This is a genomic window from Kitasatospora sp. NPDC004289, assembly GCF_053602875.1.
Genome location: NZ_JBSGEL010000054.1, coordinates 1 through 54,697, shown reverse-complemented (window position 1 = coordinate 54,697; position 54,697 = coordinate 1). Strand labels below are relative to the sequence as shown.

The 54,697-nt window shown below is 74.1% G+C and carries 41 protein-coding genes, 3 tRNA genes and 1 pseudogene; 27 read left to right on the top strand and 18 right to left on the bottom strand.

Annotated elements, in window-relative coordinates; translation table 11 throughout:
- Nucleotides 1-85: 85 nt before the first annotated feature.
- From ACWEPF_RS29420 to ACWEPF_RS29405, 4 genes are all read right to left on the bottom strand, one after another.
- Nucleotides 86-808 carry a nucleoside/nucleotide kinase family protein gene (locus tag ACWEPF_RS29420; RefSeq protein ID WP_452174919.1) on the bottom strand — a complete coding sequence of 241 codons (723 nt, stop codon included), beginning with the start codon at nucleotides 806-808 and terminating at the stop codon, nucleotides 86-88.
- A 10-nt stretch (nucleotides 809-818) separates the two neighbouring features.
- Nucleotides 819-1,781 (bottom strand): S66 peptidase family protein, encoded by a 963-nt coding sequence (locus ACWEPF_RS29415; protein ID WP_452174918.1) that lies wholly within the window; start codon nucleotides 1,779-1,781, stop codon nucleotides 819-821.
- 91 nt (nucleotides 1,782-1,872) lie between these two features.
- Nucleotides 1,873-2,919: a tryptophan--tRNA ligase gene (gene trpS, locus ACWEPF_RS29410; protein ID WP_452174917.1), complete on the bottom strand. Its 1,047-nt coding sequence runs from the start codon at nucleotides 2,917-2,919 to the stop codon at nucleotides 1,873-1,875.
- Between the two features lie 219 nt (nucleotides 2,920-3,138).
- The gene (locus ACWEPF_RS29405; RefSeq protein WP_345290865.1) at nucleotides 3,139-3,639 is read right to left on the bottom strand and encodes an NUDIX hydrolase; all 501 of its coding nucleotides are present in this window, start codon (nucleotides 3,637-3,639) and stop codon (nucleotides 3,139-3,141) included.
- Between the two features lie 80 nt (nucleotides 3,640-3,719).
- Here ACWEPF_RS29405 and ACWEPF_RS29400 point away from each other — a divergent pair, with 80 nt between their 5' ends.
- Nucleotides 3,720-4,610, top strand: coding sequence for an ATP-grasp domain-containing protein (locus ACWEPF_RS29400; RefSeq protein WP_452174916.1), 891 nt, complete (start codon nucleotides 3,720-3,722; stop codon nucleotides 4,608-4,610).
- Between the two features lie 105 nt (nucleotides 4,611-4,715).
- On the opposite strand, the gene ACWEPF_RS29395 is transcribed toward ACWEPF_RS29400, so the two are convergent.
- The 4 genes from ACWEPF_RS29395 to ACWEPF_RS29380 form a co-directional block, all read right to left on the bottom strand.
- Nucleotides 4,716-5,225: a MarR family winged helix-turn-helix transcriptional regulator gene (locus tag ACWEPF_RS29395; RefSeq protein ID WP_452174915.1), complete on the bottom strand. Its 510-nt coding sequence runs from the start codon at nucleotides 5,223-5,225 to the stop codon at nucleotides 4,716-4,718.
- 76 nt (nucleotides 5,226-5,301) lie between these two features.
- A complete protein-coding gene (locus ACWEPF_RS29390; protein ID WP_452174914.1) occupies nucleotides 5,302-6,612 on the bottom strand; it encodes an MFS transporter in 1,311 nt (436 codons plus the stop codon).
- Between the two features lie 182 nt (nucleotides 6,613-6,794).
- Nucleotides 6,795-10,640, bottom strand: coding sequence for an ABC transporter ATP-binding protein (locus ACWEPF_RS29385; protein WP_452174913.1), 3,846 nt, complete (start codon nucleotides 10,638-10,640; stop codon nucleotides 6,795-6,797).
- 180 nt (nucleotides 10,641-10,820) lie between these two features.
- A complete protein-coding gene (locus ACWEPF_RS29380; RefSeq protein ID WP_345290860.1) occupies nucleotides 10,821-11,435 on the bottom strand; it encodes an SACE_7040 family transcriptional regulator in 615 nt (204 codons plus the stop codon).
- A gap of 221 nt (nucleotides 11,436-11,656) precedes the next feature.
- On the opposite strand from ACWEPF_RS29380, the gene ACWEPF_RS29375 reads away from it, so the two are divergent.
- The 4 genes from ACWEPF_RS29375 to ACWEPF_RS29360 all read left to right on the top strand — a co-directional run bounded on the left by ACWEPF_RS29375 (nucleotide 11,657) and on the right by ACWEPF_RS29360 (nucleotide 18,071).
- Nucleotides 11,657-13,297 carry a carboxyl transferase domain-containing protein gene (locus ACWEPF_RS29375; RefSeq protein WP_452174921.1) on the top strand — a complete coding sequence of 547 codons (1,641 nt, stop codon included), beginning with the start codon at nucleotides 11,657-11,659 and terminating at the stop codon, nucleotides 13,295-13,297.
- A 97-nt stretch (nucleotides 13,298-13,394) separates the two neighbouring features.
- On the top strand, nucleotides 13,395-15,644 hold the full coding sequence (locus ACWEPF_RS29370; RefSeq protein WP_452174912.1) for an ATP-binding protein: 2,250 nt from the start codon (nucleotides 13,395-13,397) through the stop codon (nucleotides 15,642-15,644).
- 71 nt (nucleotides 15,645-15,715) lie between these two features.
- Nucleotides 15,716-16,696 (top strand): hydroxymethylglutaryl-CoA lyase, encoded by a 981-nt coding sequence (locus ACWEPF_RS29365; RefSeq protein WP_452174920.1) that lies wholly within the window; start codon nucleotides 15,716-15,718, stop codon nucleotides 16,694-16,696.
- Nucleotides 16,697-16,880: 184 nt separating this feature from the next.
- The gene (locus ACWEPF_RS29360) at nucleotides 16,881-18,071 is read left to right on the top strand and encodes an acyl-CoA dehydrogenase family protein (protein WP_449798593.1); all 1,191 of its coding nucleotides are present in this window, start codon (nucleotides 16,881-16,883) and stop codon (nucleotides 18,069-18,071) included.
- Between the two features lie 81 nt (nucleotides 18,072-18,152).
- On the opposite strand, the gene ACWEPF_RS29355 is transcribed toward ACWEPF_RS29360, so the two are convergent.
- Entirely contained in the window at nucleotides 18,153-18,662 is a 510-nt protein-coding gene (locus ACWEPF_RS29355; RefSeq protein ID WP_449798608.1) for a universal stress protein, read from the bottom strand.
- 875 nt (nucleotides 18,663-19,537) lie between these two features.
- Between ACWEPF_RS29355 and ACWEPF_RS29350 the strand changes: the two genes are divergently transcribed.
- A complete protein-coding gene (locus tag ACWEPF_RS29350; protein ID WP_452174911.1) occupies nucleotides 19,538-20,560 on the top strand; it encodes an HAD family hydrolase in 1,023 nt (340 codons plus the stop codon).
- On the opposite strand, the gene ACWEPF_RS29345 is transcribed toward ACWEPF_RS29350, so the two are convergent.
- Nucleotides 20,541-21,368, bottom strand: a complete 828-nt coding sequence (locus ACWEPF_RS29345; RefSeq protein WP_452174910.1) for a GNAT family N-acetyltransferase — start codon at nucleotides 21,366-21,368, stop codon at nucleotides 20,541-20,543. The two genes, ACWEPF_RS29350 and ACWEPF_RS29345, sit on opposite strands and share 20 nt — an antisense overlap.
- 1,003 nt (nucleotides 21,369-22,371) lie before the next feature.
- Between ACWEPF_RS29345 and ACWEPF_RS29340 the strand changes: the two are divergent.
- The 4 genes and pseudogenes from ACWEPF_RS29340 to ACWEPF_RS29325 form a co-directional block, all read left to right on the top strand.
- Nucleotides 22,372-23,571: pseudogene (locus ACWEPF_RS29340) on the top strand (helix-turn-helix domain-containing protein); the annotation flags it as partial.
- 365 nt (nucleotides 23,572-23,936) lie between these two features.
- On the top strand, nucleotides 23,937-24,539 hold the full coding sequence (gene orn, locus ACWEPF_RS29335; RefSeq protein WP_452174909.1) for an oligoribonuclease: 603 nt from the start codon (nucleotides 23,937-23,939) through the stop codon (nucleotides 24,537-24,539).
- Nucleotides 24,540-24,701: 162 nt separating this feature from the next.
- Nucleotides 24,702-24,777, top strand: a tRNA-His gene (locus ACWEPF_RS29330).
- A gap of 114 nt (nucleotides 24,778-24,891) precedes the next feature.
- Nucleotides 24,892-25,338: a DUF4442 domain-containing protein gene (locus tag ACWEPF_RS29325; RefSeq protein ID WP_380149304.1), complete on the top strand. Its 447-nt coding sequence runs from the start codon at nucleotides 24,892-24,894 to the stop codon at nucleotides 25,336-25,338.
- Between the two features lie 195 nt (nucleotides 25,339-25,533).
- Here ACWEPF_RS29325 and ACWEPF_RS29320 read toward each other — a convergent pair whose 3' ends face one another.
- Complete coding sequence (locus ACWEPF_RS29320; RefSeq protein ID WP_345285816.1) at nucleotides 25,534-26,604, bottom strand: LacI family DNA-binding transcriptional regulator; 1,071 nt, start codon at nucleotides 26,602-26,604, stop codon at nucleotides 25,534-25,536.
- A 296-nt stretch (nucleotides 26,605-26,900) separates the two neighbouring features.
- On the opposite strand from ACWEPF_RS29320, the gene ACWEPF_RS29315 reads away from it, so the two are divergent.
- From ACWEPF_RS29315 to ACWEPF_RS29295, 5 genes are all read left to right on the top strand, one after another.
- A complete protein-coding gene (locus ACWEPF_RS29315) occupies nucleotides 26,901-28,205 on the top strand; it encodes an ABC transporter substrate-binding protein (RefSeq protein WP_345285814.1) in 1,305 nt (434 codons plus the stop codon).
- 97 nt (nucleotides 28,206-28,302) lie between these two features.
- Nucleotides 28,303-29,298 carry a carbohydrate ABC transporter permease gene (locus ACWEPF_RS29310; protein ID WP_452174908.1) on the top strand — a complete coding sequence of 332 codons (996 nt, stop codon included), beginning with the start codon at nucleotides 28,303-28,305 and terminating at the stop codon, nucleotides 29,296-29,298.
- Between the two features lie 3 nt (nucleotides 29,299-29,301).
- Nucleotides 29,302-30,237, top strand: coding sequence for a carbohydrate ABC transporter permease (locus tag ACWEPF_RS29305; RefSeq protein WP_452174907.1), 936 nt, complete (start codon nucleotides 29,302-29,304; stop codon nucleotides 30,235-30,237).
- 38 nt (nucleotides 30,238-30,275) lie between these two features.
- Entirely contained in the window at nucleotides 30,276-31,748 is a 1,473-nt protein-coding gene (locus tag ACWEPF_RS29300; RefSeq protein ID WP_452174906.1) for a GH1 family beta-glucosidase, read from the top strand.
- A gap of 272 nt (nucleotides 31,749-32,020) precedes the next feature.
- Complete coding sequence (locus ACWEPF_RS29295; protein ID WP_452174905.1) at nucleotides 32,021-32,641, top strand: hypothetical protein; 621 nt, start codon at nucleotides 32,021-32,023, stop codon at nucleotides 32,639-32,641.
- Between the two features lie 42 nt (nucleotides 32,642-32,683).
- Here ACWEPF_RS29295 and ACWEPF_RS29290 read toward each other — a convergent pair whose 3' ends face one another.
- Both ACWEPF_RS29290 and ACWEPF_RS29285 read right to left on the bottom strand, forming a co-directional pair.
- Complete coding sequence (locus ACWEPF_RS29290; protein WP_452174904.1) at nucleotides 32,684-33,619, bottom strand: spermidine synthase; 936 nt, start codon at nucleotides 33,617-33,619, stop codon at nucleotides 32,684-32,686.
- 239 nt (nucleotides 33,620-33,858) lie between these two features.
- Nucleotides 33,859-34,299: a hypothetical protein gene (locus tag ACWEPF_RS29285; protein WP_345285804.1), complete on the bottom strand. Its 441-nt coding sequence runs from the start codon at nucleotides 34,297-34,299 to the stop codon at nucleotides 33,859-33,861.
- A gap of 286 nt (nucleotides 34,300-34,585) precedes the next feature.
- Here ACWEPF_RS29285 and ACWEPF_RS29280 point away from each other — a divergent pair, with 286 nt between their 5' ends.
- Nucleotides 34,586-35,983: a tetratricopeptide repeat protein gene (locus ACWEPF_RS29280; protein WP_345285802.1), complete on the top strand. Its 1,398-nt coding sequence runs from the start codon at nucleotides 34,586-34,588 to the stop codon at nucleotides 35,981-35,983.
- A gap of 24 nt (nucleotides 35,984-36,007) precedes the next feature.
- Here ACWEPF_RS29280 and ACWEPF_RS29275 read toward each other — a convergent pair whose 3' ends face one another.
- Together ACWEPF_RS29275 and ACWEPF_RS29270 are read right to left on the bottom strand one after the other, a co-directional pair.
- Nucleotides 36,008-36,649, bottom strand: a complete 642-nt coding sequence (locus ACWEPF_RS29275) for a histidine phosphatase family protein (protein ID WP_452174903.1) — start codon at nucleotides 36,647-36,649, stop codon at nucleotides 36,008-36,010.
- 137 nt (nucleotides 36,650-36,786) lie between these two features.
- A complete protein-coding gene (locus tag ACWEPF_RS29270) occupies nucleotides 36,787-37,776 on the bottom strand; it encodes an SDR family NAD(P)-dependent oxidoreductase (protein ID WP_452174902.1) in 990 nt (329 codons plus the stop codon).
- A gap of 132 nt (nucleotides 37,777-37,908) precedes the next feature.
- Between ACWEPF_RS29270 and ACWEPF_RS29265 the strand changes: the two genes are divergently transcribed.
- The 8 genes from ACWEPF_RS29265 to ACWEPF_RS29230 all read left to right on the top strand — a co-directional run bounded on the left by ACWEPF_RS29265 (nucleotide 37,909) and on the right by ACWEPF_RS29230 (nucleotide 45,454).
- On the top strand, nucleotides 37,909-39,135 hold the full coding sequence (locus tag ACWEPF_RS29265; protein ID WP_452174901.1) for a sensor histidine kinase: 1,227 nt from the start codon (nucleotides 37,909-37,911) through the stop codon (nucleotides 39,133-39,135).
- Nucleotides 39,132-39,860: a response regulator gene (locus ACWEPF_RS29260; RefSeq protein ID WP_452174900.1), complete on the top strand. Its 729-nt coding sequence runs from the start codon at nucleotides 39,132-39,134 to the stop codon at nucleotides 39,858-39,860. The genes ACWEPF_RS29265 and ACWEPF_RS29260 overlap by 4 nt, the downstream gene beginning before the upstream one ends.
- Nucleotides 39,861-39,899: 39 nt before the next feature.
- Nucleotides 39,900-41,141, top strand: coding sequence for a hypothetical protein (locus ACWEPF_RS29255; RefSeq protein ID WP_452174899.1), 1,242 nt, complete (start codon nucleotides 39,900-39,902; stop codon nucleotides 41,139-41,141).
- Nucleotides 41,138-42,709, top strand: a complete 1,572-nt coding sequence (locus ACWEPF_RS29250) for a hypothetical protein (protein WP_452174898.1) — start codon at nucleotides 41,138-41,140, stop codon at nucleotides 42,707-42,709. Before ACWEPF_RS29255 ends, ACWEPF_RS29250 begins: the two co-directional genes overlap by 4 nt.
- Nucleotides 42,710-42,717: 8 nt before the next feature.
- Nucleotides 42,718-44,115, top strand: a complete 1,398-nt coding sequence (locus ACWEPF_RS29245; protein ID WP_345285824.1) for an AAA domain-containing protein — start codon at nucleotides 42,718-42,720, stop codon at nucleotides 44,113-44,115.
- A gap of 152 nt (nucleotides 44,116-44,267) precedes the next feature.
- Nucleotides 44,268-44,672 (top strand): hypothetical protein, encoded by a 405-nt coding sequence (locus ACWEPF_RS29240; protein ID WP_452174897.1) that lies wholly within the window; start codon nucleotides 44,268-44,270, stop codon nucleotides 44,670-44,672.
- 143 nt (nucleotides 44,673-44,815) lie between these two features.
- Complete coding sequence (locus tag ACWEPF_RS29235) at nucleotides 44,816-45,328, top strand: bifunctional DNA primase/polymerase (RefSeq protein WP_345285786.1); 513 nt, start codon at nucleotides 44,816-44,818, stop codon at nucleotides 45,326-45,328.
- A 52-nt stretch (nucleotides 45,329-45,380) separates the two neighbouring features.
- A tRNA-Lys gene (locus ACWEPF_RS29230) sits at nucleotides 45,381-45,454 on the top strand.
- Nucleotides 45,455-45,643: 189 nt separating this feature from the next.
- On the opposite strand, the gene pgi is transcribed toward ACWEPF_RS29230, so the two are convergent.
- Entirely contained in the window at nucleotides 45,644-47,296 is a 1,653-nt protein-coding gene (gene pgi / locus ACWEPF_RS29225) for a glucose-6-phosphate isomerase (RefSeq protein ID WP_452174896.1), read from the bottom strand.
- Between the two features lie 195 nt (nucleotides 47,297-47,491).
- Entirely contained in the window at nucleotides 47,492-49,099 is a 1,608-nt protein-coding gene (locus tag ACWEPF_RS29220) for a Na+/H+ antiporter (RefSeq protein WP_452174895.1), read from the bottom strand.
- A 115-nt stretch (nucleotides 49,100-49,214) separates the two neighbouring features.
- Here ACWEPF_RS29220 and ACWEPF_RS29215 point away from each other — a divergent pair, with 115 nt between their 5' ends.
- Both ACWEPF_RS29215 and ACWEPF_RS29210 read left to right on the top strand, forming a co-directional pair.
- The gene (locus ACWEPF_RS29215; protein WP_452174894.1) at nucleotides 49,215-50,129 is read left to right on the top strand and encodes an NADP-dependent oxidoreductase; all 915 of its coding nucleotides are present in this window, start codon (nucleotides 49,215-49,217) and stop codon (nucleotides 50,127-50,129) included.
- 47 nt (nucleotides 50,130-50,176) lie between these two features.
- Nucleotides 50,177-50,250, top strand: a tRNA-Lys gene (locus ACWEPF_RS29210).
- Between the two features lie 47 nt (nucleotides 50,251-50,297).
- Here ACWEPF_RS29210 and ACWEPF_RS29205 read toward each other — a convergent pair.
- Nucleotides 50,298-51,974, bottom strand: a complete 1,677-nt coding sequence (locus ACWEPF_RS29205) for a chitinase (RefSeq protein WP_452174893.1) — start codon at nucleotides 51,972-51,974, stop codon at nucleotides 50,298-50,300.
- 297 nt (nucleotides 51,975-52,271) lie between these two features.
- Here ACWEPF_RS29205 and ACWEPF_RS29200 point away from each other — a divergent pair.
- Nucleotides 52,272-54,697: S41 family peptidase (locus tag ACWEPF_RS29200; protein WP_452174892.1), on the top strand; the 2,426-nt coding region annotated here is incomplete at its 3' end.

The following is a 54,697-nucleotide window of genomic DNA, read 5'->3' as shown; positions in this document are numbered from 1 at the left end:
GTTCCGAGCAGAAGTGGTGTTCCAAGGATTGGCCGCCCCGGGACCGTCCACACAGAACGCGTGTCCGGTGCTCCCTGCCGAGCGACTAGAGAACACTACCCCCGTCACCCTCCGAAGGCAAACATCCCACTTCGAGGACCCGCGTGCAGGCGGCCGGCGACCCCTCCACGTACGCGCCGTTGGGAGCGTCGTTGCGCTCGATCCACTCCCGAGCCGCCTCCGGGGTGCGGCCGCCGCTGACATGACGGTGCATCAGGCGTTCGTCCCGGACGGAGGCCGGCGTCGCGAGGTACCAGAGCTCGTGGAGGAGGGGGCGGACGGCGGACCAGGGGGGCTCGGTGCTGGCGAGGTAGTTGCCCTCGGTGACGACCAGGCGGGTGTGGGGGTGGATGGCGTGGCGGCCGGCGACCGCCTCGTCGAGGGTGCGGTCGAAGCCGGGGGCGTAGACCTCGGTGAAGCGTTCGGTGTGGACACGGCGGAGGAGGGCGACGTAGCCGTGGGCGTCGAAGCTGGGCGGGGAGCCCTTGCGGTGGCGCAGGCCGAGGCGGTCGAGTTGGGCGTTGGCGAGGTGGAAGCCGTCGAGGGGGAGGTAGGCCGCGGTACCGGGGCCGTGGGTGCGGTTGATCTCGGTGATCAGGTAGAGGGCCAGGGTGGACTTCCCGGTGCCGGGCGGACCGGTGAGGCCGAGGACGGAGCGGCCCTTGTGGACGGTGTGGCCGTCGAGGAGGCGGGTGGCGAGGGCGACCAGGCTCTCGGGGGTCGCCGGGGAAGAGGCGGAGGTCGCGGCGGCGTTGCTGTCCAGCGGCATGGGGCGCACCCTACTCAGCCGGGTGCGCGGTGAGGACCGGCACGTCGAAGGTGAGGGTGCCGGCTCCGGCGTCCAGGGTGGCGGGCAGGCCGAGCGGGACGGTGAGGGTGGAGGGGCAGTGGCCGAAGCCGAACTCCCAGATCACCGGGACGCCCAGCGGGGCGAGCCGGTCGCGCATGGTCTCCCTGACCTGGTCGAGCGGCCCGCAGTCCTCCCAGGAACCGAGGGCGATCCCGGCCACGCCCTCCAGGGCGCCGGAGCGGATCAGCTGGGTGAGGATGCGGTCGAGCTGGTAGGGCTGCTCGCCGACGTCCTCCAGCAGGAGGAGGGTGCCGGCGAAGGAGGGGCGGGCGGTGGGGGTGCCGCGTTCGGCGGCGAGCAGGGCGGCGCAGCCGCCGGCCGTGGTGCCGCGGGCGGTGCCGGGGAAGAGGGGGGTGCCGGTGGAGCCGACGACCAGGGTGGTCTCGGGCTCGAAGAGGGTGCGGCGCAGGTGTTTGGCGGTGGGCGGGTCGGCGATGAAGGTGGCGCCGGTGCCGAGCGGGCCGTAGAGGGTGGGGACGCCGAGGCGCTGGGCGACGGCCTCGTGCAGGACGGTGATGTCGCTGAAGCCGACCAGGGCCTTGGGCGGCGCGGCGCGCAGCGCGTCCCAGTCGAGCAGGTCGACCATCCGCTGGACGCCGTAGCCGCCGCGGGCGCAGATGACGGCGGCGACGGTGGGGTCGAGCCAGGCCTGCTGGAAGTCGGCGGCGCGGTCGGCGTCGGTGCCGGCCAGGTAGCCGAGGTGGTTGTCGCGGTGGTGGGCACCGGGGACGACCTCCAGGCCCCAGGACCGGAGGACGGCGGTGCCGGCCGCGATCTGGTCGGCCTCGAGGGGTCCGCTGGTGGCCACCAGGGCGACCCGGTCGCCGGGCACCAGGCGGCGCCCCCTGCGCGGCGTGCCGACGGCAGCGGTGGCGGTGGTCGTCTGAGACATCGTCAGGTACCCCTCGGAGGGACGGAGGACGGGAGGGGCGCGGTGCCGGTCGGACGGGTGCCCGGCCGGCACCGCGCAGTCCCTTCCAGTCCTACCGCATGCCCATCGCGTGGCGGACCTCGGCCAGGGTGGCGTCGGCGAGGGCGTTGGCCCGTTCGGCGCCCTCGGTGAGGACGGTGCGGAGCAGGGTGCGGTCCTCGGCGAGTTCGGCGCGGCGGGCGCGGATGGGGCGGAGGTACTCGTTGACGGCCTCGGTGACGTGCTTCTTGAGGGCGGCCGCTCCGCCGTCACCGATCTCGGCGGCCACGGCGGCCGGGTCGCGGTCCTGGCAGAGGGCGGCGAGCCGGAGCAGGCCGGAGACGCCGGGGCGGGCCTCGGGGTCGTAGCTGATGTGCCGTGAGGCGTCGGTGGTGGCGCCGCGGATGAGCTTGGCGGTGCGGTCCTCGGTGGCGCCGAGCGGGATGGCGTTGCCGCGGCTCTTGCTCATCTTGCCGCCGTCGGTGCCGAGGAGCAGCGGTGCGTCGGAGAGCAGTGGCCGGGGGACGGGGAAGAGCTCGGTGGCGTAGCGCTCGTTGAAGCGGCGGGCGATGGTGCGGGTGACCTCCAGGTGCGGGAGCTGGTCGCGGCCGACGGGGACCAGGTCGGCCTTGCAGAAGAGGATGTCGGCGGCCTGGTGCACGGGATAGGTGAACATCAGTCCGCTGACGGCGGCCTGGCTGGAGTGCGCGATCTCGTCCTTGACGGTGGGGTTGCGGCTGAGCTCGGCGACGCTGACCAGGCTGAGGAAGGGGAGCATCAGCTGGTTCAGGGCGGGGACGGAGCTGTGCGTGAAGACCGTGGCCCGGGTCGGGTCGACACCGGCGGCGAGGTAGTCGAGCACCAGGTCCTCGGCGGCCTCGGCGGGGCGGTCGGCCCGGTCCCGGTCGGTGAGGGTCTGGTAGTCGGCGACCACCAGGAGGAGTTCGACGCCGGCGGCCTGGAGGTCGACGCGGTTCTTGAGGGTGCCGAAGTAGTGGCCGAGGTGGAGCGGGCCGGTGGGGCGGTCGCCGGTGAGGATGCGGTGGCCCTCGGGGTGGCGGAGGACCTCGTCGAGAGTGGTGTGGCCGACGGCCGGGGTGGCGGAGGTGGTGGTCTGCATCGGTGGCTCCTGGGAGGTGACGGTGGGTCGGACCGTCCGCCGGGAGCCGCCGTGTGCGGACACGCCGCAGGGCCGCCCTTGCGGACGGCCCTGCGGTCATGCGTGCGGGGTGGCCGTCCTAGGACGGCCACCAGCTGAGGCACGGCTGAAGCTTCATGTCCGCCAGGGTAGCCGCCGGGCGCCTGCCCGGGACAGGGACTTTCTCCTCGCGGCCCGCCCTCACCGCGCGTTGGGCACGTACCCGAGGTCGACCGGGACCACCGTGCCCCGACCGGCCAGCCAGTCCTCGCGGACCGCGGCCAGCAGCTCGGGCAGTTGCGGGGGCCAGAGGGCGTCGGCGGCCGGGTCGGCCAGGTCCTCCGGGGACCACCAGCGGGAGTCGAGGATGCGGTCGGTCGCGTGCACCGCGCTGACGTCGCCGACCAGCCCGCGCCGGGGGCCACGGCTGAGGTAGACGTGCTCGTGCTGGCGGACCGGGATGCCGTGCCAGGTGAAGTCGTGCTCCCAGGTGCAGAGCAGCGGGCCCGGGGCCAGGTCGGTCCAGCCGGTCTCCTCCCAGAGCTCGCGGCGGGCTCCGGTGGCCGGGGACTCACCCGCCTCGATGCCGCCGCCCGGCATGGTCCAGTGCACGCCGACCTCGCTGTTGTCGGAGCGAAGCAGGAAGACCGCGCCGCCCGGCTCCAGTACGGCGGTCCGTGCCGCTCGTCGTGGGGTTCGCATCGGGTCACCCTGGCAGACGGCTCCGACGGCGACCAGGGCATTTCCGTTGCGCCGCCCGCCTCCGGCCCTAACCTGAGCGAATGATCCTCTTCCCCGTCGATCCGCTGACCCCCCGCCGCCCCGATCCGCACTTCCTGCTGGAGGCCCGGCGGGTCACCGAACTCGGCGGCGGCACCGTCCTGTTGGACCATGACGCGCTGCTGGCGGGGGACGTCCGGGAGGCGGTCCGAGCGGTCCCGGCGGGCGGCGGTCCGCTGTGGTACCGGGGGTGGATGGTCCCGACGGCCCGGTACACCGAGCTCGCGGAGGCGCTCGCCGCACGCGGGCGACCACTGATGACCAGCGGTGCCTCGTACGCCGACGCCCATGAACTGCCGGGCTGGTACCCGGTCTTCGAGGGCTCGACGCCGGAGAGCGTGTGGCTGCCGAGCGGGCCGGGCCGTGGCGGCGCGGTCGGCGAGGCCGCGCTGGCGGAGGCGGCGCGGCGGTTGGGCGGGCGCGGGCCGGCCGTGGTGAAGGACTACGTGAAGTCGCGCAAGCACGAGTGGGACGAGGCCTGCTACGTGCCGGAGCTGGCCGACACGGCCGGGCTGCTGCGGGTGGTGCGGCGGTTCGAGGAGCTCCAGGGCGAGTTCCTGGCCGGGGGCGTGGTGCTGCGGCGGTTCGAGGAGTACCGGCGGGGCGCGGACGGCCGGGCGGTGGAGGCCCGGGTGTGGTGGCTGGACGGCGATCCGGTGCTGGTCGGCCCGCATCCGGACCGGCCGGACGCGGTGGTCCGGCCGGAGCTCGGTGGGGTGCAGCCGCTGGTGCGCTCGCTCGGCTGCCGCTTCGTCACCACCGACCTGGCCCAGTCGGAGGCGGACGGGTCCTGGCGGGTGGTGGAGGTGGGTGACGGACAGGTCAGCGAGCTGCCGCGCGGGGCGGACCTGGGGCGGCTGCTGACGGCACTGCTGTCCCGCACCGGCGGCTGACCGGGCCGGGCAGGACCGGGGACGTCGGCGGACGCTTCGGCCGGGAACGCAGGCGGACGCCCCGGGCGGGAGCGGGCCGAGGCGTGTCCAGGTGCTGACGGTGGCTCAGCCGGGGTGACGGGCCCGAACGGCGGGGGTCCGGTCCGCGGGCGGGCGGTGGCCGCGGGCCAGGAAGACCACGGGCGCGCCGTTCTGCTCCACCACGCGGTCGAGGAGCTCCGCGAGCGCCTCCCGGCCGGCTTCGCCGATCCCGCCCGCCAGAGCGTCGATCCGGCGGCGGGCCTCGGCGTAGAAGAGCTCGGCGAGTCCGGTGCCCTCGGGCGTGAGCGCGACCCGGACGGCCCGGGCGTCGCCCGGGCCCGGCTCCCGGCGGACCAGCCCGCGCTGCGAGGTCCGGTCCACCAGCCCGGTCAGGCTGGACCGGGCCAGGCCGAGCACCCCGCCCAGTTCGCCCATCCCGTGCGGCCGGGCCATGAGGACGCAGAGCAACTGCCCCTGCTGCGGGGTCAGGCCGAGCCCGCGGGCGGACTCGGCGTACACCTCGTTCACCAGGAAGGCGGACCGCACCAGAGTGCTGACCAGGTCCGGGCGCCCACCCGAGGAGGTCTTGGCCATCCGGCCAGGCTAGCACCGGCGACACTGCCACCGGGGTACGAACTACCGTCTGCGTCAACGGAATCCGGGCACCCGGTCAGTGTCCGGCGGCGACCGTCTCCGCCCGGACCGCCGACGGCCGGTGTGCCGACGGCCGGTGTGCCGACCGCTGTGCCGGGACGAACACCCGGGCGGCCGTCGGCGCCGCGCTCCGCCGGGCGACCAGCACCAGCGGGACGCCCACCGCCGCGAGCAGGCCGGCGAGCGCCAGCCCCATGCCCGGGTAACCGGCGGCGGCGGCCAGGGTGGCGCCGACCACCGGCCCGGCCGCCACTCCGAGCGAGGAGCCCGCCCCGGCCAGCACGGCCCAGCGGCCGGCCCGGTCCAATCCGGCGGCCAGCGCGATCAGGTGACTGAGCACCAGCGGGTAGCAGGTGTTCCAGAGCACCTCGCCGACGGCGAACGGCAGCACCGATCCGGCGCCGCCCGCCAGCACCATGCAGAGCGCGATCACCGCGGTGCCGGCCCCGATCGGCAGCGCCCGCCCGAAGCGGGAGCCCACCGCGCTCGCCGCCGTCACCCCGAGCAGGCCGCCGCCGAGCGCGGCGGCGAAGACCAGGCCGAGGGTCCGCTCGTCCAGACCGACCCGGGCGGTGCCGATCTGACCGCTCACGCCCCAGAGGGCGTTCTGCCCCATCGACCAGAGCAGCATTCCGCCGGCCAGTACGCAGCCCACCGCCTTCCGGGGCAGCGCGCCCCCGGACGACCTGCGCGAGGCGGTCGGACCCTCCGTCAGCGGACCGACCGTCAGACGGCCCGTGGTCAGCGCGGCCACCAGTGCCCACCCGGCGACGGCCGCGAACGGCAGCCCGTGCCCGCCGCCGAGCCGGGGCAGCGCCAGGAAGAGCGCCGCGGCCACGGCGGAGGTGGTCAGCAGCCCCAGCGCCGAACCGCGCTGCGGGTCGGCGGTGGCGGCGATGCCCGTAGAGGCCACCGCCGTCGCGGTGCCCGCGCCGAGGCCGGTGAGCAGGCAGCCGGCGATCAGCAGCGGCAGGTGGTCGGAGAGCGCGGCTGCGGTGCCGCCGACGGCCAGCAGGCCGGTCCCGGTCCGGGCCAGCCGGACCGGGCCGAGGCGTCGCACCCGACCGGCCAGCAGAAGCCCCGCCGAGGCGGAGGCGAGCAGCAGCGCGCTGCCCACCGCCCCGGCCTGAGGGGTGGTCAGTCCGAAGGAGCCGACCAGCCGGCCGACCACGGTCGGCAGCAGGTAGGCGGGCAGGTACCCGGCCGAGAACAGCACCACCAGCGCGGTGGTCGCCGCCCGGGAGGCGGGATGATCGGCGGTGGACCGTGCCCCGCCGACGGAGGGGCGGGCGGCGGTGGACCGTGCCTCGCGGGCGCGCGGAACCATGGGCGTGGCCTCTCGACCAGGGCGGACCGGGGTGGTGCTCCCGGCCTCTCGCGCGGTCGCCCGCCCTGTCTACCAGGCCGCACCCGGATGACGGCCCGTCAGAACCGTCCCGCAACCGCCGAGCTGCACAGTTGCGGCCCGCCCGAGATCCCTCCGTGATCGAACGGCCCTTGCTCCCTGCCCTAGACCCGCTCCTTCTCCTGCTCGTCCAGCTCCTCGTCCAGGCGCTCCGCGTGCCCGTGGTGCTCGGCGACGAAGGCCCGCCACAGCCGGGCGTAGGCACCGTCGAGGGCCAGCAGGGAGTCGTGGGTGCCGTCCTCCACCACTCGGCCGCGGTCCAGGACGACCACGCGGTCGGCCCGCTCGGCGGTGGTCAGGCGGTGGGCGATGACCAGGGTGGTGCGGCCGCCGGCCAGCCGGTCGGCGGCGCGGTTGACCGCGGCCTCGGTGGCCAGGTCGAGCGCGGCGGTGGCCTCGTCCAGCAACAGGACGTCCGGGTCGACCAGTTCGGCGCGGGCCAGGGCTATCAGCTGGCGCTGGCCCGCCGAGAGGTTGCGGCCCCGGGAGGTGACCTTGTGGTCGTAGCCGTCGGAGAGGCCGGTGATCATCCGGTGCGCGCCGACCGCCTCGGCCGCCGCCTCCACCTCGGCGGCGGTGGCGTCGGGCCGCCCGTACGCGATGGCCTCGCGCACCGTGCCTGCGAACAGGTACGCCTCCTGCGGGACCACGCCGAGCCGGTGCCGGTACTCGGCCAGGTCGTACGCGGACACGTCGGTGCCGTCCACCAGCACCCGGCCGCCGGTCACGTCGTAGAACCGCGCCACCAGCTTGACCAGCGTGGACTTGCCCGCGCCGGTCTCGCCCACCAGCGCCACGGTCTGCCCGGCGGGGATGTGCAGGTCGATGCCGCTGAGCACGTCCGGCCGGCCCTCGGCGGCGCCGCTGTAGGCGAAGCTGACGTCCTGGAAGGTGATCTCGCCGCGCAGCTTGCCGACCGGCACCGGGTCCTCGGCCGGCGGGGTGCTGGTCGGGGTGCGCAGCAGCTCGCGGATCCGGCCGAGGCCGACGGCGGCCTGCTGGTAGCCGTCGAAGATCTGCGAGAGCTGGTTGACCGGGGCGAAGAAGAGGTCGATGTAGAGCAGGTACGCGACCAGCGCGCCGATGGTCAGGGTGCCCGACTCGACCCGGGCCGCACCCACGATCAGCACCAGCGCGGCGGCGGTGCCGGAGAGGAACTGCACGAACGGGAAGTACAGCGAGATGTAGAACTGCGCGCGGTTGCGCGAGTCCCGGTAGGCGAGGCCGCTGGCCTCGAAGCGCTCGGTGTTGACGGTCTGCCGGCGGAACGCCTGGACGATCCGCATGCCCGCGACGTTCTCCTGCAGCTCGGCGTTGACCGTGCTGATCAGCTCGCGGGAGCGCTGGTACTGGGTGCTGGACCTGCGCCGGAAGATCCAGGTGGCGACCGCCAGCAGCGGCAGCACGGCGAACACCACCAGGGCCAGGCCGGCGTCGATCACCAGCAGTGCGGCGAAGATGCCGAAGAAGGTCAGCAGGCTGACCACGGCGGTGACCACGCCGGTCTGCAGGAAGGAGCTGATCGAGTCGACGTCGGTGGTCATCCTGGTCATGATCCGGCCGGACAACTCGCGCTCGTAGTAGTCCAGGCCGAGCCGGTTGAGGTGGGCGAAGATCTTCAGCCGCAGGCTGTAGAGCATCCGCTCGCCGGTGCGGCCGCTGACCTTGGTCTCGGTGCTCTGCACCAGCCAGTCGAGCAGCACGATCGCCAGCGCGGCGAGCGAGGCGACCGCCACCCCGGACATCGCGGCCTTGCTGACGCCGTCGTCGATGCCGTGCCGGATCAGGACCGGCAGGCTGAGACCGGCGGCCGCGTCCAGCGCGACCAGCAGCAGGGCGAGCAGGAGCGGGCGGCGGAACGGGGCGAGCATCCGGCGCAGGTTGAAGTCCGGGTCACCGGCCTCGGCCTGCTCCACCGGGATCGCGGGGGTGTCGGTGGCGGGGGGCAGCGCGGCGACCTTGGCGAGCAGCTCGGGGTCGGCTCCGGGCTTCTTCTCCGCCTTGGCCGCCTTGGCCCCCGCCTTCTTCCTCGGATCGGCCTCGGTGGCCTCGGTGGCCTCGACGGCCTTCGTGAGGATGGCCGGGGTGGGCTCCGCCGCCGGCGGTCGGGGGGTGTCCAGGACCTCGTCGGGGTTGCTGATCAGCGCCCGGTAGAGGGGACATCGGGCCTCGAGTTCCTCGTGCGTGCCGAGGTCGACCAGGCCGCCGGCGTCCATCACGGCGATCCGGTCGGCGAGTTGGAGGGTGGAGCGGCGGTGCGCGATCAGGAGGGTGGTGCGGCCGGCCGTGACGCCGTGCAGCGCCTGGTGGATCTCGGCCTCGACCTGCGGGTCGACCGCGGAGGTGGCGTCGTCCAGGAGGAGCACGGCCGGGTCGCTGAGGATGGCCCGGGCGAGCGCGATCCGCTGGCGCTGGCCGCCGGAGAGGGTCAGGCCCTGCTCGCCGACCTTGGTGGCGTAGCCCTCGGGCAGCTCGCGGATGAAGCCGTCCGCCTGCGCCGCCCGGGCGGCGGCCTCGATCTCCTCGTCGGTGGCGGCGGGGCGGCCGTAGGCGATGTTGTCCCGGACGCTCTCGGAGAAGAGGAAGCTGTCCTCCGGGACGATGCCGACGGTGGCCCGGACGGAGTCGACCGTCAGCTCGCGGACGTCGTGTCCGTAGAGGCGGACGGCGCCCGACGCGGCGTCGTAGAAGCGCGGCACCAACTGCGCGACGGTGGACTTGCCGGAGCCGGAGGCACCGACCAGGGCGAGCGTCTCGCCCTCGGCCAGACGGAAGCTCAGCCCGCACAGCACGTGGCCGGTCCCGCTGTCCGGCCCCTGGTCCCGGTCCGTGTCCGGTCGGCCGCCGTAGGAGAAGTCGACGCGGTCGAACTCGATGGCGGGAGTCCCCGCCGTCCGGGGCAGCGCGGTGAGGTCGAGGGCGTCCGGGGCCTCCTGGACCTTCGGGCGCAGGTCGACCAGCTCGAGCACCCGCTCGACGCCGGCCCTGGCCTGCTGGCCCACGGTGATCACCATGGTGAGCATCCGGACCGGGCCGGTGAGCTGGGCCAGGTAGGTGGAGAAGGCGACGAAGGTGCCGAGGCTGACCTCGCCCCTGACGGCCAGCCAGCCGCCGAGCGCGAGCACCGCGACCTGGCCGAGGGCCGGGACCGCCTGCATGGCCGGGTTGTAACGGCTGCTCAGCCGGATGGAGCGGAGCCGGGCCGCGAACAGCTTGCGGGAGGCGGCCTCCAACTTGGCCCGCTCCTGGGCCTCCTGGCCGAAGCCCTTGACCACCCGGACGCCGCCGACCGCGCCGTCCACCACTCCGGCCACGGCGGCCGCCTCCTGCTGCGCGGCCCAGGTGGCGGGGAAGAGGCGCTTGCGGCTGAGGGTGGCGGTCCACCACAGGGCCGGACCCATCAGCAGGGCGATCAGGGTGAGCGGCGGGGAGAGCCAGAGCATGACGCCCAGGGACATGCCGAACATCAGCACGTTCCCCGTCATCATCGGCAGCATGAAGAGCAGGCCGACGACCAGCTGGAGGTCGGAGGTGGCCCGGCCGACCACCTGGCCGGTGTCGAGCTCGTCCTGCCGGTCCCCGTCGAGCCGGGTGAGCGAGCGGAACAGGTCGGCCCGCATGTCGTGCTGGACGTCGATGGCGAGCTGCCCGCCGAAGTACCGGCGGACCTGGGTGCAGAGGAAGACCACCGCAGCGGCCACCAGCAGCAGGACCGCCCACGGGGTGAGCGGGCGGCTGTGCGCGGTGATCACGTCGTCGATGATCACCTTGGTGATCAGCGGGACGGTGGAGGTGACGGCCATGCCGACCAGCGAGGCGCCGAAGGCGAGCAGCACGCCGCGCCGGTGGCGCCAGCTGTAGCCCGACAGGCAGCGCAGCCAGCCGGACGACCGGAGCGCCGCCGGTTCGTTCACCTGGTCTTCGGATGCAGATCCGTGAGTCTCACGCATATTTAGGGATACTAACCATTTCATCGCTCGCCCCCCAGTGCTTATCCGGCGGGCACGTCGATGCGAACAGCCCGGACCCCGGACTGCTTCCCGACACGCCCGGCCCGACCAGCATCGCCCCCCGGCGCGGCGCGGCGGACCGGTCGGACGTACTCCGTGCGGACCGCCGTTGGACCTAGGTCAGTGGGCCGACTGCTCGGCCGCGGCCGTGAAGGCCCCCTGGGCCAGGCCGTGCAGCAGCGCGGCCGTGGCCGTGCGGGACAGGCCGGTGCGGTCGGCGCTGTGCGGGGTGGAGTTGAGCAGGCCGAAGACGGCGTGCACCACGGTGCGGGCGGTCGGCTCGGCGGCCGGCTCGGCCAGCGCCGGATGGGTGCGCCGGACGGTGTCCACCCAGAGCTCGACGTAGGAGCGCTGGAGGCGGCGGACCTTGCGGCGGTCCTCCTCCTTGAGGTGCAGCAGCTCCCGGTCGTGCAGGGTGATCAGGTCGCGGTCGTCGAGGGCGAACTCGACGTGGCCGTCGATCAGGGCGTCCAGGGCGCCGTCCGGCGTAGCGGCCTCACCCGCCCGGCGGCGGCCCTCCTCCAGCAGTCGCTCGCTGATGCCGATCAGGAGATCGGCGAGCATCGCGTCCTTGCCGGAGAAGTGGCGGTAGAGCGCGGGGCCGCTGATGCCCACCGCCTTGCCGATCTCGTCCACCCCGACGCCGAGGAAGCCCCGGGCGGCGAACAGCCGGGCCGCCTCGCGGCGGATCTGGTCCCGGCGCGGGACTACGGGGGCTTCGGGGGCCTTCGACATGACACCCATCGTAGACAGTGGGGTTATCCGTGGTTAACCTGAGCCCAGGAGTTAACGCTCATTAACTTGGGGCGGCTCCGGGTCCCGGGCTCACCCGCACCGTCGGCCCGGCCCGTCCGCTCTCCGAGGGCAAGGGAGCTCTGGGGATGGTCCTCTCGACTGCCGGACTGCACGGACCGCAGGGACTGCGGGCACCGCAGGCCGGCCGGGGCAGCAGTCCGATGCCGACGTTCGACCCGGCCGCCGCGCCCGCGCCACGGTTGGAGAGCTCGGCCGACCCGGGCTCGGCCGCCTACCGGGCGAACACCGCCGCGCACCAGGCGCTGGTCGCCGAGCTGCGCACGAAGCTCGCGGCGGCGGCCGAGGGCGGTGGCGCCAAGGCCCGCGCCCGGCACACCGCGCGCGGCAAGCTGCTGCCGCGCGAGCGGGTGGACACCCTGCTCGACCCGGGCTCCCCCTTCCTGGAGCTCGCCCCGCTCGCGGCGGACGGCCTCTACGACGGCGCCGCACCGGCGGCCGGCGTGATCGCCGGGATCGGCCGGGTCGCCGGGCGCGAGGTGGTGGTGGTCGCCAACGACGCCACCGTCAAGGGCGGCACCTACTACCCGATGACGGTGAAGAAGCACCTGCGGGCGCAGGAGGTGGCGCTGGAGAACCAGCTCCCCTGCGTCTACCTGGTGGACTCCGGCGGCGCCTTCCTCCCGATGCAGGACGAGGTCTTCCCGGACCGCGACCACTTCGGCCGGATCTTCTACAACCAGGCCCGGCTGTCGGCCTCGGGCATCCCGCAGATCGCGGCGGTGCTCGGCTCCTGCACGGCCGGCGGCGCGTACGTCCCGGCGATGAGCGACCAGGCCGTGATCGTCCGGAACCAGGGCACCATCTTCCTCGGCGGCCCGCCCCTGGTGAAGGCCGCGACCGGCGAGGTCGTCACCGCCGAGGAGCTGGGCGGCGGCGAACTGCACTCCCGCACCTCGGGCGTGACGGACCATCTGGCCGAGGACGACGCCCACGCGCTGTCCATCGTGCGGACCATCGTCTCGGGCCTCGGCCCGCGCGCCGCCAAGCCCTGGCCGCTCACCCCGGTCGAGCCCCCCGCCGTCGACCCGGCCGGGCTGTACGGCGCGGTGCCGGTGGACCCGCGCACGCCGTACGACGTCCGCGAGGTGATCGCCCGTCTGGTGGACGGCAGCCGCTTCGCCGAGTTCAAGGCGGAGTACGGGACCACCCTGGTCACCGGCTTCGCCCACATCCACGGCCACCCGGTCGGCATCGTCGCCAACAACGGCGTGCTGTTCGCCGAGTCCGCCCTCAAGGGCGCGCACTTCATCGAGCTCTGCGACCAGCGCGGCATCCCGCTGCTCTTCCTGCAGAACATCACCGGCTTCATGGTCGGGCGCCAGTACGAGGCCGGCGGCATCGCCAAGCACGGCGCCAAGATGGTCACGGCCGTGGCCTGCACCCGGGTTCCCAAGCTGACCGTGGTGATCGGCGGCTCGTACGGCGCCGGGAACTACTCGATGTGCGGGCGGGCCTACTCCCCTCGCTTCCTGTGGATGTGGCCGGGCGCGAAGATCTCGGTGATGGGCGGCGAGCAGGCCGCCTCGGTGCTGGCCACCGTGCGCCGCGACCAGTTGGAGGCGCAGGGCGAGGAGTGGCCCGGCGAGGCCGAGGAGGAGTTCAAGCGGCCGGTCCGCGAGCAGTACGAGCGGCAGGGCAACGCCTACTACTCGACCGCCCGGCTCTGGGACGACGGCGTGATCGACCCGATGGACACCCGGGCCGCGCTCGGCCTGGCCCTGACCGCCTGCGCCAACGCCCCGCTCGCCCCGGCCCGGCCGTACGGCGTCTTCCGCATGTGACGCGCCGTCGGGGGGCGCCGGACCCGTCCGGCGCCCCCGACCGCCGCTCTTCCGACCCGCTCACGACCCCCGCTCACGACCCGGAGGAACGCCTCCCATGTTCGACACAGTTCTGGTCGCCAACCGAGGCGAGATCGCGGTCCGGGTGATCCGCACGCTCCGCCGCCTCGGCGTGCGCTCGGTGGCGGTGTTCAGCGACGCGGACGCCGACGCGCCACACGTCCGGGAGGCCGACCTGGCCGTCCGGCTCGGCCCGGAGGGGCACAGCGACAGCTCGGCCACCGAGACCTACCTGCGGGGCGACCTGATCCTGGCGGCCGCCCGCCGGACCGGGGCCCAGGCGATCCACCCCGGCTACGGCTTCCTCGCGGAGAACCCGGCCTTCGCCCGGGCCTGCTCCGAGGCCGGTGTCGTCTTCATCGGCCCGCCGCCCGGTGCGGTGGAGCTGATGGGCGACAAGATCAACGCCAAGGAGGCCGTCCGGGCCGCCGGGGTGCCCGTGGTCCCCGGCAGCGTCGGGCGCGGCGACGGGGCCCCGAGCGACGCCGAACTCACCGCCGCCGCAGCCGAGATCGGCTACCCCGTGCTGCTCAAGCCCTCGGCCGGCGGCGGCGGCAAGGGCATGCGGCTGGTCCGCGACCCGGCCGACCTGGCCACCGAGCTGGCAGCCGCCCGCCGGATCGCCCGGACCGCCTTCGGCGACGACACCCTGCTGCTGGAGCGCTGGGTCGACCGGCCGCGCCACATCGAGGTGCAGGTCCTGGCCGACACCCACGGCCGGACGGTGCACCTCGGCGAGCGCGAGTGCAGCCTGCAGCGCCGGCACCAGAAGCTGATCGAGGAGGCTCCCTCCGTCCTGCTGAACCCGGAGACCCGGGCGGCGATGGGCCTGGCGGCCGTCCGCGCGGCCGAGGCCTGCGGTTACACGGGGGCCGGCACGGTCGAGTTCATCGTCCCCGGTCTGGACCCCGACGGGCCCGCGCCCGAGGGCGTCATGGACTTCTTCTTCATGGAGATGAACACCCGGCTCCAGGTCGAGCACCCCGTCACCGAGCTGGCGATCGCGGTGGGGGCCGACACCCCGGCCCCGGCGCGGCTGGACCTGGTCGAGTGGCAGGTGCGGGTCGCCTCCGGTGAGCGGCTGACGTTCGATCAGTCGGACATCTCCTTCCTGGGCCACGCGATCGAGGCCCGGATCTGCGCCGAGGACCCCGAGCGCGACTTCCTGCCGACGGGCGGTCAGGTCCTGCTGCTGGAGGACCCGCAGGGCGAGGGCGTCCGGGTGGACTCCGGCATCCAGCGGGGCACCGAGGTCGGCAGCCTGTACGACCCGATGCTGGCCAAGGTGATCGCCTACGGGCCGGACCGGGCGACTGCCCTGCGCCGTCTGCGGGCGGCCCTGGCCGAGACCCGGGTGCTCGGCGTCACCACCAACGCCGGCTTCCTGCGACGGCTGCTGGCCCACCCGGACGTGGTGGCCGGACGGTTGGACACCGGGCTGGTCGAGCGCACGGTGGAACGGGCGCCGGAGCTGCTGGCCTCCTCCTTCTCGGCCGCTCCGGCCGGCTCAGGCCCTCTCGGAGGCTCGGACGCCTCCGAGGCCACCGACGGATCCGACGGCGTCACCACCCCGGCCGCCCCGCAGCCGGACCGCTCCCCCGCCGAACCGCTCTTCCACGCGGCCGCGCTGGCACGCCAGTTGGGCCTCGCCCCGGCGGTCTCCGACGAGGGCTGGACCGACCCGTTCGCCGAGGCCTCCGGCTGGCGGCTCGGCGGCACCCCCGCCTGGACCGCCCACCGGCTCCGGCTGCCGGGCCAGGACCCGGTGACCGTGCGGCTCCGGCCCGCCACCGCCGCGGGCACGCCCTCCGCCTGGGACGCCACTCTCGACGGCGGCCCGATCAGGACCGTCCGCGCCGCCCTCGCCCCCGAGCGGCTCCACCTCACCGTCGACGGTCTGCAGACGACCTTCGCACACACCACCGACAGCACCGCCGCCGGAACGGTCCAGTGGCTCGGCCTGGACGGCGACGCCTGGGGCGTGCACCCGTACGACCCGGTGGCCGACCAGGCCCGCGGTGGCGACGCCCACCACGGCGGTCTGACCGCGCCCATGCCCGGCACCGTCACCGTGGTGAAGACCTCGCCGGGCGAGCAGGTCCGCCGCGGCCAACCCCTGCTCGTCCTGGAGGCGATGAAGATGGAGCACGTGATCACCGCTCCGCACGACGGCACCGTCAGCGAGCTGCGGGCCGCCGCCGGGAGCACCGTCGCGATGGACGAACTGCTGGTCGTGGTCGAGCCCTCCGGCACGGCGGACGCCCTCACCACCGGGGAGGCGTCGTGACCACGGAGCCCGGCCGCACCGCCGACACCTCGACGGCCGCCCCCGCCACGGGTGGGCGCGAGCCCGACGCGCTGGACCTGGGCCTGCCCGCCGTCGCCCCCGCCCCCGGCCTGCCCGGTCGGGTCAGTATCCACGAGGTCGGGCCCCGCGACGGTCTCCAGAACGAGAGTTCACTCGTACCGGTGACGGTGAAGGCCGAGTTCATCGCCCGGCTCGCGGCCGCCGGACTCGGCCGGGTCGAGGCCACCAGCTTCGTCCACCCCAAGTGGGTTCCGCAGCTTGCCGACGCCGAGGAACTGATGCCCCGGCTGGCCGGGCTGACCGACCGTCACCCGGGCCTGCGGCTGCCCGTGCTGGTGCCGAACGAGCGCGGCCTGGACCGCGCGCTGGCCCACCACGCCACCGAGGTCGCGGTCTTCGCCAGCGCCACCGAGACCTTCGCCCGGCGCAACCTCAACCGCTCGGCGGCGGAGGCCCTGGAGATGTTCAAGCCGGTGGTCGAGCGCGCTGCCGCGGCCGGGGTGCCGACCCGCGGCTACCTCTCGATGTGCTTCGGCGACCCCTGGGAGGGCCCGGTGCCGCAGGAGCAGGTCGTCGGGTTCGGCGTCCGGCTGCTGGAGCTCGGCTGCACCGAGCTCAGCCTCGGCGACACCATCGGCGTGGCCACCCCGGGCCAGGTCACCGCGCTGCTCGAGGCGTTCGACCGGGCCGGGGTCGGCCCCGACCGGCTGGCCGTCCACTTCCACGACACCTACGGCCAGGCCCTGGCCAACACCCTCGCCGCGCTGCGCTCCGGCGTCACCACGGTCGACGCCTCGGCCGGCGGCCTGGGCGGCTGCCCGTACGCCAAGAGCGCCACCGGGAACCTCGCGACCGAGGACCTGGTCTGGATGCTGCACGGCCTCGGCATCGAGACCGGCGTGGACCTGCGCTCCCTGGTCGCCACCAGCGCCTGGATGGCGCGCCGGCTCGGCCGGCCGAGCCCCTCCCGGGCCGTCCAGGCCCTGGCCGGCGCCACGGACGACGGCTCCGCGGACATCACCTCCGCCTGAGTCGCGGTCCCTCCGACCCGCTCGACGGCCGGCCCCTCCCCCGGGGCCGGCCCCTCCCGCTCCCCCACCCCGGGCAGCGGCCCGGCACCGGCCCGGCGTCTTCCCCGGCGCGCGCCACCGGGCCGCCCGGGCCCCGACCGACCCCAACTCCCGGGCCCTGCGGCCCCGATCCAGGAGGATCACCATGCTCGACCACCGCTTGGACCGCGAGTACGAGGAACTGCGCCGCACCGTCGAGCAGTTCGCCAACGACGTGGTGGCCCCGAAGATCGGGGACTACTACGAGCAGAACGAGTTCCCGTACGAGATCGTCCGCGAGATGGCCCAGATGGGGCTGTTCGGCCTGCCCTTCCCGGAGGAGTACGGCGGCATGGGCGGCGACTACTTCGCCCTCGGCCTGGCCCTGGAGGAGCTCGCCCGGGTCGACTCCTCGGTGGCGATCACCCTGGAGGCCGCGGTCTCGCTCGGCGCGATGCCGATCTACCGCTTCGGCACCGAGGAGCAGAAGCGGGAGTGGCTGCCCCGGCTGACGTCGGGTGAGCTGCTCGGCGCCTTCGGCCTGACCGAGCCGGAGGGCGGCTCGGACGCCGGGGCGACCCGCACCACGGCCCGCTACGACGCGGAGACGGACGAGTGGGTGATCAACGGCACCAAGTGCTTCATCACCAACTCCGGCACCGAGATGACCGGCCTGGTCACCGTGACCGCGCTGACGGAACCGATCGCTCGTTCGAGTGAAGACTCGGCTGACGTCTCGTCAACTCGCGAGATCTCCTCCATCATCGTTCCCACCGGTACCCCTGGGTTCACCGTCTCCCGCAAGTACTCCAAGGTCGGGTGGAACGCATCCGACACCCGTGAACTGTCCTTCACCGACTGCCGAGTTCCCGCGGCCAACCTGCTCGGCACCCGCGGCCGCGGCTACGCCCAGTTCCTGCGCATCCTCGACGAGGGTCGCATCGCCATCGCCGCCCTGGCCACCGGCCTGGCCCAGGGCTGCGTCGACCAGTCCATCGCTTACGCCGGCACCCGCCGCGCCTTCGGGCGGACGATCGGCGCCAACCAGGTCATCCAGTTCAAGCTCGCCGACATGGAGATGCGCGCGCACACCTCCCGCCTGGCCTGGCGGGACGCCGCCTCCCGGCTGCTGCACTCCGAGCCGTTCAAGAAGGAGGCGGCCATCGCGAAGCTGTACTCGTCCGAGGCGGCGGTGGACAACGCCCGGGAGGCCACCCAGATCCACGGCGGCTACGGCTTCATGAACGAGTACCCCGTCGCCCGCATGTGGCGCGACTGCAAGATCCTGGAGATCGGGGAGGGCACCTCCGAGGTCCAGCGGATGCTGATCGCAAGGGAGTTGGGCATCAACTCCTGACCCGTGGCACGGCCGGAGGGGGCGGCCCGCCAGGGCCGCCCCCTCCATCGGCATCCGTCCACACGGACTCCACGTCCCCGCTCAGGGGATGACGATCACGGGCCGGTTCGCCCGGCGCGCCAGGCGGCCCGAGACCGAACCGAACAGCTTGCCGAGCAGCCCGTGCGTGGTCCCGACCACGATCGCATCGGCGGCGTACTCCCGGCCGACCTCCTCGATCTCGTGGCAGATGTCCCCGCCCCGCTCGACCAGGATCCACGGCACCCCGTTGAGGTAGTCCGCGCACGCCAGCTCCAGGCCGAGGACCTCCGTGCGGTGGTCGGGCAGGTCCACGAACACGGGCGGCTCGCAGCCTGCCCAGACCGTCGCGGGCAGCCGGTTGGCGACGTGCACGATCACCAGTCCGCACTGTGACCGGCGGGCCATGCCGACCGCGTACGCGAGCGCGCGTTCGCTGGAGAGCGAGCCGTCGAAGCCGACCACCACACCGTGCTGGAAGACCGGGTCACAGGTCCGCGCGGGCTGAGCCGCGAGCTCCGCCCCACCGGCCCTCCCCGGAACGGCTCCTGCCGCACCGGTACCGCCCGCGATCGTTCCGTCCGTCATCGCAGCCCCCTCACTGCTTCCACCGCGACCCTCGCCCCGGCGGCCCAGCCACCGCTGGCGCGGCCACAGCCGGCCCCGGCGCACGACGTCCCTGGCCGGGACGGCGACGGCCCGGGGGCCTGCGACCCGTCCGGACCGTTCGGCCCCGGATGTGTCCACTGCGTCCGACGTGCCCGATCCGCCCGACCTGCCGGGCGCACCCGGACCGCCGGCGCGCAACTCCTCCTCGATCCGGGCACCGAGAGCGGCGTCCGCCGGTTCGGGGAGCTCAAAATCGACCATGGCTCAAAGCTCTTCGAGTGGAATGGGCCGACAGAACGGGGCACGAATGCCCGGGCAACAGGTCCACCCGAGCCATCGAGCCGGTCTCCGCCGAGCACCACCGAATGTGACCTGTTCCTCTCAGAGTACGACCGGCCCCGGGCCGCGCCCAGCGGCAGAGCCCTTGAACGGCAAGGAATCCCGCGAACGGAGTCGCGCGTTCCCGGTTCTTCGCGCCCCACCGTCGAGCCCGTGCGCCAGGGCCCTTCGGTGAAGGTTCCCTGGAGCTTCGCCGAGGAAGCCCCTGGACGCAACAGGGCCCCGGTACACCGTGATCCGACTGTCACCGTCCGGTTGGCGCACCGGCGCCGCGGCCGGCCCACGGCATGCGCCCGGCTCTCCTCTATATACGTGCACGTCACGTGCCCCCACCGTTCGGCGCCGGCGACCGCCGCGCGGTCCCACCCCCGCCGCCGGTCAAACCTCTGGCCTCCGCCGATCCCCCACCGGGCAACCGCTTCCGGCCAATTCGAGGCGGCACGGAGGGTAACGCGGCAATTGCCTGATGCATACTCCGGCCTGCTGGCAGCATGCACCGCATGCCGCTGCTGCTGCTCGACCTCGACAACACCCTGCTGCCCCGGGACGCCGCCTTCCGCGCCTGGGCCCGGGACTTCCTGGCCGAGCACCGGCTACCCGCCGCCGACCTGGGCTGGCTCACGACCATCGACGGCGGCGGCTACGTACCCCGCAGCACCGTACTCGGGGCCGCCAAGCGCCGCTACGGCCTGGACCGCTCGATGGACTCCCTGCTCGGCCACTACCGGCGGGGCATCAACTCCCACATCCACTGCCCGCCCTCCCACCTCGCCGCGCTCAACGCGGCCCGGTCCGCCGGCTGGCTCATCGGCATCGTGAGCAACGGCGGCACCGGCCCCCAGTTGGAGAAGATCCGGCGGGCCGGGCTCAGCGCCTTGGTCGACGGTTGGGTGATCTCCGAGGAGGCGCGCTGCCTCAAGCCCGATCCGCGGATCTTCGAGATCGCCGCCCAGCGCTGCGGCGTGACGCCGACCGGCGACTGGGCCGACCGGACCTGGATGGTCGGCGACCACGCCCCCGCCGACATCGCCGGCGCCGAGCTCACCGGCCTGCGCAGCGTCTGGCTCCACCACGGTCGCCCGTGGTCGGAACCCGGCTACCGCCCGACCCTCAGTGCGGCCGGCCTCCCGGAGGCCGTCGGGCTGATCCTCTCCGCCCGCTCCGCCCCGACCGGCGCGAGCACCGCGGCCACCGCACGCCGTACCGCCACCTCGGCCCCGCACACCCGGCCGGAGGCCCGGCTCCTCGGCGAACCCCGGATCCACAGCGAGTCCCGGCTCCACGCCGAGCCCCGGCCGCACGGCGAACCCCGGACCGCCCTTCGGGCAGAGGCCGGCTCCGAACCGCGCCACGACCTCCGGCACAAGAACCGAACCGGGGTCGCCGACGTCACCCCCCTCCGCGCACCGAGCGGCCCGGCCACGCCGAGCAGCCCACCCGCACCGACCGGCCCGGGAACCCCCGTCCCCGTCCCCGTCCCCGTCCCCGCCCCGATGCCGAGCGTCAGCGCCACCAGCGCGTAGCACCGCGCTCCACGAACCCCAGCTGCCGGTACAGGGGTTCACCGAGCAGGGTGGCCACCAGGGTGAAGACCCGCCCCGGCTGCGCCGCGAGGGCGGTCGTCAGGACGGCCCGTCCCAGGCCCATCGAGCGGTGGGTCGACAGGGTCGCGACCCAGTAGACGCCCACCGTCTCGCCGTCGTCGTAGGTCATGCAGGCGGCGGCCGGGACGCCCTCGACCCGGCCGAGCCAGGCCCGGTAGCCCGGCTCGGCCAACAGCGCGGCCGGCAGTACCGCACCGGCACGCCACGGCTGGTGCTCCTCCAACGGGAAGCCGTCCACCACCACCCGCTCCAGCTCGGCGAGTTCGGCCGCCGAGCCGATCTCCTCCACCGTCACTCCCGGACGCAGCCCTGCCGCGACGGCCGCCACGGAGGCCTCCGGGGCCGCGGAGGCCTCGGAGGCCTCCGGCTCACGGACCATGACGTTCATCGGCCGGGTCGGCGTGCAGCCACCCGCGGCGAAGTCGAGCCCGCCGTACGGGTCCTCCACCACCATCCGCGTGGTGCCCCACTTCTCGAACAGCTCGGCCAGCTCCGCCTGCAGGGCCGCCGCCCCGGCGGACCGCCCGCCTGACTGCCCGTCAGCCGCCGTGTCCGCCCCGTACGGGCGGGTGACCACCACGCGGTGGGTGTCGGTCGCGTTCCTGGTGCACCGCACGGCGGCGAAGCCCTCCCGCCGCTCGGACTCCCAACCCTGGGCGCGGGCCTGGGCCAGCCAGAAGCCGGCGGCGTTGTCGTTGGCCTGTTCGAGTCGACCGATCTTCGTCATGTTCCGACCATACGATCCCGGCCCGTCGCGCCGCGGCCCAAACGGAAACCCAGGTCACACCCCGCTCGGGGCCGGCTCGGGCGCCCTCCACCTCACCGACACGTCCGAGCCACCCAGCGCCCACCGGCGCACGATTCCCCGACGCGCGCCCCCTTCACGTACCGGCGGTTTTCAGTCAATCTCGTTACCGGCGCGCACCGTTCGGCAAAGCCGCAGACCAGACCGCTCGACGCGGCACGTTCTCCGGCCCCACTGGGCGGTCGGTCGTGCGGCAACCAGCCATCGAACTCCCCGCCCTCTTCACAGGGGGGTCGACGCCTGCCACGCTTCGTGATCGAATGCATCACGCCAAATTGCCATGTCGACATAGCGTCGGATGGTGAACTTGTCACAACGGTGACGGTCCACCCAGTAGATTCGATCTTGGCGAGCAGGGCCAGCAGGGCGAGTAGTTGGGCACCACGGCACCACCACACCACACCACCGAGGGGGCTGGAGCGCCTTGAGCAGGGTGAGCAGGAGCGATACGGGTCCTGGCGGCGGCCAGCCGTCGGCCGGCTTCACGATCCGCTCGTCGAGAGAGACCGCGCCGCACCAGCCCAGCCCACCGCCCCCGGGTTCGCACCTCGGCCCGCACCCGCAGCACGCCCCGCAGCACGGCTCCCCGCTCGGAGCGCAGTTCGGGCATCCGCACGGACCGCAGTACGGCGCCCACCAGGGCCACTCCCCGGTCCCCCTCGCCGCCCCGAGCCAGTCGGCCCCGCCGTCGCAGCACACCAACTCCGCTGCCCGGCGCTCGCCTTCGCCCCTCGCGTCCCTGTCGGCCGGTCAGTCCCCGCAGGCAGCAGCACAACTGACGCACAACCAGTTCTCGCAGGCCGCCGCCTCCGGGAGTCACGGCGGCCGCGGCGGTCACTCCGGCCATGCTGGCCACAACGCCCCGACCGGCGCCGCCGGAACCGCGGTCGCCGTCGAACCGCCCGTCACCCCGTCCGGAAACGGACTGCTCGGCCACAGCAGTGCCGCGCGCAAGCTCTCCGGCCGCCGACGGCGCGAGACGGTCGCCGTCCTGATCTTCGGCGGGGCCCCGATCTTCGAGAGCTCGATCCCGCTCTCGGTCTTCGGCGTGGACCGCCAGGACGCCGGAGTCCCCCGGTACCGCCTGCTGGTCTGCGCCGGTGAGGACGGACCGCTCGCCACCACCGGCGGGCTGACCCTCACCGCCCCGTACGGCCTGGAGGCGCTCGCCCGGGCCGGCACCATCGTCGTCCCGGCCTGGCGCTCGATCTCGCAGCCGCCCCCGCAGGAGGCGATCGCCGCCCTGCGCAAGGCCCACCACGAGGGCGCCCGGATCATCGGCCTCTGCACCGGCGCCTTCGTGCTGGCCGCCGCCGGCCTCCTGGACGGCCGCCCGGCCACCACCCACTGGATGTACGCGCCGACGCTGGCCAAGCGCTACCCGAAGGTCCACGTCGATCCGCGCGAGCTCTTCGTCGACGACGGCGACGTGCTCACCTCCGCCGGGACCGCCGCCGGGATAGACCTCTGCCTGCACGTGGTGCGCAGCGACCACGGCGCCGAGGCGGCCAACGCCCTGGCCCGCCGCCTGGTGGTGCCCAACCGCCGCAGCGGCGGAGGACAGGCCCAGTACATCGATCAGTCTTTACCTGAGGAGATCGGCAACGACCCGCTCGCCGAGGTCGTGACCTGGGCCCTGGAGAACCTCAACCAGCAGTTCGACGTCGAGGTCCTGGCCGCCCGCGCCTACATGAGCCGCCGCACCTTCGACCGGCGGTTCCGCACGCTCACCGGCAGCGCCCCGCTGCAGTGGCTGATCACCCAACGGGTGCTCCAGGCACAGCGGTTGCTGGAGGCGTCCGAGCTCTCGGTGGACGACGTCGCGCGCCGCTGCGGCTTCCGTTCCCCGGTCGCGCTGCGCGGGCACTTCCGTCGGCAGCTCGGGGTCTCCCCCGCCGCGTACCGGACCAGCTACCGGGCCAGGCGTCCGCTCCCGGCCGGAAGCTCCGCGAGCGGGGCCTCCCTGGCCGGCGGGGCCGTACCCGGTTCCGCCGGCACCGCACCGGGTCAGACCGCCGTCGCGACGGTCCCCCCGCAGGCCCACCCTGCGGACCGTCCGGCCATGGCACCGCACGGCGCACCGCACCTGACGAACGGTCCGACGCGTCCACTGGTCCCGTCCCAGGGCGGCCAGGCCCCCCAGCACGGCCACCAGCGCCCGGGCGGCGGTGCCGGCGCCCGGCAGCACGCACCGGCCGTCCCCGTCGGCGGTTCCGCGCCGGGCGTCGAGCACGCCCACGCGGCCGCCACCGAGGAGGGCTACGGCCCCGGCCACGGTCAGGGCCCCGGCCAGCCGACGGCCCGTGACCTGGCGCAGGGTCACCGCCCGGACGGCGCACCGCCGTCCGCGCCGCGCTCCGACCGGACGTACCAGGAGCACCCCGAGCAGCACGGCCAACACGCCGAACGCCCCGCCACGGGCAACGGCACCGAACCCGCACCGGGGCGACAACTGTCCGGCTCGAGGGATCGCGCCGTAGGCTGAGGGGCGTGAATGACCGCCTGGTATGGATCGACTGTGAAATGACGGGGCTCGACCTCGACCGGGACGCCCTGGTCGAGGTCGCCGCGTTGGTGACCGACTCCGAACTCAACGTCCTCGGCGAGGGCGTGGACGTCATCATCCGTCCGCCCGCCGCCGCGCTCGAGAACATGCCGGACGTGGTGCGCACCATGCACACCTCCTCCGGCCTGCTCGACGAGCTGGAGAACGGCGTGACCCTGGCCGAGGCCGAGGCCATGGTGCTCGCCTACGTCCGCGAGCACGCGCCCGAGGCCGGCAAGACCCCGCTCTGCGGCAACTCGGTGGCCACCGACCGGGGTTTCCTCTCCCGGGACATGCCCGCCCTGGAGGGCCACCTCCACTACCGGATCGTCGACGTGTCCTCGATCAAGGAGCTGGCGCGCCGCTGGTTCCCGCGGGCCTACTACAACAGCCCGCAGAAGGGCGGCAACCACCGCGCCCTGGCGGACATCCGGGAGAGCATCGCCGAACTCCGCTACTACCGCGAGGCGGTGTTCGTCCCCCAGCCCGGTCCGGACACCGACGCCGCCCGGACGATCGCCGCCAAGTACCAGCTGCCGACGACCTGACGGACCGCCGGACACCGGCCGGCACCGCCACCGGGGCCCGGCCCGCCCCTCCGGCGGGCTGACCAGCGGCCCTCGACCACCCGTCACCGAAACCCTGGCGCGAGCACCCTCTCCGATCCTGTAGAGTTCTTCCTGTCGGAGCGGGAACGCCCCGGACAGATGGTGGGTGTAGCTCAGTTGGTAGAGCACCTGGTTGTGGTCCAGGTGGCCGCGGGTTCGAGTCCCGTCACTCACCCCATCGCCTTCAGGGCCTGGTCTCAACGGACCAGGCCCTGAAGGCTTTTCGCGTTCCCGCAGACGATCACCGGGCAGGCACTACCCCCACTTCCTACCGGCTAGTAACATCGCGCCCATGACCATGACCCAGATCGGCCAGCTGCTCGACTCCACCGTCCCCATGGCCCACACCCTCGGCCTGGAGTACCTGGAGACCACCCCCGAGCGCGCCGTGCTCCGCTTCCCGGACCGGCCCGAGTACCGCAACCACGTCGGCGGCCCGCACGCCGGTGCGATGTTCACGCTGGCCGAGACCGCCAGCGGCTGCATCGTCCTGGCCGCCTTCGGCGACCAGCTGGGCCGGGCCGTGCCGCTGGTCGTGAAGACCGAGACCGCCTACCTCAAGCTGGCCAAGGGCCCGCTCACCGCCACCGCGACCCTCGGCCGCCCGGTCGCCGACGTGGTCGCCGAGCTGGACAAGGGCGAGCGCCCGGAGTTCGAGGTCACCGTGGACGTCACGCGCGAGGACGGCGACGTCACCAGCACCATGAAGATCTCCTGGACCCTGCGCCCGAACGCCTGACCGGAGCCTGACCCGACGTCAGCCCCGCCCTCGACCCCGGCCCGGGTGAGCCACATCACATTCACCCGGGCCGGGGCCGAGAGCAAGGCACGGAGCCGGGGCCGGGCACGGAGCCGAGGCCGGAGCAGGGAGCCAAGCCCCAGGCCGGGTCCAGCGCCGGGACCGGAGCCTCCACCCGAGCACGGCAGCGCCCTGTCAGGCCGAGTCCCGCACCACCAGCTCGGTCGCCAGCACTACCTGCCGCCGCGCCCGCCCCCGCTCCGCGATCTCGTCGAGCAGCAGCCGCGCCATCGTCCGCCCCATCTCCTCGATCGGCTGCCGCACGCTGGTCATGGCCGGCTCCGTGTGCCGGGCCACGATCGAGTCGTCGAAGCCGATCACCGCCACGTCGTCCGGCACCCGCCGCCCGGCGGCCCGGAGCACCTGCATCGCCCCCGCCGCCATCACGTCCGAGGCGCAGAACACCCCGTCCACCTCCGGACGGCGCGTCAGCAGCTCGCGCATCGCCAGCCGCCCGCCCTCCTCGGTGAAGTCGCCGAGCACCACCAGCTCCTCCCGATACGGGCGCCCGGCCTCCTCCAGCGCCCCCCGGTACCCGGCCAGCCGGGCCCTGGCCACCTCCATGTCCATCGGCCCGGTGATGGTGGCGACCTGCTCGCATCCGCGCCGCAGCAGGTGCCGGACGGCCATCCTGGCCCCGCCCGCGTTGTCGGCGTGGACGTAGCTGAGCGGCTCCAGGTCGCCCCGGCGCCCGGCGAGCACCGAGGGAATCTCCAGGCTCTCCAGCAGGGCCGGCAGCGGGTCGTCCTGATGCACCGACACCACCAGTACGCCGTCCACCCGTTGCGCGGTCAGATAGGCCGAAAGTCGTTCCCGCTCGCGCTGGTTGCGGACCAGGATCAGCAGCAGCTGCATGTCGGTCTCGGCGAGCTCCGCCGAGACCCCGCTGATGATGTCGGAGAAGTACGGCTCCGAGAACAGTCTGGTCTCCGCCTCCGGCACCACCAGGGCGATCGAGTCGGTGCGCGAGGTGACCAGGGTGCGGGCGGCCCGGTTGGGGACGTAACCGAGCTCGGCGATGGCGGCGTTGACGGCCTCGCGGGCCTTGTCGCTCACCCGCGGGGAGCCGTTGACCACCCGGGAGACGGTGCCCCGGCCGACCCCGGCGAGGGCCGCGACCTCCTCCAGGGTGGGGCGGGCCGTGGTCCGGCCGGCCCCCGGTTCCCCCCGGGGCCCCGTCGGGCGCTGTGCGGCGGTCTGGCTCATCGCTCACCTCGTGGGACGCGTACGTGATCGGGCACGTGATCGGGCTGTTCGCTGCTCATTGTGGCCGGTGCGAGGGGCAGCGCACCGACCCCGGACCCGACGGGCGGACACCGGCCCACCCTCCGATCCGCCCTCCGATCCACCGGCCGGTCGTCGGACCGGTCCGACGGTCGAACCGAAAACGATCCGGCAACTGCTCTTGACACCCACCCCCGCCAGCCAGCAACCTTCCGGCAGGCACCCATGGGAGCGCTCCCACACTCTCATACCTTCCCACCCGGACCAAGGAGAACGCCATGCGCCGCAGCACCGCCCTCCCCCACAGAGCCGCCGCCCTCGCCACCGCCGCCCTCGTACTGACGGGCTGCTCCAGCGCCGCCGGAGGCTCCGCGGGCGACTCCGCGGGCGGCAAGATCACCCTCACCGTCGGCGACTTCGGCACCTTCGGCTACCAGGAAGCAGGGCTCTACCAGGAGTACATGGCGGCCCACCCGAACATCACCGTCAAGTACGAGACCGCCCAGGACGGCCAGAAGTACTGGGACGCGCTCACCACCCGCCTCGCGGCCGGCAGCGGCCTGGCCGACGTCCAGGCCGTCGAGGTGGGCTACATCGCCCAGGCCACCGGCAAGTTGGCGGACAAGTTCGTCGACCTCGGCAAGACCGAGGGCGTCAGCGCCGGGGCCTGGCTGCCCTGGAAGTCGCAGCAGGCGACCACCGCGCAGGGTGCGCTGATCGGCCTCGGCACCGACATCGGCCCGATGGCGATCTGCTACCGCAAGGACCTGTTCCAGCAGGCCGGGCTGCCCACCGACCGGGAGGCGGTCGGCGCGCTCTGGGCCGGGGACTGGTCGAAGTTCGTCGACAAGGGCAAGGAGTACCAGGCCAAGGCCCCGGCGGGGACCTTCTTCACCGACTCGGCCAGCGGCCTGTTCAACGCGGTGATCTCCAGCGACGCCCAGCAGTACTCGGACGCCTCCGGGAAGCTGGACGTCAAGGGCAGCGCCAGCGTGCAGAAGGCCTGGTCCCTCTCGGTGGCCGCCTCGCAGGCGAAGATCAGCGCCGGGCTGCGGCAGTTCCAGAAGCCCTGGGAGTCCGCGTTCGCCAACGCCAAGTTCGCCACCGTGGTCTGCCCGTCCTGGATGACCGGCATCGTCAGCAAGCAGTCCGGCGAGGCCGGCAAGGGCAAGTGGGACATCGCCGCGGCGCCGGTCGCCGCCAACTGGGGCGGGGCCTTCCTGACCGTGCCGAAGGCCGGCAAGCACACCAAGGAGGCCGCCGAGCTGGCCGCCTGGCTGACCGCGCCGGAGCAGCAGGCCAAGGTCTTCACCAAGGTCGGCAACCTGCCCTCGACCGCCGCCGGACTCAAGCTCCCGGCCGTGCAGTCGGCGACGCTGGACTACTTCGGTGACACCCCGACCGGCAAGATCTACGCCGCCGCGGCCGGTTCGATCCAGCCCGCGAAGATCGGCCCGGACGACGGCACCGCCAAGACCATCATCACCGACAACGGGATCCTCGACATCGAGGAGCACGGCACCGACCCGGCCAAGGCCTGGCAGAACGTGCTGAAGACGATCGACGACAAGATCACCAACTGACGCCCGACGCCCACCAGTTCCGAGCCGCCACCCCGGCCGCGAGCCCCTGACGGCCCGTCGGCCGGGGTGGTGCCCCACCACCCCGGGAGGACGCCCCGTGGCCACCCCCGCCCCACCCCGCACCGAACGCGCCGAGCGTGCCGAACGCACCGGCCACCGTCCGGCGGCACCGTCGAGCCGGCGCTCCCGCCTGTACCGGCTCGACCTCAAGGCCGCGCCCTACGCCTACGTCGCCCCGTTCTTCCTCTGCTTCGCCGCCTTCGGTCTCGTCCCGCTGATCTGGACCGGCTGGCTCTCCCTGCACCAGGTGGACCTGCTCACCCCGGACGTCATGGAGTGGCGCGGCCTCGGCAACTACACCCGGTTGTGGGGGAGCGAGCAGTTCTGGACGGCGCTGCGGAACACCTTCACCATCGGCGTCCTGTCCACCGTCCCGCAGCTGCTGATGGCCCTCGGCCTGGCGCACCTGCTCAACTACCGCCTGCGCGGCCGGGGTTTCCTCCGGGTGGCGGTGCTCGCCCCGTACGCGACCTCGATCGCGGCGGCCACCCTGGTCTTCGTCCAGCTGTTCAACCCGGACTACGGCATCGTCAACTGGGCACTCTCCGCACTGGGTTTCGACCGCACCGACTGGTTCGCCGACACCTGGCCCTCGCAGATCGCCATCGCCACCATCGTGACCTGGCGCTGGACGGGCTACAACGCGCTGATCTACCTGGCCGCGATGCAGGCCGTGCCGAAGGACCTGTACGAGGCGGCCGCCCTCGACGGGGCGTCCCGCTGGCAGCAGTTCACCCGGATCACCATCCCCTCGATCCGGCCGACCATCCTGTTCACGGTGATCGTCTCGACCATCGGCGCCACCCAGCTGTTCGGCGAGCCGATGCTGTTCGGCGGCGGTGTCGGGGTGAGCGGCGGCTCCGCGCACCAGTTCCAGACCCTGAGCCTGTACCTGTACGAACTCGGCTGGCCCAACCGCCAGTTGGGCCGCGCCTCGGCGGTGGCCTGGACGATGCTGCTGATCCTGCTGCTGGTCGGTGCGGTCAACCTGCTGATCGCCCGGCGCCGCCGCCGCACCGAGCTGGGAGCCTGAGCGATGAGCACCCTGAGCACCCCCACCACGCCCTCCGGACCCACCACGACGCCCGGCCCCGCCGCCGCCCGGCCGGCGCCCGCCACCAGGTGGCGGTTCCGGGCCGGGGCCGGCGACCAGGACAAGGCGGGCCCGGTCAGCTACCTGCTGCTCGGCCTGGCCGCCGTGGTCTCCCTCTTCCCGCTCTACTGGACCTTCGTGGCCGCCACCCACACCGGTGAGCGGGTCGCCCAGTCCCCGCCGCCGCTGCTGCCGGGCGGCTCGCTCTGGGCCAACGTCTCCACCGTCTGGGAGCAGGCCGCGATGGGGAAGGCGCTGCTCAACTCCACCATCGTGGCCGGCCTGGTCTCGCTCTCCACCGTGGCCTTCTCCACCCTGGCCGGCTTCGCCTTCGCCAAACTGCCGTTCCGGGGCCGCAACGCCCTGCTCACCGTGGTGGTGGCGACCATGACCATCCCGCCCCAGCTGAGCGTGATCCCGCTCTACCGGATCATCACCGACCTGGAGTGGGGCAACCAGCTGCAGTCGGTGGTCCTGCCCTCCCTGGTGGCCGCCTTCGGGGTCTTCTTCATGCGCCAGTTCCTGGCCGAGGCCCTGCCGGTGGAGCTGGTCGAGGCGGCCCGGATGGACGGTGCGCACAGCCTGCGGATCGTCTGGCACGTGGTCTTCCCGATCGCCCGGCCGGCCATGGCGGTGCTGGGCATGCTGGTGTTCGTGCAGTCCTGGAACGACTTCTTCTGGCCCTTCGTGGTGCTCACCCAGCAGAACCCGACGGTGCAGGTCGCGCTCTCCGCGATCGGCGGCGGCAGCGCGTACGACATCAACCAGGCGGTCATCATGACCGGCGCCCTGGTCGGCACCCTGCCGCTGCTGCTGATCTTCGCCGTCCTGGGCAAGCACATCGTCGGCGGCATCACCGCCGGTGCCGTCAAGAGCTGACCGCGCGTCAGCCCCTCTACCTTGGGAGCGCTCCCGTTATGACCGTGACCGACCCCGGCCCGCTCGGCACCGAGGCGACCCTCCGCCCGGCCTTCCCGCCCGGCTTCGCCTGGGGCGCCGCCACCGCCGCGTACCAGATCGAGGGCGCCGCCGCCGAGGGCGGCCGCACCCCCTCGATCTGGGACACCTTCAGCCACACCCCGGGCAAGGTGGCCGGCGGGGACACCGGCGACATCGCCGTGGACCACTACCACCGCTTCCGCGAGGACGTCCGGCTGATGGCCGAACTCGGCCTCACCGCCTACCGGTTCTCGCTCTCCTGGCCCCGCATCCAGCCCACCGGCCGCGGCCCCGCCGTCGAGCACGGCCTGGACTTCTACCGCGCCCTGTGCGACGAACTGCTGGCCCACGGCATCACCCCCGTCGCCACCCTCTACCACTGGGACCTCCCCCAGCACCTGGAGGACACCGGCGGCTGGCCCGCCCGGGAGACCGCGTACCGCTTCGCCGAGTACGCCGCCCTGGCGGCGGAGGCGCTCGGCGACCGGGTCTCCACCTGGACCACCCTCAACGAGCCCTGGTGCAGCGCCTTCCTCGGCTACGGCTCCGGCGTGCACGCCCCCGGCCGCACCGACCCGGCCGACGCCCTGCGCGCCGCCCACCACCTCAACCTCGGCCACGGCCTCGCCGTCGGCGCCCTGCGCGCCGCGCTCCCCCGCACCGCGCAGCTCGCCGTCTCCCTCAACCTGCACCAGGTCCGCCCGCTCACCGGGGACCCGGCCGACCTGGACGCGGCCCGCCGGATCGACGCCGTCGGCAACCGGATCTTCACCGGCCCGATGCTCGACGGTGCCTACCCCGCCGACCTGCTCGCCGACACCGCCCACCTGGTCGACTGGGACGCCCTGGTGCAGCCGGGCGACCTGGCCGAGGCCTCCCGCCCGATCGACCTGTTGGGCATCAACTACTACACCCCGACGGTGGTTTCGAGCGCCGCCAGCGCCGCACACCTGCCCCGCCACGACGGCCACGGCGCCAGCGCGCACTCCCCCTGGCCGGGCGCCGACGAGGTGGCCTTCCACCTCGCCCCCGGCGAGGTGACCGCGATGGGCTGGCCGATCGACCCGAGCGGCCTGACCGACCTGCTGCTCGCGGTCCACCGCGACCACCCCGGCCTGCCGATGCTGGTCACCGAGAACGGCGCCGCCTTCGAGGACCGGGTGGGCCCCGACGGCACGGTGGACGACCAGGACCGGATCGCCTACCTGCACGGCCACCTGGCCGCGCTGGCCCGGGCGGTGGAGCTCGGCGCCGACGTGCGGGGGTACTACCTCTGGTCCCTGCTGGACAACTTCGAGTGGGCGTACGGGTACGCGAAGCGCTTCGGCGCCGTGCACGTGGACTACGAGACGCTGGCCCGCACCCCGAAGGCCAGCGCGCACTGGTACGCCGAGGTGATCCGTACCGGAACGCTCCCCGCGCACGCACCTCGCCGAACCGACGGGGCGTGACCTTCGCGGGTGGGGTTTCGTTCTCTGTTGACGTGCGAGCAAACCACGTGGCGCAGCCGCGAGTCGAGGGACCGGACGGCGAGTGTACGGACTCCGCGGCGGAGGCCGTAGCGGGTGCCGGGGCGGGCGTCGGAACGGATGTCGGGGCGGGCGCCGTCCCGGTCACCGGCGCCGATGCCGGCGCCGGGCGGGGGCGGCTGCCCCGGCCGCGCACCAGGACGCTGGCGGCCGGCGGGGCGGTACTCGCCCACGTCTGGGGCCTCGGGCTGGGAGTGGGGGTCGCGTACGCCGCGGACGGTTCGGCGGTGGCCGGGCTGCTCGGGCCCGACCTGGTCCAACGGGCGGACGCCCCGGCCCTGTTGGGCCAGCTGACCGGGGTCGCGACCCCGGTGCTGGAGCAGCAGACCGCCTCGGTGGCCAAGGCCCTCCAGGAGCGGATCAAGACCGACGGGCTCCCGCTGCCCGGCCAGGCCACCACCGTGCCGGACGCCTTCGCCATCGCGGCGGTGCTGCTCCCCTCGGTGCCGCCGCAGCCGCGCGGCGACGGGCCGCGGGCCTCCCGCTCCACCCCCGAGGACGAGCCGGGGGTGCCCGGGCCCGGCGCCCGGCCGAGGATCGAACCCCCCGCCTCCGCACCGGCCCCCGCGGTCGGGCCGGCACGGATCCCCACCGACGGTGGCGGCCCGGCGGCATCCGCTGTCCGGACCGCCACCGTGCAGCTGCCGCAGGGCACTTGGTCGCTCGCCGCACCGGAGGAGGACGTGGCACTGGCCGCCGCCAGCCCGGTGGAGATCGAGGGCGAGCTCACCGCCGTGCTGGTGCCGATCGCGGCCGGGATGCTGCTCACCGGGGCGGCGATGTACAAGCACAAGGGCCTGCCGCGCGGGCACTGAGCTCCGCGACCCTTCGGCCCTACGGCTCGGCGGTCTTGCGGCTCATCGGAAGACGCCGGGCGGCGGGGTCGGGGACGGCGCCGCCGTGGCGTCGGTGGCCGGGAGCGCCCCGGCCGTGAAGTCGGCCAGCCCCCGGCCGTGTTCGATCCGGCCGAGGTAGGAGTCGGAGGCCACCCGGCGGCCCAACTCGTCGAGCGGGAGCGCCTGCTGAGCGGCCGCCAGGATCAGATTGCCGAAGCGCTTGCCGCGCAGCACCGCCGGATCGGCGATCAGGCAGACCTCGGGGAAGACCGCCCGAAGGGTGGCCACCTGGGAGCGGGCGAAGGGCAGCGCGCCGCCGTCGGCGATGTTCGCCGCGTACCGCCCGCCGGGGGCCAGCGCCCGGGCGGCCAGGGCGGCGAACTCCATGGTGGCGCAGTGCGCCGGGGTCCGGGCCCCGGAGAAGACGTCGACGATCACCAGGTCCACCGATCCCTCGGGAGTGCGTTCCAGCACCGCACGGGCGTCCGCGCCGCGCACCTTGATCTGCCATCCGCGCTCCAACGGCAGTTCGGCGCGCACCAGTTCGGTCAGCTCGGGGTCGATCTCGGCGACCTGCTGACGGGACCTCGGGCGGGTGGCGGCGGTGTAGCGGGCCAGGGTGAGCGCCCCGCCGCCGAGGTGGAGCACGGTGACCGGACGGCCGGGCGGGGCGGCCAGGTCGATCAGGTGGCCCAGGCGGCGCTGGTACTCGAAGCCGAGGTGGGTCGGGTCCGCCAGGTCCACCAGGGACTGCGGGGCTCCGTCCAGCAGCAGCGTCCAGGCCCGGGCGCGGTCCCGGTCGGGGACCAGCTCGGCCATGCCGGAGGCGACCTTCCGGGCCAGTGGGCCCTGGGCGTGGGTACGGCCCTCGGCGCCGGTGGCGGACGCGGCAGAGGTGGCGGCGCCGGCGTCCGGCTCGGTCTCGGTGCGAGCCCGACCGGCCCGGTTGCGTCCCATGGCAGCCATTATCGCCGGACGACAGCCCTGGGCACGGCACGGAGCCGCAGGTCAGCGGGGCGGGACACGGCACGGAACCACAGGCCGGGCCGGCGGACCGGGCCGGGCCTGCCTCGGAGTCGACGGGCCCTCAGCACGCGGATGCGGGGCGGGCGGGGAGCACGAGGCGGAGAGGACGGGCCGGAGAAGGCGGGGCGGAGAAGGTGGGCGGCGGCCGGGGCAGGAGGCGGCGGCTCGGCTCAGAACGGCCCGAGGCCCCCGGCGGCCAGGGTGCAGGCGGCCTCGCAGAGGCCGGAGCGGAGCACCCAGGGGTCGGTCGGCCGGGCCAGCGCACCGGGGCCGGACGGCGGCATCACCCAGCGCGGGTCGGTGGCGGGGAGCAGCCGGGCCCCCGGCGTACAGGAGGTGCCGGGCAGGTGCCACTGCCCGGCCACCCCTGCGGGGACGAGGAACGCGATGGCGGTGCCGCCGTCGCTCTGCAGGACCGTGCCGCAGGCGCGGCGCAGGCGCAGGATGTCCACCGTCTCCAGGCCGTGCCGGACCGCCACCGTGACGGTGTCGAAGCCGGCCGGGGAGGAGGGCAGGACGGGCGCGAGCGGCGCCGCCGCGAGCAGGGGGCGGACGGGCCTGGGGGTGACCGGGACGGTGATGTGACGGTACTGCGGAAGTCCGGCGGCCATGGGCCCTCCTGTCTCCTCGTCAACTCGGCGGCCCCGGCCGCTCGTCCGGGTGCGCCGGACGGCGTGGGGTCGGCCAGGGGCCGCCATGTATCAGGACAACGCGAAAGGGTGCCGAAAGGCCACGGGCTGACGTACAGCAACCCATGGCACTTCATGGCATTTCAGCGCAACTCTGTCCCTTTTATGGGTAATTGACCGTACATCAACCCACAACCGGACGTGTCCGGTCCGTGACAGTCGGTACTCTCTGCGCTGGATCGAGACCCCCGACTCGGAGCGCAGCACCATGGCAGCCACGAGACCACCCGTCCCCAACGCCGCCATGCGAGCGCTCCGGGGTGACCTCTCCCCCGGCGAGTTCGCGCTCGCGATCCGACGGGCCGCCCGGGAGATCGGCGAGCACGTCTCCTGCGACGCGCGCTACGTCGGCCGGGTGGAGTCCGGCGAGATCCGCTGTCCCAACTACGCGTACGAGCGGGTGTTCCGGCACATGTGGCCCGACCGCTCGCCGGCCGAGCTCGGGTTCACCCCGCGTACGGCGGTCCGCCGCCGCGCGGCCGACCCGCCGTCAGTCCCGGGTCCGAGGCTTCGTCCCGGCGGGCTGCCGCCGCTCGACGCCCCGTACCTTCCCGACGAGGAGCACGACGACTTGCGTCGCCGAACCTTCCTGACCGGCGGACCGGCCACCGTGGTGGCCCCCACCTCGCTGGCCGCCGCCCTCGGCCTGGACCGTCCCGCCATGGCCGCTCCCCGCTCCACCGCCCCCGGGCACACCGTGCCGCCGCCGCGCCGGGTCGGCTCCGCCGAGGTGCGCGGCGTCGAACAGGCCGTCCGCGACATCCGGTTGCTGGACGACGTGCACGGCGCCGACACCCTGTTCGAGCTGGCCGGGCAGTCCCTGCGCAGTGCCTACGTGCTGCTCAACGACGGCGACTACGGCGCCGCCACCGAGCGCCGACTCCAGTCCGGCGCCGGCGAGTTGGCCATCTCGGTGGGCTGGCTGGCACACGACTCGGACCGCACCGTGGAGGCCCGTTCCTTCTACGCCGAGGCGCTGGCCACCGCCCGGATGGCCAACGACCCGGCCCTGGAGGCGCACGTCTTCTGCAACAGCGCCTTCCTGGCCCGGGACACCGGCCGGGCCCGGGAGGCCCTGCGGGCCGCCCAGGCCGGGCAGTCCGCCGCCCGCCGGCTCGACTCCGCCCGGCTGCTCTCGCTGCTCGCCATGCGGGAGGCCGGGGCATGGGCACTGCTGCGCGACCGGGGGGCGTGCGAGCGGGCGCTCGGGCGGGCGTACACGCTCTTCGACCAGGGCGAGGCGGAGGCCGACCCGGAGTGGATGACCTTCTTCGGCGAGGCCGAGATCGCCGGGCTGGAGTCCCAGTGCTGGTCCGCCCTGGAGGTCTGGGACCGGGCCGGGGTGCTGGCCCGCCAGGCGGTGGACCTCCAGGAGCCGCACTTCGTCCGCAACCGGGTGCTCTACACCGCCGAGTTGGCCCACGACCGGCTCGGACTCGGGGACCTGGCCGGGGCCGCCGTGCTCGCCTCCGAGGCGACGGCGCTGCTGGGCGAGGTCCGTTCGGCCCGGATCCGGGCCATGCTCTCCGGGACGGCGCGGCAGCTGCGGGCGCACCGGGCCGTCCCGGAGGTGGCGGCCTTCCTGGCCGCGCACGAGGCCGCCTGAGCCCGGCGGCGGGGTCGGGTCCGGCTACTTGCCGAGGTGGGACTGGTCGTTCCAGAGTTCGACCGCCGGGGCCCCGTACTCCCAGGAGAGGACGGAGAGGGCGGCCGTTCCCAGCTTGAACCGCTGCGCGAACTCGGGCGGCAGGCCCAGCCAACGGGCCGTCAGGATGCGCAGCAGGTGCCCGTGGGCGAAGACCACCACGTCGTGGTCGGCGCAGTGCATGGTGGTGGTGTCCGGCTCCGGGGTGCCGTGCTCCTCGTGCAGGCCGGCCAGGAAGGCGTCCACCCGGGCCGCGACCTCGGAGAGCTCCTCGCCGCCGGGCACGCCGTCCCGCCAGATCAGCCAGCCGGGCTGGTCGGTGGCCCGGATGTCCGGACCGGTCCGGCCCTCGTACTGGCCGTAGTCCCACTCCAGCAACTCCTCGCGGTCCACCGCGCGGGCGCCGAGACCGGCCAGCTCACAGGTCTCCCGGGCCCGGGAGAGCGGGCTGGTGTACACGGTCGCCTCCGGCAGGCCGTGCCACGGCGCGCCGGCCAGCCGGACCCCGAGGGCACGGGCCATCTCGCGGCCCTCCTCGGTGAGCGGCACGTCGGTGCGGCCGGTGTGCTGGCCGGTGACGGACCAGGCGGTCTCACCGTGGCGGACGAGCACGATACGGGCGGGCATGAGCGGCTCCTCACAACTCGTTGGCAGTTCCTCCCCGGCCAAGACGGGCACCGGCCAGCCTCGCCATCGAGTCGCCGACACCCCCATGATCCCCCACCGCCGGAGCCGGCACGGCTGCCGGGCCCTCCACCACCCACTCAGGCCCGGCCCGGCTGGACCATCTTCCGGCCGGCCGTGCTGCCGCCGTCCACCGCGACGGAGGCTCCCGTCATGTAGGGGAAGTCGTCGGAGGCGAGCCCGAGCACGGCGCGCGCGATCTCCTCGGCCTCGGCCATCCGCTCCAGTCCGTCGATGTTGAGCGGACCGAACGCCCTCTTGTAGGCGGCCCACGCCTCGTCGGGGATGCCGGGCGGGCGGACGAAGGGGGTGTCGGTGGTGCCCGGCAGGAGCGCGTTGACCCGGATGCCCCGGGGGCCGTAGGCGAGCGCGGCGGCCTTCACGATGCCCTGCACGGCCCGTTTGCTCGCGGTGTACGCGGCGCTGGTCGGCCGGGCCTGTTCGGCCGCCGAGGAGGAGGTGCAGATGATGACGCCGCGCCCGGCCCCGAGCATGTACGGGACCTCGTACTTGACGGCGAGGAAGACGCCCCTGGCGTTGGTGGCCTGGACGTCCTCCCACTCCTCGACGCTCAGCTCGTGCGGTGCCTTGGCGCTGCCGATGCCCGCGTTGTTGAACGCCACGTCGATCCCGCCGTACCGGCTCGCGATCCGGTCCACGAACTCCTGCACCTGCCCGGCCTCCCGCACGTCGGCCCGCACGTACGTGGCCTCGCCGCCCGCGTCCCGGATCTCCCGCTCCACCTGGCGTCCCAACTCGGCCCGCCTGCCGCAGAATCCGACGTGGGCGCCGGCCGCCGCGAAGGCCCGGGCGGTGGCCCTGCCGATGCCCGAGGTACCGCCGGTGATGAGCACCGACCTGCCCTGGAACCGTCCTTCCCCGCCCCGCCGCCCCGCCGGAGCGGCGCTCGCCGTCCGGGCACCCGCGCCGAGCAGGGCGCCCGCCGCGCCGACGGCGGCCGCGCCACCGAGCAGGGCCCGCCGCCCCGGCCCGGCCGCCTTCGGGCCGCCCGTCGCGCTCTCGGTCCCGTTGTCGTTCCCGTTCGTGTTGCCGTTCGCGTTCGTCTCCATGGCGACCACGCTCGCAGTCCGCACCGGGCTTCCGGCTCGGCCGACGGGCCGGACCTCGCGGCCCGTGGGAGGAGGCTCCCTCCTCCCACGGCAGGACCCGGGGCGAGCGGACACCCGCCTATCGTGAGGCGCGTGAACCGATCAGGCATGGAGCTGGTGTTCGACCAACGGTTCGCCGCCCTGCGGACGGTGGCGCTGGTCGGCGTCCTGGTCGGTGACCTCCTCCTGGTGCACCGGCCCTCCGGTGTCCGGGACGTGGCCCTCGCGGCGGCCGGGACCGCCCTGTGCGCGATCGCGGCCAGGTGGACGTTCGGCGCGGTGCTGCTGCTGTCCGGCCTGCTCGTCGCCGCGCACGCGCTCGGCTCGGACATCGTCCCCGCGTTGAAGGTGCTCGCGGCCGTCACCGTCTTCGAGCTGGCCGTCCGGGAGCACGGCCGCCGTCCGGTGGCCGGCTCGGTGGTGCTGGCCCTGGCCGTCGCGGCGAACCGCCTCGCCGACCTCCCCGGCGAACTCCCCTCCGTGCTCTACAAGATGGGCATCGTGGCCGGGCTGCCGCTGCTCCTGGGCGCGTACCTGCGGACCACCCGCGACGCCGCCCGCGACGCCCGCGCGCACGCGGCCCGGGAGGCGGCCGGCGCCGGAGAGCGGGTGCTGGCCGCCCGCGCCGCCGAACGCACCACCATCGCACGCGAGTTGCACGACCTGGTGGCCCATCACGTCTCGTCGATGGTGCTGCGCGTCGGCATCGCCCGGCACGTCCTCCCCGCCGCCACCGTCGACCCGCGGGTGACCGAGGTCTTCGACGACCTGCACGCCAGCGGCAGCGAGGCACTCGCCGACCTGCGCCGCCTGGTGGCCGTGCTGCGCGATCCGGACGGCGTCGCGGGCCCCGGTGCGGCCTCCGCCCTGGTCACGCCCGGGGCACTGCCGGGCGCTCTGGAATCCGTCCTGGAGGGCGGCCGCCGCACCGGTCTGACGGTCACCGCCGTCGTGGACCCGGCCCTCGCGCACCTCGACGCGGTCCGCGGCCTCGCCGTGCTCCGCCTGGCCCAGGAGGGCCTCGCGAACACCGCCCGGCACGCCGGCAGCGGCACCCGGGCCGAGCTGACCGTCCGGATGGCCGAGGACGACACCGTGCACCTGACGCTCCGGGACGACGGGGCGGGTCGTCCCGGTCGGCCGGCCCCGCCACCGGCCCCGGCCCGAGGCACGTCCGGGCACGGGCTGGTCGGCATGCGCGAACGCGTCGACCTGCTCGGCGGCCGCCTGGAGGCGGGCCCGACCCCGCGGGGCTGGTCGCTCACCGCCGAACTGCCCGCCTCTCCCGCACCCGTACGACTCCCGGAGCAGACACTGTGATCCGCGTCCTGGTGGCCGACGACCAGCAGCTGGTCCGGATGGGCCTGCGCATGCTCTTCGAGCAGGCCCCCGACATCGAGGTCCTCGCCGAGGCGGAGAACGGCGCCGAGGCGGTGCGGCTGGCCGAACGCCTCCGTCCGGACGTCGTCCTGATGGACCTTCGGATGCCCGTCCTGGACGGCGTCACCGCCACCCGCCGGATCCTGGCGGCCCGCCCCGCCACCCGCGTCGTCGCGCTCACCACCTTCGACGACGACAACCACCTCTACCCGGCGCTCGCCGCCGGGGCCTGCGGCTTCCTGGTGAAGGACACCCCACCGGCCCAACTGGTCGACGCCGTGCGCCGGGCCGCGGACGGCGAGGCCCCGTTCAGCCGGGCCGCTCTCGACCGGTTGGTCGGCCACGCCGTCGACGCCCGGGCCGCCAAGGCTCCCGGTCCCGGCCCCGACGCCGGCTCCGACCGCCCGGCGGTGCCCGACATCACCCCGCGCGAGCGGGAGGTGCTCGGCCTGGTCGGCGGCGGGCTGTCCAACCGGGAGATCGCCGATCGCCTGCTCCTGGGCGTCACCACGGTCAAGACGCACGTCGCGAACCTGATGGCGAAGACCGGCCGGGACAACCGGATCCGCCTCGCCGTCCTCGCGGTCGCCACGGGCATCACCACCGACCAGGGGCCGCCGGCCGCGCCCGGGTCGCCCGGAGCATCCCGGGTCGGGCCGTCCTGACCCGAAGTGTCGGTGGTGGGTGCGAGACTGGGCCGCACCATGAACGTCTCGATCCAAGGGCAGGCGGAGCCGGTCGCGCGGCGGCTCCGCGAACTGCGCGGCCCGGCGCCGCAGCGCAGCCTCGACGCCCGGGCGCTGGCCGCCCTCGCGGCCAATCCGGGGTGCCGGCGGCGGGCGGTGCTCGATGCGGCCGGGGTGGACAAGCGCGCGGTGGCGGAGCGGTTGGGGCGGCCCGCGCCGTTCGGGCAGTCACCGTTCGCGATCACCCGGGGGAACGTCTTCGAGGCCCGTCTCAAGGACGACGGCTACGCCGCCCTGCTGGCCCCGCTCCGGGCCAGGCTCGGACTCCCGCCCGAGGGAAGCCCCCTGACGGTCCCCGACCTGCTGCCGCGCTCCGCCCCGGCCACCCGGGCGGACCGGACCCGCCAGGTGCTGGCCGAGGCGGCGGCCGACCTCGACGGCTGGACGCTGCTGGACCACCCGATGCTCCGCCTCACCGTGGCCGGCACCCCCGCCTACCTGGAGCCGGACGCGGTGCTGGTGCACGGCGGCCGCTGCACGGTGGTGGAGATCAAGTCCTTCCCGGTGATCGACGGCTCCGCCGATCCCGCCAAGGTCGGCGCGGCCGCCCGGCAGGCGGCGGTGTACGTGCTGGCGCTCCAGCAGGCCGCCGCCGAGCTGGCGGGCGTGACGGTGGACCAGTCCCCGTACGGGCAGCAGCAGTTGCCCGGCTCGCCCGAGCTGAGCGTGCTGCTGGTCTGCCCGAAGGACTTCTCCAACCGGCCGACCGCGAGCAGCGTGGACGTCCGCCGCGAGCTCTCGGTGACCAGGCGTCAGCTGGCCCGGCTGACCCGGATCGAGGAGCTGCTGGAGGCCCTGCCGTCCGGCACCAGTTTCGACCTGGCGCCGGACCAGGCGGGGGTGCCGACCAGGCCGGTGGCCGAGTTGGGCAGTGCGGTGGAGGCGGTGCCGGCCAGCTACGGCCCGGACTGCCTGGCCGCCTGCGAGTTGGGCTTCCTCTGCCGGTCACAGGCCCGCACCTCGGGTGCGGTGGAGCAGCTCGGCCGGGGCGTACGGGGCGAGTTGGGCACCCTACGGACGGTGGAGGAGGCGCTGGCCGCCGCCGAGAAGGGCAGCCCGGACGGCACCGACGAGGCGGCCGTGCGGCTGGCCCACGCCGCCGCACTCCGCTCCGAGGCACTGTGCGCGGCAGGCTCCGCGGGCGCTGCCGGTGCGGCCGGCACCGGCTCCGGCACCGGCAGCCGGGAGGCGTCCCGGTGAGCCTGCTGGACACGCTGGCCCGGCTGGAGGCCGTCCGCAGCGGGCACGCCGAGCCGCTCGCCACCGTCCGGCACCGGCACCTGTCGGAGCGTCCGATGGTGCTGGTGCCGCTGGCCGCCGCCGGCGAGGCGGGGGCCCCGCTGGCGGTGCTGCTGGGCACCGACCGGGAGCACCCCCGGCTGCTGCTGGTGCCGCAGCCGCTCAACCGGGACATGCGCTTCGACTTCCTGGCCGAGTTCGCCGCCGAGCTGCTGCCGTACCTGGAGTCCTACGCCGGCGAGGTGGAGCTGGTCGAGCGGTCCGAGAAGGATCCGGAGACCGGCGAGAAGACCCAGACCTTCCGTGAACTCTGCGCCGACGCGCCGCAGTTGATCGTTCCGAACGCGGGCGCGGTGCAGCACCTGGCGCTGATCGGCCGCTCCACCCGGTTCCGCCGGACGGCCTCCGACCCCGACCCGGGGCCGTACCCGGCGCCGACCCAGGTGCCGCTGCTGGGCCGCTGGCTGACGCACTTCACCGAGCGGGCCCAGGTGCCCGGCTCCTCCCTGCTGCTGTCGGTGACCCAGCTGCTGGCCCGGCACTGGGCGACCGGCCAGAGCCTGCTGGAGGACCAGCACCTCGGCGCCCGGCTGGCCTGGCACCGGCCGCCGGCCGGGACGTCCGGCGCCGAGCTGGCCGAGCGGGTGGAGACCGAGCGGGACGCCCGGGGCGTGCCGGTGCACCCGCCGGCCGGACCGGCCACCGATCCGGTCTTCGACGCCAAGGTGCTCGCCCCGGCGATCACCCGGCACGACCAGGCGCTCACCGCGCTGGCCCACCGGGGCGACCCCCAGGCGCAGTCGGCGGTGAAGCGCGCCGCCGAGGAGCTGCGCGCGGCGCTGCTCGGGGCCACCCTCCCCACCTGGCACGACGTCTGGCGCGGCCTGGACCTGCTGCGCGAGCTGCCGCCCGCCGCCCACCTGGCCGACCGCTGGGAGGGCGACCGCTGGTCCTTCACCAACCACCGGGACAGGCTGGCGGCCGGCGAGCCGCCGCAGCCGAAGCAGGACGACGCCGTGACCGCCGCGCGCAAGCTGGCCCAGCGCGAGCGCGAGCAGGCCAAGGTGGACGTGCAGGAGGCACTGGACGACCCGCTGGCGATGGCCGGGCACCGGCTCTCGGGCGAGGCGTTCAGCGGCGAGGTGGTGGAGGTGGTCCCGGAGTACGACACCACCGGCCGCTCCCCCAAGCCCCGCCCGCTGCTGGTGCTGCGCACCGCCGACCGCCCGCACGCCGACGCGGGCCGCGAGGTGCACCGGGCGAACGGGCCCTCGGCCCAGAAGGCGGAGATCGTGGCGGCGGCCGGGGGCACCGTCACCGTCCGGGTGCTGAACGGCATGGGCCGCAAGAAGGAGCCCGAGCCGGGCAGCCTGCCCGAGCCCGGCGAGCAGGTCACCTTCACGCTCTTCGAGCTGACCGCCCGTCAGTCCGCCCCGCTCCCCGAGCCGGAGGACACGCCGTGGACGCACGGCGGCCCGCCCGGCGGCAGCACCGATCCCTCGCCTACCGCAAGCGAAGAGTGGGAATGACCACCGGCATGACCATCGACCCTCCGGCCCCGGAGGCCCCCGCGGCTCCTGAGGCCCCCGAGGTGGCGAACCCGGGCGCCGCCGCCGACTCCGCCGTGGCCGCGATCCTGGCCGCCACCGTCAGCCCCGCCCCCGGGGGACCGCGGGGCGTGGTGGTCGACTCCCCGCCCGGCGCGGGGAAGTCGACGCTCGTGGTGCGGGCCGCCAAGGAGCTGGTCGCCGGCGGCGAGCGCCTGATGATCGTGGCCCAGACGAACGGTCAGGTGGACGACCTGGTCGGCCGGTTGGCCGAGAAGGGCCCGGAGCTGACGATCGGCCGGCTGCACGCGAGCGACGCCAAGCCGGGCCCGGAGCTGGCCGCGCTGGCGAACGTGACGGCCTCCTCCAAGGTGGCGGAGCTGCTGGAGCAGGACGTGGTGATCTCCACCGCCGCCAAGTGGCAGTGGGTGAAGGCCGAGCAGCCCTGGCGGCACGCGATCGTGGACGAGGCGTACCAGATGCGCTCGGACGCGCTGCTGGCCGTCGCCGGACTGTTCGAACGGGCGCTGTTCGTCGGTGACCCGGGCCAGCTGGACCCGTTCACGGTGGTCGGCACCGACCAGTGGGCCGGCCTGTCGTACGACCCGTCGAGCAGTGCGGTGGTCACCCTGCTGGCGCACAACCCGGCGATCCGCCCGCACCGGCTGCCGGTCTCCTGGCGGCTGCCGTACTCGGCGGCTCCGCTGATCTCGCAGGCGTTCTACCCGTACACCCCGTTCCGCTCGGGCACCGGCCCGGACGACCGGCGGCTGACCGCCGCCACCGCCGGGGACGGCTCGGCACTGGACGCGGCCGTGGACGAGGCGGCCGAGCACGGCTGGGCGCTGCTGGAGCTGCCCGCCCGGCACACCGTGCGGACCGACCCGCAGGCGGTGCAGGCCACCGCCGCGGTGGTGCAGCGCCTGCTGGCCAGGGGCCTGACGGCGCACTCGGAGCAGGGTTCGGCCCCGCTCACCCCCGACCGGATCGCGGTCGGCACCGCGCACCGGGACCAGGCGGCGGCGGTGCGGGCCGCCCTGGTGAAGCTCGGCGTGCCGGTGGACCACACGGCCGGCCCGGCCGTCACCGTGGACACCGCCAACCGGCTGCAGGGCCGGGAGTACGACGTCACGGTGGTGCTGCACCCGCTCTCCGGCCGCCCGGACGCCACCGCCTTCCACCTGGAGACGGGCCGGCTCTGCGTGCTCGCCTCGCGGCACCGGCACGCCTGCATCGTGGTGGCCCGGGCCGGCATCCCGGAGCTGCTGGACGAGCACCCGTCCACCGAGCCGGTGCAGCTGGGCGTCACGATGAAGTTCCCGGACGGCTGGGAGGCCAACCACGCGGTGCTGGCCCTGCTGGGCGAGCACCGGGTCCGGCTGCGCTGAGCACGGCGGACGCGGCACGGACACCGGCGGAGGCAGCACCGAGGGGGCGCACGGGAGGGGAATAGCGACCGCACGCGCACCGTTCCGTTACCGGCCGTCCCCGCGCGACAATGGGACGGCAGCCACCCACCACACCCCGGAGGTGTCCCACCATGCCCGACGCCGGTGCTTCCCGCCCCGACGCTGCCGACCTCGTCGCACCGGACGCCCCGTCAGCCGTGCCCGCGCCCGCCCGTCGGCTGCGCCCGGCCCAGCTGCTCTTCGAGCCGCAGGCCGACGAGCCCGAGGCGGAACGGTTCTTCGACCTGGAGTCCATCGCCGACCCGGCCGAACTGCTGCGCCGCTCCACGGAGTTGACGCTGGCCTTCCGGGCCGCCGCCGAGCGGGCCGCCGACTTCCAGGCCATCGCCGCGGCCCAGCTGGCGGACACCCGCCGCTTCGACGCGCTCTCCCCCGCCGAGATCGCGGACCGGGCCGACTGGACCCCGGACTACGCGGCCAAGATGGTCGAGTACGGCGGTTCGCTGCTCCGCCGCCGGGCCGCCGGCGAGCACTGAGCCGCGCGGGGCAGGCGGGGGCGCAGCCGGGCGACAGGCCATTGGCATATGCGGCCGGGAAGGGTACGCCCCCACCCCACCCGCTGTCCGGCGAACGCCGCTTTCCCTGCGTGCGGCGCCCGCCCCGCGCCACCCTGCTGTGCGTGGACATCTGGACGTATCAATCCGTGGAGTACGTCACGGCCGCCGGCGAGGCCTGGCTGGCCACGGCGAGCGAGTACCCGCGCAGCATGCGTGCCCTGTGGGAGTCCCGCCCCTGGGCCCCGACGGTGCTGCCCTGCGGCCGCGCCTTCGACGTGATCAGCATGCCGGCCCTGTTCGGGCGGGCCGTGCTGGACGAACTCTGGGCCTCCGGGCCGGGCTGCGGCCCGGTGGCCTCGTACCGGGGCCGGACCCTGCTGTTCGTGCAGCCGGGCGCCGCGGCCCGGCTGCGCACCCTGCTGGCCTGGGAGGAGTGGGCCCGCGAGGTGCCGCCGCTGCTCTGCCACGGCCTGGGGGACGCGGTGACGGTGCCGCCGATCCAGCGGATGCTGGACGCCCCGGCCTCGCCCGGGCAGGGGTCGGGCCGGTGGATCGTGGCGCCGGACTCCCGGGAGCCGTGGCTGCCGGGGGCGGCCACCGTGCTCTGGGCCTGCGTCCGGGCGTCGCGGGGGTGAATTGGATTTTGGTTCCGCCCGAACACGCTGCTAAAGTCTTCCACGTCAGCAGGCGCCGCTAGCTCAGTTGGTTAGAGCAGCTGACTCTTAATCAGCGGGTCCGGGGTTCGAGTCCCTGGCGGCGCACAGACAGCAGAAGGCCTCCACCATCAGGTGGGGGCCTTCTTGCGTTGGCGATCCGGGGTGCGCCGGATGGTGATGCCGGGGGCGCGGGGAACTGCGCGAACCGGAAGGCGGCTCACCTGCGACTGACCCACCGTCGGCCAGTTGCAGGTGCTGCCTTTCCAGCCCGCGCAGTTCCTCGCGCCCCTGAGGTCAGCGGCCGCGCAGGGTGCGGTACTTGGTGACCAGGGCGGCGGTGGAGCTGTCCAGCTGGTCGGTGCCCTCGCCGGTCAGCAGGACGGGCTCGATCTTCTTGGCGAGCACCTTGCCGAGCTCGACGCCCCACTGGTCGAAGGAGTCGATGTTCCACACCGCGCCCTGGACGAACACCTTGTGCTCGTACAGCGCGACCAGCTGGCCGAGCACCGAGGGAGTCAGCTCGCCGGCCAGCAGGGTGGTGGTGGGGTGGTTGCCCCGGAAGGTCTTGTGCGGCACCAGCTCGGCGGGGACGCCCTCCGCGGCGACCTCCTCCGGGGTCTTGCCGAAGGCCAGCGCCTGGGTCTGGGCGAAGAAGTTGGCCATCAGCAGGTCGTGCTGGGCGGCCGTCGCGCCGCTCAGCTCGGCGACCGGGCGGGCGAAGCCGATGAAGTCGGCCGGGATCACCTTGGTGCCCTGGTGCAGCAGCTGGTAGTAGGCGTGCTGGCCGTTGGTGCCGGGGGTGCCCCAGACCACCGGGCCGGTCTGCCAGTCCACCGGGTTGCCCTCGCGGTCCACCGACTTGCCGTTGGACTCCATGTCGAGCTGCTGGAGGTAGGCGGTGAAGCGGGAGAGGTAGTGCGAGTAGGGCAGCACCGCGTGCGCCTGGGCGTCGAAGAACGCGCCGTACCAGACGCCCAGCAGGCCGAGCAGCAGCGGGACGTTCTCGGCCGCGGGCGCGGTGCGGAAGTGCTCGTCGACCAGGTGGAAGCCGTCCAGCATCTGCCGGAAGTTCTCCGGGCCGATGGCGATCATCAGCGAGAGGCCGATGGCCGAGTCGTAGGAGTAGCGGCCGCCGACCCAGTCCCAGAACTCGAACATGTTCTCCACGTCGATGCCGAAGTCGGCGACGCCGGCGGCGTTGGTGGAGAGCGCCACGAAGTGCTTGGCCACGGCCTCCTGGCCGGCGCCGAGCTGCTCCAGCAGCCAGCCGCGGGCGGAGGTGGCGTTGGTGACGGTCTCGATCGTGGTGAAGGTCTTGGAGGCCACGATGAAGAGGGTCTCGGCGGCGTCCAGGTCGCGGACCGCCTCGTGCAGGTCGGCGCCGTCCACGTTGGAGACGAAACGGACCGTCAGGTCGCGCTGGGTGAACGGGCGGAGCACCTCGTACGCCATCGCCGGGCCGAGGTCGGAGCCGCCGATGCCGACGTTGACCACGTTCCTGATCCGCTTGCCGGTGTGGCCGGTCCACTCGCCGGAGCGGACCTTGTCGGAGAAGGCGGCCATCTTGTCGAGCACCGCGTGCACGGCCGGGACCACGTTCTCGCCGTCGACCAGGACCTCCGCGCCGCGCGGGGCCCGCAGCGCGGTGTGCAGGACGGCCCGGTCCTCGGTGGTGTTGATCTTCTCGCCGCGGAACATCGCGTCGCGCAGCTCGGCCACGCCGGTGGCCCCGGCCAGCTCCCGCAGCAGTTCCAGGGTCCGGTCGTTCACCAGCTGCTTCGAGTAGTCCACCAGCAGGTCGCCGACGGCCAGGGCGTAGCCCGAGCCGCGCTCCGGGTCGGCGGCGAACAGCTCGCGCAGGTGCGTCTGACCGAACTCCTCCCGGTGCTTGGCCAGCGCCGTCCACTGCGGCAGCCGGTCCAGGGGGGTGCGGTTCTGCGCCGTCATCGCTTTGCTCCTTGAGTATCCGGATTTCGGTTACCGGCAGGTCCCTGCGAGAGAGGGTGGCGCGAGGTCCGGCGGTAGCTCTGTGGTGCGCCGACTCCGTTGACGGCCTGCCCGGGTCAGCCTACTTCGCGCGACGGTCCGTCAGGTGACGCGCCACTGGCCACCGGGCGTACTCCGCCACCTCCTCCCGTGCACCTACTTCCGCCGGGAGCGCAGGTCCAGACGGCGCATCACCTGGTCGGCGATCTCCGGATCGCCGCCCGGCTCGCCGCGGGCGACCAGGACCTCGCGGCGGGAGGCGGCGATCATCTCCTGTTCGAGGTCGGCGGCGGAGCGCAGCTGCTCCCAGCGCTCGCGGGCCTCGACCGCCTCCTCCTCGGCGTAGCGCTCGGGGCAGAGCCGGGCCAGCCGGTCGTGCTGGCGCTCCCTGAGGACCTCGACCACCTCGGGCTGGAGGTCGCGCTCCTCCTCCAGCTCCCCGAGCCGGACCAGGCCGGCCTTGGCGGCCCGCCACCACATGTGCTTGACCGCCTCCTCGTGCTCGTCGGTGCCACCGCCGAGGCCGAGCACCTTGACCACCAGAGGGAGCGTCAGGCCCTGGACCAGCAGGGTGAAGAGGACCACCGCGAAGGCGCAGATGACGATCTCGTTGCGCCCGGGGAAGTCGCGCGGGATGGCGAGCGCGAGGGCCACGGTGGCCACCCCGCGCATCCCGGACCACCAGAGCACCACCGTCTCGCCGACGCTGACCGGGGTGTCCTCGTCGGCGTTGCTGACCCGCTTGGAGATCCAGGCGGCGGGCAGCAGCCAGGCCAGCCGGACCAGCACCACGGCGGCGATCACCCAGGCGGCGTCGCCGAGCATGCCGCGCCAGGCGCCGCCGACCTCGTCCAGCAGCGGGGCCAGCTCCAGGCCGATCAGGCCGAAGGCCACACCGGTGACCAGGATCTCGACGATCTGCCAGAAGGCGTTGCCGACCAGCCGGTACGCCACGTCGTCGGCGTCCTGGGCGCGGTCGGCCAGGTAGAGGGCGCAGACCACCACGGAGAGCACGCCGGAGCCGTGCAGCTCCTCGGCCAGCACGTACGCGGCGAACGGCACCAGCAGGTTGAGCGCGACCTGCTGGGTGGGGTCGTCGAGCATTCCGGCCAGCCTGGCGTTGAGCCAGCCGAGGCCCGCGCCGACCACCACCGCGACCACGGCCGAGAGCACGAACCGCAGGGCGATCCCCTCCGCGGACAGGTGCCCCTCGGTGACCGCCTCGATCGCCAGCGAGTAGATGACGATGGCGGTGACGTCGTTGAACAGGCCCTCGCTCTCCAGCACCGCGACCAGCCGCCGGGGCAGTCCGACGCTGCCGGCCACCGCGACCGCGGCCACCGGGTCGGGCGGGGAGACCAGCGCGCCGAGCGCGATGGCGGCGGCCACCGGGAGGGCGGGCAGCAGCCAGTGGAAGGTGCCGGCGACCACCGTGGTGGTGACCACCACCAGGCCGACCGCGAGCAGCAGGATGGAGCGGGCGTTGGCCTTGAAGTACCGGACCGAGGAGCGCCGGGCGACGGCGAAGATCAGCGGCGGCAGCACCAGCGGGAGGATCAGCTCGGGGTTGACCTCGATGTCCGGGACCTGCGGCACCAGGGCGAGCACCAGGCCGATGGCGGTCATCAGCACCGGCTGCGGCACCCGGGTGATCCGGGCGACCGGGATGGTCACCACCGAGGCGAGCAGCACCAGGAAGAGCAGGCTGAGCTGTCCCACGGGGGTCGGCGTCCTCTCGGTGGGCGACGGGTCGCCGATCAGCATAAATCTGACAGTGCGACAGACGCGCGCGCCGCGCGCGCCGGTCGGGCCTTGACTTCAAGCGCGCTTCATCTTCGAGAGTGGTGACGATCCGTCCGACCGAAGGGGAGACAGGCAGATGCTGGCGACGCTGTTCCGGGAGCCCGGTGGGCCCGAGGTGCTGGAAGTGACCGAGCTGCCGGAGCCGGAGCCCGGGCCGGGCGAGGTGCTGGTGCGGGTGATGGCCGCCGGCATCCAGCCGGCCGACACCGCGATCCGCTCCGGCTGGGCGCCGCGCGGCGTGACGGTGGAGTACCCGGCCACGCCGGGCAACGAGTTCGCGGGGGTGGTCGTCTCCCTCGGCGAGGGCGTCTCGGGCTGGGCACCCGGCGACGAGGTGCTGGGCTTCCGGCTGCTGGGCGCCCACGCCCGTTACGTGGCGGCGCCGGCCGACCAGCTGGTGGCCAAGCCCGCCGGGATGGGCTGGGCCGAGGCCGGATCGCTCTCCGCCTCCGGCCAGACCGCGCACGTGGCGCTGTCCGGGCTCGGGGTCTCGGCGGGTGACACCGTCCTGGTCCACGCCGCGGCCGGCGGGGTCGGCACGGTCGCCGTCCAGCTGGCCCGGGCCTGGGGCGCCACGGTGATCGGCACCGCGAGCGAGGCCAACCACGACTACCTCCGCTCCCTCGGCGCGACCCCTGTCACCTACGGCGAGGGCCTGGCCGACCGGGTCCGCGCGCTCGCCCCCGACGGGGTGGACGCGGCCTTCGACGCAGCCGGGCGCGGCGCCCTGGAGCCCTCCCTCGAACTGGTCGCCGACCGCTCCCGGATCGGCACCATCGCCGACCCGGCCGCCGAGGGCCTCGGCATCCGCTGGCTCTACGGCCCCCGCTCCGCCGCCCGCCTCGCCGAGCTCACCGCCCTCTGGGAGCAGGGCCGCCTGCGCCTCACCGTCTCCGCCTCCTTCCCCCTCTCCCGCGCGGCCGAGGCCCACCGCCTGGTGGAGGCCGGCCACGTCCGCGGCAAGGCCGTGATCCTCCCCTGGGAGGAGTGAATTTCCGATCCGGGCTGCTGACCGGGTAATGTTCTCTTCGTCAGCAGGCGCCGCTAGCTCAGTTGGTTAGAGCAGCTGACTCTTAATCAGCGGGTCCGGGGTTCGAGTCCCTGGCGGCGCACAGACAGCCGGAAGGCCCCTCACTCAAGTGAGGGGCCTTCGGTCGTTCTACGGCCAGTAGCTGTCGAAGTTCTTGGAGAACTCGCGGGTGCCGTTGTACTGGTCCCAGTTGATGGACCAGGTCATCAGGCCGCGCAGGTCGGGCTGGGCGCCGCTGCGGGGGACGTAGGTGCCGCAGTTGGTGGCCTTGGTGAGGCAGTCGAGGGCCTTGTTGACCTCGGCCGGGGAGACGTAGCCGTTGCCGGCGTAGGTGGTGGCGGGCATGCCGATGGCGACCTGGGAGGGGGCCAGCGGCGGGAAGACGTTGTTGGTGTTGCCGGCCACCGGGAAGCCCTTGAGCAGCATGTCGGTCATCGCGACGTGGAAGTCGGCGCCGCCCATCGAGTGGTACTGGTTGTCCAGGCCCATGATCGAGCCCGAGTTGTAGTCCTGGACGTGCAGCAGGGTGAGGTCGTTCCGCATCGCGTGGATGACGGGGAGGTAGGCGCCGGCGCGCGGGTCCTGACCGCCCCAGGGGCCGGAGCCGTAGTACTGGTAGCCGAGCTGGACGAAGAAGGTCTCCGGGGCCATGGTCAGCACGAAGTCCTTGCCGTACTTGGCCTTGAGGGTCTTCAGCGCGGAGATCAGGTTCACCACGACCGGGGTGGTCGGGTTCTTGAAGTCGTTGTCGCCGGTGGCCAGCGAGAGCGAGTGGCCCTCGAAGTCGATGTCGAGGCCGTTCAGGCCCCACCTGTCGATGATGGCCGAGACCGAGTTGACGAAGGCGTCGCGGGCGGCGGTGGTGGTGAGCTGGACCTGGCCGTTCTGGCCGCCGATCGAGATCAGCACCTTCTTGCCCTTGGCCTGCTTGGCGGCGATGGCCGCCTTGAAGTCGGCGTCCGACTCGACCGACGGGCACTCGGTGACCGGGCAGCGGTTGAACCGGATGTCGCCGGAGGTCACCGAGGTGGGCTCGCCGAAGGAGAGGTTGATGACGTCCCAGGAGTCCGGGATGTCGGCGACCTTGGTGTAGCCGGCGCCGTTGGCGAAGCTGGCGTGCAGGTAGCCGACCAGGGCGTGCTTGGGCAGGCCGCCGGGCGGCGGGGCGGTCGGCGAGGAGGAGGTGGACGGGGAGGGGGAGGGCGAGGTGCTGGTGGAGGGGGACGGCGACGGCGAGGCCGAGGTGCTGGTGGACGGCGAGGGCGAGACGGAGACGGAGGGGCTCGGGCTCGGGGCGCCGGGACCGTCCAGCGAGAGGTCGTCCGCGTAGTAGGTGCCCTGGCCGTACCAGCCGTGGGTGTAGACGGTGGCGCTGGTCTGGCTCGCGCCGGTGGTGAAGCTCACCGAGAGCTTCTGGTAGGCGCCGCCGGTGCCCGGGGTCCAGGTGGAGGCGGTGCTGCCGCCCTCCACGCCGAGGTAGACGTAGGAGCCCTTGACCCAGCCGGAGAGCTGGTACGTGGTGTTCGGTGCGACCTGGACGGTCTGCACGCACTTGGCGATGTCGCCGGCCGAGGCAGCGCCGGCCAGGGCCGAACTGCCGGTCCGGGCCTGGTTGCTGACGCTGCCGAGACCGCCCGAGCAGCTCCAGGGCGAGAGGCTGCCGGACTCGAAGCCGCCGTTCGCCAGGAACTCGCCCGCGCTCGCGGACGGCGCCAGGGAGAAGGTGAGGGCGACGGCACCGGCCGCCGCGGTGGCCCAGGCGGTCGCTCCGGCGACCAGCCTTCTGGTTGTACGGGGAGTGCGCATGTGGGGGACGCTCCTGCCTCGTTCTGTGGGGGTGTCCAACTCGGTGCAGGGGAGCCAAAATTGGACTGGACCACTGAAGCGTCTCGGCCACCCGGGTGTCAATGGTCCGGACCAGCTGCTGGACGTACGTGGTCACACCGGGGGCGCGAGGAACTGCGCGGGTCCGGAAGCGGCTCACCTGCAACTGAGGGCACGTCAGCCAGTTGCACGTGCTGCCGTCCCCCTGCGCGCAGTTCCTCGCGCCCCCGGTGCAACCACTGCGCCCACCGGTTGCGGGCCTGCGGGGGCGCACGTTGCATGGAGGGCGTGACCGTCCCTGGCTACCTCCGGTTCCCGCACCTGCGCGGCGGGCTGCTCACGTTCACCGCCGAGGACGACGTCTGGGCCGCCCCGCTCGCCGCGGACGGCGGGGTCGGCCGGGCCTGGCGGGTCAGCTGCGACCGGACCAGGGTGAGCAACCCGCGGCTCTCGCCGGACGGCGGGACCGTCGCCTGGACCAGCTGGCTGACCCTCACTCCCGAGGTGTGGAGCGCCCCTTCGGCCGGCGGCGAGCCGGCCGTCCGGCTGACGCACTGGGCCAGTCAGGACACCCGGCTGCGCGGGTGGCTGCCGGACGGCGAACTGCTCGCGGTGACCTCGTACCACGAGCCCTTCGCGCACTACACCTGGGCGTGGGCGCTCCCGCCGGACGGCTCCCCCGGGCGCCGGATGCCCTGGGGTCCGGTCGGCGACGCGCAGCAGGACGGCGAGCACACCGTGCTGCTGACGGCCACCGCCCCGCACGAGCCGGCGGCGTGGAAGCGGTACCGGGGCGGCGCCACCGGGCGGCTCTGGCTGGGGAACCGTCAGCTGCTGCCCGAGCTCCCGGGCCACCTGGCCTCCCCGATGCCGATGGGCGACCGGATCGCCTTCCTCTCCGACCACGAGGGCGTGGGAAACCTCTACTCCTGCCGCACCGACGGCACCGACCTGCGCCGGCACACCGACCACTCCTGCTACTACGCCCGCGAGGCGGCCACCGACGGGACCAGGATCGTCTACCAGCACGCCGGTGACCTCTGGCTGTTGGAGGGCCTGGAGGCGCCGCACCCGCGCCGGCTGGAGGTGCCGCTCGGCGGTTCGCGGACCGGCCGCCGTCCCTACCAGGTGCCGACGGCGGGTCAGGTCAAGGACCTGGCCTGCGACGCCACCGGGCGGGCCGGCGTGCTCACGGTCCGGGGCAGCCTGTACTGGCTGGCGCACCGGGACGGCCCGGCCCGGGTGCTGGCCGACACCCCCGGCGTGCGGGCCCGGCTGCCGGTGGTGCTCGGTGCGGAGGGGCGGATCGCCTGGATCACCGACGCGGAGGGCGCCGACGCGGTGGAGATCGCCCCCGCACCGGGCCGGGGCGGCGCGGAGGGCCCGAACCGGCGGCTGGCGGCGGGGCGGCTGGGCCGGGTGGTGGAGCTGACCGGTTCGCCGGACGGCCGCACCCTGGCGGTGGTCGCCACCGACGGGCGGCTGCTGCTGGTCTCGGTGGCGGACGGCACCGTCACCGAGGTGGCCGCCTCGCGGCACGGCCCGGTGGGCACGCCCGCGTTCTCCCCCGACTCGCAGTGGCTGGCCTGGGCGCAGCCGGTGGCGGGCCGCTCGCTGCGCTCGATCCAGCTGGCCAGGGTGGCGGACCCCTCGCACACGGTGGACGTGACCGGCGGGCGGTTCGAGGACGAGCACCCGGTCTTCACCCGGGACGGCCGCTTCCTGGTCTTCCTCTCCTGGCGCGGCTTCGACCCGGTGCACGACGTGCACACCGGGGACCTCTCCTTCCCGCTGGGCTGCCGCCCGTACCTGGTGCCGCTGGCGGCGGACACCCCGTCACCCTTCGCCGCCCCGGCCGAGGGCCGCCCGCCGGTGGGGCTGGACCCGGAGCAGAGCAGCGGGGACGGCACGGTGACGGTGGACCGGGAGGGCCTGTCCACCCGGCTGGTGCCGTTCCCGGTGACGGCCTCCAAGTACTCGGCCACCGCCTCGGCCCGGGGCGGGGTGCTCTGGCTGCGCTGGCCGATCGCGGGGGCGCTGGGGCAGACCTTCGCCAATCCGGCCGACACCTCGGGCCGCCCGGTGCTGGAGTACTTCGACCTGGCGCACGGCACCCGGACCACGGTGGCCGAGCAGGTCGAGGGGTACTCGGTCGCCGGGGACGGCCGGTCGGTGCTGGTGTTCTCCAACGCCACCCTGCGGCTGCTCCAACTCCCCTCCGGCAGCCAGCCCTTGACGGTCGACCTGCGCCGGATCACGCACACCGTGCACCCGGCCGAGGAGTGGCGTCAGTCCTTCCGGGAGGCGGCCCGGATCGTGCCGGACCAGTTCTGGGACGAGGGCATGTGCGGGCTCGACTGGCCCGGACTGGTCGAGCAGTACGCCCCGTTGGTGGAACGGGTGGCCTCCCCCGACGACTTCGCCGATCTGCTCAGGGAGCTGCTCGGCGAGCTCGGCACCTCGCACGCCTACGTCACCGCCGCCCGCCGCAGCGAGGGCGCCACCCTCGCCCAGCAGCCGATGGGCCTGCTCGGCGCGGACATCCGCCGGGCCGCGGACGGCCGCTGGCTGGTGCACCGGATCCTGCCCGGCGAGTCCTCCGACCCGCGCGCCCGGGCCCGGGTGCACCTGGCGGAGGCGGCGGGAGTGTTCCGGGAGCTCGGCGCGGCACCACTGCTGGCGCGGGCCTGCGGAGAACAGGACCT

Coding starts and splice junctions, on each gene's coding strand:
- ACWEPF_RS29280 (WP_345285802.1), top strand. CDS start 34,586: ATGGCAGCCACGAGACCACCCGTCCCCAACGCCGCCATGCGAGCGCTC.
- ACWEPF_RS29420 (WP_452174919.1), bottom strand. CDS start 808: ATGCCGCTGGACAGCAACGCCGCCGCGACCTCCGCCTCTTCCCCGGCG.
- ACWEPF_RS29320 (WP_345285816.1), bottom strand. CDS start 26,604: ATGAGCCAGACCGCCGCACAGCGCCCGACGGGGCCCCGGGGGGAACCG.
- ACWEPF_RS29370 (WP_452174912.1), top strand. CDS start 13,395: ATGTTCGACACAGTTCTGGTCGCCAACCGAGGCGAGATCGCGGTCCGG.
- ACWEPF_RS29305 (WP_452174907.1), top strand. CDS start 29,302: ATGAGCACCCTGAGCACCCCCACCACGCCCTCCGGACCCACCACGACG.
- ACWEPF_RS29240 (WP_452174897.1), top strand. CDS start 44,268: ATGCCCGACGCCGGTGCTTCCCGCCCCGACGCTGCCGACCTCGTCGCA.
- ACWEPF_RS29205 (WP_452174893.1), bottom strand. CDS start 51,974: ATGCGCACTCCCCGTACAACCAGAAGGCTGGTCGCCGGAGCGACCGCC.
- ACWEPF_RS29345 (WP_452174910.1), bottom strand. CDS start 21,368: ATGACGAAGATCGGTCGACTCGAACAGGCCAACGACAACGCCGCCGGC.
- ACWEPF_RS29255 (WP_452174899.1), top strand. CDS start 39,900: ATGAACGTCTCGATCCAAGGGCAGGCGGAGCCGGTCGCGCGGCGGCTC.
- trpS (WP_452174917.1), bottom strand. CDS start 2,919: ATGCAGACCACCACCTCCGCCACCCCGGCCGTCGGCCACACCACTCTC.
- ACWEPF_RS29220 (WP_452174895.1), bottom strand. CDS start 49,099: ATGCTGATCGGCGACCCGTCGCCCACCGAGAGGACGCCGACCCCCGTG.
- ACWEPF_RS29215 (WP_452174894.1), top strand. CDS start 49,215: ATGCTGGCGACGCTGTTCCGGGAGCCCGGTGGGCCCGAGGTGCTGGAA.
- ACWEPF_RS29290 (WP_452174904.1), bottom strand. CDS start 33,619: ATGGGACGCAACCGGGCCGGTCGGGCTCGCACCGAGACCGAGCCGGAC.
- pgi (WP_452174896.1), bottom strand. CDS start 47,296: ATGACGGCGCAGAACCGCACCCCCCTGGACCGGCTGCCGCAGTGGACG.
- ACWEPF_RS29390 (WP_452174914.1), bottom strand. CDS start 6,612: ATGGTTCCGCGCGCCCGCGAGGCACGGTCCACCGCCGCCCGCCCCTCC.
- ACWEPF_RS29315 (WP_345285814.1), top strand. CDS start 26,901: ATGCGCCGCAGCACCGCCCTCCCCCACAGAGCCGCCGCCCTCGCCACC.
- ACWEPF_RS29360 (WP_449798593.1), top strand. CDS start 16,881: ATGCTCGACCACCGCTTGGACCGCGAGTACGAGGAACTGCGCCGCACC.
- ACWEPF_RS29400 (WP_452174916.1), top strand. CDS start 3,720: ATGATCCTCTTCCCCGTCGATCCGCTGACCCCCCGCCGCCCCGATCCG.
- ACWEPF_RS29385 (WP_452174913.1), bottom strand. CDS start 10,640: ATGCGTGAGACTCACGGATCTGCATCCGAAGACCAGGTGAACGAACCG.
- ACWEPF_RS29325 (WP_380149304.1), top strand. CDS start 24,892: ATGACCATGACCCAGATCGGCCAGCTGCTCGACTCCACCGTCCCCATG.
- ACWEPF_RS29245 (WP_345285824.1), top strand. CDS start 42,718: ATGACCATCGACCCTCCGGCCCCGGAGGCCCCCGCGGCTCCTGAGGCC.
- ACWEPF_RS29395 (WP_452174915.1), bottom strand. CDS start 5,225: ATGGCCAAGACCTCCTCGGGTGGGCGCCCGGACCTGGTCAGCACTCTG.
- ACWEPF_RS29270 (WP_452174902.1), bottom strand. CDS start 37,776: ATGGAGACGAACGCGAACGGCAACACGAACGGGAACGACAACGGGACC.
- ACWEPF_RS29415 (WP_452174918.1), bottom strand. CDS start 1,781: ATGTCTCAGACGACCACCGCCACCGCTGCCGTCGGCACGCCGCGCAGG.
- ACWEPF_RS29300 (WP_452174906.1), top strand. CDS start 30,276: ATGACCGTGACCGACCCCGGCCCGCTCGGCACCGAGGCGACCCTCCGC.
- ACWEPF_RS29380 (WP_345290860.1), bottom strand. CDS start 11,435: ATGTCGAAGGCCCCCGAAGCCCCCGTAGTCCCGCGCCGGGACCAGATC.
- ACWEPF_RS29375 (WP_452174921.1), top strand. CDS start 11,657: ATGCCGACGTTCGACCCGGCCGCCGCGCCCGCGCCACGGTTGGAGAGC.
- ACWEPF_RS29285 (WP_345285804.1), bottom strand. CDS start 34,299: ATGGCCGCCGGACTTCCGCAGTACCGTCACATCACCGTCCCGGTCACC.
- ACWEPF_RS29275 (WP_452174903.1), bottom strand. CDS start 36,649: ATGCCCGCCCGTATCGTGCTCGTCCGCCACGGTGAGACCGCCTGGTCC.
- ACWEPF_RS29350 (WP_452174911.1), top strand. CDS start 19,538: ATGCCGCTGCTGCTGCTCGACCTCGACAACACCCTGCTGCCCCGGGAC.
- ACWEPF_RS29405 (WP_345290865.1), bottom strand. CDS start 3,639: ATGCGAACCCCACGACGAGCGGCACGGACCGCCGTACTGGAGCCGGGC.